Origin of the sequence: Flavobacterium sp. XS2P24, assembly GCF_030010285.1 — a bacterium.
GTDB classification, from domain to species: Bacteria; Bacteroidota; Bacteroidia; order Flavobacteriales; family Flavobacteriaceae; genus Flavobacterium; species Flavobacterium algoritolerans.
In genome coordinates this window covers 1-57,671 of sequence record NZ_JASCRU010000017.1, presented here as the reverse complement: position 1 = coordinate 57,671, position 57,671 = coordinate 1, and the positions used below count along the sequence as shown (strand labels likewise).

Here is a 57,671-nt window from a genome sequence, read left to right as displayed (position 1 = left end):
AGGAACTAATACAGTAACCACAAGTGATCTTGACGGGCAATATTCCATAAAAGCTGCACCAAGTGACATCCTTGTATTTTCATATATAAGTTATGCAAGTCAAGAAATTGCAGTGGGTACTAAAACACAAATTAACGTAGCTCTAAAAGATGATCTTACTGCACTTGACGAAGTTGTTGTAATTGGATACGGAACACAAAAGAAATCAGACCTTTCTGGATCAGTTGGAGTTGTCAACATGGAATCTGCTAAAAAAACAGTGACATACGATGCTGCAAAAATGCTTCAAGGACAAGTTGCAGGGGTAACCGTGCAATCCTCTGGAGAACCGGGCGGATTTGTAAATATTAAAATTAGAGGTTTGAACTCTTTTAGCAATAACAACCCACTTTTTGTAATAGACGGAATGATTGTAGACTCACCGTTTGATTTTGCTCCGGGAGATATCGAATCTATGCAAGTACTTAAAGATGCCTCCTCGGCTGCTATTTACGGAGTTCGTGGTGCTAATGGTGTAGTAATAATTACAACCAAAAAAGGAAAAGCCGGAAAACTGAATATCAAATATAAATCCCTTGTTGGTTTTCAAAATGTAGCTAAAACTTGGAATGTAACGGATAGATTGGGGTATCAAAACATAACCAGCGCGGCAGAATTGAATGCTGGATTAAACGTTGCTCCAGGAAATGATCCTAACAACAGCAGTTACATTAATGATGTAAACACAAATTGGCAAGATGCCGCTTATCAAACTGGAATTATAGAAAATCATTCTTTAGCATTTAATGGTGGTACAGAGGATTTAGCCTATAATATGAATATGGATTATTTCAAAAATAGCAGTTATATCAAATCTCCTCAAGATTATGAAAGACTATCTATGAATTTGAATTTGAATGGTAAAAAAGGAAAATTTAAATACGGAACTAAAATAGGATTCACACAATCTGACAAAGAAAACTTTAACAGTTATGTAGGTGAAACTGCTATCGCAGCTTTATTAGGCGCTATTCCTACCATGCCAGTATATGATGAAAACAGATTAGGCGGATACGGAGGTACTGATAATTTAACTCAAAGAGCAATCTCACTTAACATTATTGGATTTAATAATTTAATCACGAACAACGGAAAAAGAAACCGTTTCATTGGTAATATTTGGGGAGAATATGAAATCGTAAAAGGATTAAAATATAAACTAGACGCCAGTTTTGATCGATTAGATTACTTAAATAGAAAATTTGTTCCGCAAAGTGACTTAGGATGGTATTATATTACAACAAAAGAAGAAGCTTCTCTAGATGTATCAACTGGTAATGAGACTAAAACTTTCCTTAACAACCTACTAACCTACTCATTAGACATCAACAAACATAAATTTGATGCTTTAGCGGGTTGGGTTCAAGAAAGAAAAGACTATTACAATCACTGGTCAAGAGGTGTAGGATATGATTTTGGAGAAATTAGCAAATTACAATATGCTGATGATAATAGCACTGGTGAGTCTGAGACTGCTATTACAGGAACTTCATACATAAGCCGTATCAATTACTCATTTGATGATCGTTATTTGTTTCAAGCCAACTTTAGACAAGACAAATCGTCTCTTTTTAGTGAAAATTACAACACTACCAATGCGTACTCTTTCTCAGGAGCTTGGAAATTAAGCAACGAAAAATTCATTCACTTACCTGAATGGGTAAACACAATCAAACTAAGAGGTAGTTATGGTAAATTAGGGAACAACACAATTCCGGCCTATTTCTTTGCTACAACAATCAATAGTTTTGCAGGTTACAATTTCAATAACGAATTGGCTCCAGGAACAACAGTTGTCGCTTCTTTAGATCCAAATGTAAGATGGGAAGATAATAAAACAACCGATGTAGCAGTTGAGCTTGGATTGTTTAATAATGCTTTACAGTTTACAGCAGAGTATTTTGTAAAAAACTCTTCTAATTTATTAGTGGGTGTTCCTTTACCTTTTTCTACAGGTGCTTTCCCTGCAAGTATTACAACAAATGCTGGTGCAATGAGAAACAAAGGATTTGAATTTTCTGCATCCTACAACAACAATAACAATGCCTTCAAATACAGCATATCTGCTAATTTAGGAACATTGAAAAATGAAGTATTGCAAATTGGTATCAACGGAAATCCAATCTATGGCGCTGCTTCAAAAACAGAAGTTGGCCGCTCTATGGGTGAAATTTATGCCTACGAGACAGATGGGATTTTCCAAAATGCTGCTGAACTTGCTGCTGCTCCTACGCAAACTAATGCTGGAGTTGGAGATATTAAATTCAAAGACATCAATGGAGACGGAATGATTAGTGATCTTGACAGAACCTTTCAAGGAGTTACAATTCCAAAATACAGTTACGGGATGAACTTAAGCGGTTCTTACAAAAACTGGGATATCTCAATGTTTTGGCAAGGTGCAGGAGGAAACAAAGTTTTCAATAGCATATATCGTAATTTAATGTCGGGTCAATATGGTAACCACAGCACTGATATGCTTAATTACTGGACACCTACAAATACAAATACTGATATTCCTCGTCCAATTATTGGTGACCCGAATGCCAACGGAAGAGATTCGAACCGATTCATCGAAGATGGAGATTACATAAAACTACAAACTATGGAAATTGGATATGAAATCCCAGTTCCGACTACCAGTTTTATTCAAAAAGCAAAATTGTTTGTAAACGGGCAAAATCTATTAATTATCAGTAAATACAGAGGAAGCGATCCTGATTTTAATAGCAACGACGGATCATTCTCTAGAGGATATGACGGAGGTTCTTTCCCTAATCCTAGAACGATTTCTTTAGGACTTGAAGTGAATTTTTAAAATTAGCAAACCAATTAAAACGAATCAAAATGAAATATAAAATATTTAATTATCTGGCTGGTTTCTTATCACTTGCAGTGGTAACGACAAGTTGTGTCAACGATGAAGATTTAATTCAACTTGACCCTAATAATGACGCTGCTGATTCATTCTGGAAAACAGATGAGGACGCAATAAAAGGAGTAAATGCAGCTTATGGCAGCTTATTGACTGATGGTACTTATATGCGAAGCACTCCTTTATTGTTAGACTTAAAAGGAGATGACACCAGAAGTAACAGTCCATGGGATGCAATGTACAATGTAGGTCGTTTCAACTCAAATGTTTCAAATTCTGCTATTTATGGCTGGGCTTACGAAACGTATTATCAAGGTATTTATCGCGCTAATCAAGTACTTACAAACGTACCTAATATAAATATTACTGATACCGCGCTTAAAAACAGAATTCTTGGTCAGGCTTATTTCTTAAGAGGATTGTATTTGTTTCATGCTGTAAACATGTTTCAAAACGTACCGCTTCCTACTGAAATTGCTGCTTTCTATCCACAAAAGACAAACCAAGAAGGTTGGGCACAAGTTATTGCAGATTTTAAAGCTGCCGCAGAATTACTTCCTCCTTCCTACTCTAATATTAATGATAAAGGGCGCGCCACTAAAGGAGCTGCCTTAGGATATTTAGGGAAAGCGTACTTGTTTACCAAAGATTTTCCAAATGCTAAAATCGCATTCAAACAAGTTATTGATTTAGGTGTATATTCTTTAGTCGCTAATTACCGTGATAACTTTACTGACACAAACGAAAACAATTCAGAGTCATTATTTGAAGTACAATTCAGCAGAGATGCTGGTGGAGTTGATTTAGGTTGGGGTGGTGCTCCGGCTTCTGGATGGGGAAAAACATCGGCAAGAGCTATTACTTACGGACCAAGAGCTTTTGGATGGACAGACGTACAGCCAACAAGGACATTATTTAATGAATACCATGATGAAAAAACTACTGCAAACACGACAGACCCACGTTTAGACGCTACTATTTTTTATAACAAACCAGGTGGAATGCAACTTTACGGACAAAACTTCGCTACTTTTTACGCAGGTAATCCAGGAGATTTGAATGACTTGTTTTGCAGAAAATACCAAAATTCTGATGGGAATTATGCAAACGAATTCGACTGGCGTTCTGGTATTAACGAACGTTTATTGAGATATGCGGATGTATTGTTAATGTATGCTGAATGTTTAAATGAAACTGGTGATACTCCGGGAGCTTATACTTATATTCAAATGGTAAGAAGCAGAGTTGGCTTACCTAATTTAGCTACAGCAAAACCAGGACTAAGCCAAGCTGCAATGAGAGAGCAAATTGGACATGAAAGATTCTTAGAATTCCCGCTAGAAGGACACCGTTTTGATGATATTCGTCGTTGGGGATGGTTACAAGATCCTGCAAAATTAGCTTGGTTGAAAACAAGAGATGTTGAATTCAACTCTTATGCAACAGGAAGAGAATTTTTCCCAATACCACAATTGGAAATGGATAACAATCCAGGAACAATTCAAAACAGTGGCTACTAATATTTATTTGATTTAGTTAGAATTTTAATATCATGTAGTAAGCTTACTAAAAGCTTACTACATGATATTATAACTTAAAAACAACATGAAAAAAATCCTATTAATCTTATTTATTTTTACTTTTTGTACTCAAGTTATTGTTGCACAAAAAGAAACAACAGTACTTACTTTAAAAAATAGTAATGATGGACCAACTATCAGCAAACACATCTACGGACATTTTGCTGAGCATTTAGGAAAATGCATCTATGGTGGGTTTTTTGTTGGCGAAAAAAGTTCTATTCCAAATACAAAAGGAGTTCGTAACGATATTATTACTGCGTTAAAAGAATTAAAAATACCAAATTTAAGATGGCCCGGAGGTTGTTTTGCGGACACTTACCACTGGAAAGATGGTATTGGACCTAAAGAAGACCGACCAAGTATTGTAAACCGTTGGTGGGGAGGAACTACCGAAGACAACAGTTTTGGAACACATGATTTTTTAAATTTATGTGAAGTATTGGGTACAGAACCATACTTGGCCAGCAATGTAGGTAGTGGAACCGTTCAGGAACTGGAGCAATGGGTTCAATATGTAAACCATGACAGCGGTAGCCCAATGTCTGAACTTAGAAAAAAGAATGATCGCGAAAAACCATGGGGTGTTACTTTTTGGGGAGTAGGAAATGAAATGTGGGGATGTGGCGGAAATATGACACCGGAATATTATGCGAACCTTTACAAACAATATGCTACGTTCATGACCGATTGGTCTAATAACGATAAACTTTTCAGAATTGCTTCAGGAGCAAATGTTGCTGATTATCACTGGACCGAAGTTTTAATGCGTGATATTCCTAAAAGTTTAATTGAAGGCGTTGCGCTTCACTCCTACTCTTTTGTAAAATGGGAAAAGAAAGGGTCTTCAACTAAATTTAATGAGGAACAATATTTTGCAACCATGCAAACTGCACTTAAAATGGAAGAATTAGTGACCAAACACTCTGACATTATGGATAAATACGATCCAGAAAATAAAGTGGCACTCATTGTTGACGAATGGGGCGGATGGTATGATGTAGAAGAAGGGACAAATCCTGGATTTCTATACCAACAAAACACTATGAGAGATGCTATGATTGCGGGTACAACACTAAATATTTTTAACAATCATTCCAAAAGAGTGAAAATGGCAAACCTTGCTCAAACTGTAAACGTACTGCAAGCTGTTATTTTAACGGAGAACGAAAAAATGTTGCTAACGCCAACGTATCACGTTATGAAAATGTACACCGTACATCACGATGCACAATTATTACCAATGACCATTAATTCTCCGTCATACACACACAATGGTGAAACACTTCCTGCTTTATCCGCTTCGGCATCCAAAGATAAAAACGGACTAATTCATATTTCATTGGTAAACATTGATTCTAAAAAAGACCACAAAATAGAAATTGACATGCAGGAACTTGGAATTAAAAATGTTACCGGAACTATTCTGGCATCACCAAAATTACAAGACCACAACACATTTGATAACCCATCAAAAATCAAACCTGCCGTTTTCAAAGGTTTTGAAACAAAAAAGGGCAAACTGGAAATCACAATCCCTGCATTTACTGTAGTGGTTTTAGAAACCAAATAAAAAAACATAATAATGAAAAATTCAAAATTCCTTTCAACATTAGTTTTGTATCTGACGCCTTTCTTAATTGTTGCTTCTATTAGCAGTTGTTCTGGCGATGATCCAGCTTCAGATCCTGTAGCAACGCCAGTGCCTGTTCCGACTCCGACGCCAGCACCTACTGCTTTTGCCGGACCAACGTATTCAGACAATTACACCTCTATTTCCTCTTGGAATAGTCGTTCTCAATGGAATTTGGCAAACGTACATGATCCTTCTGTTGAAAAGTGTGGCGAATATTATTATATGTATCAAACCGATGCTTCCTATGGAAATGCGCATGAAGGACACGGTCATTTCCCATACAGACGATCCAAAGATCTTATCACTTGGGAACACATGGGATCAGCAATGACACAAGCGCCAGCTTGGGTAAAAGATTCCTTGAACAACAAAAGAGCCCGAATGGTTCCGGCTTTACCGCCTATTACAAATCCACGTTATGGGTATTGGGCACCTTACATCAAAAAAGTAGGGTCTAAATATAGAATGTATTACAGTATTGTAGTAGACGAACCAATTATTGGTGCCGATTTCACCTATTCATGGTCAGAAAGAGCCTTTATTGGACTAGCAGAATCTGATGATTTAGCAACTAATGTTTGGGTAGACAAAGGAATGGTGGTTTGCTCTGAGCCAGATGGTTTAAAACCGTATTCCTTTACAGGCACTAGAAATTGGGAAAATGCCTATTTTCAATTCAATGCTATCGATCCTACTTTTACCATTACTCCACTAGGAGAACACTATTTAATCTACGGTTCTTGGCATTCTGGTATTGCAGCATTAAAGTTAAATCCAACAACCGGAAAACCCGATCAATTAAAAACATTAAGTGATTACGGAACCCGCATTGCAAAACGAGGAAATAGCCGTTGGCAAGCTTCCGAAGGTCCAGAAATCATTTATAATGAAACGACTGGCTATTATTATTTATTTCTAGCTTATGACGAATTATCCGTTGCATATAACACGCGCGTTGCCCGTTCCAGAAATATTATGGGACCTTACCTAGGAATCAATGGAGCCGATGTTACCAATGGAGCCGATGCTTGGCCAATGCTAACACATCCTTATTCCTTTAACAACCATACCGGATGGGTTGGTTTTTCTCACTGTTCTGTCTTTCAAAATCCGGATACCAAAGAATGGTTTTACTCCTCACAAGCCCGTTTACCGGAAAATGTACCCGGGATTAATGCTTCCAATGCTTTAATGATGGGACATGTTCGCGCCATTCAATGGACGGAAGACGGCTGGCCGGTAATCGCTCCGGAGCGTTATGCAGGAGTACCTAAAACGGCTATTACCGAAACTTCATTTATAGGATCTTGGGAACAAATCACAATGAATTATCAATACAAAACGATTCAAAAATCGGTTACTATATTCTTAACCGCAGATAAAAAAGTAAGCGGCGGCGTGACAGGAACTTGGTCGTATGACAGCGCCAAAGAAGTGCTTACCGTAAATGGCAATCAATGCAAAGTCAGCGATGCTTGGGATTGGGAAGCCATTCCTAGAAAAGTGACCTTGACCTATTCTGGATTTACTACCGGTGGACAACCCGTTTGGGCTAAAAAAATAAATTAATTTTCACTAAAAATAGTTGCCTTTTTGCATCATCAAAAAAGGCAGCTATTACAAATAAAGCGACCTTTTCATTCTTTTACAGAAAAATCAAAATGAAAAATACAATTACAACCCTATTGCTTCTGGCATTTCTTTCCTCTTGTAAAACTATAAAAACAGAAAGTGTTACGGCTTCCGCCAATGATGGAAATCCGAGTCAAACCATTCAAATCAATAACCCAGTCATCAAAGACAAGTACACTGGCGACCCTGCAGCTTTGGTATATAAAGACAAAGTTTATCTCTATGCAGGTCATGATGAAGCGCCAAATGATTTCAATTTTTATAAAATGAATGAATGGCTGGTATATTCCTCATCGGATATGGTGAACTGGCAAGAACATCCTGTTCCGCTAAAAGTAACCGATTTTACTTGGGCAAAATCCGATGCTTGGGCTGCTCAAGTCATTGAACGCAACGGAAAATTCTATTGGTATGTTACTGTTGAACATGGAACGATTCCAGGAAAATCAATTGGAGTGGCTGTCGCTGACAGTCCAACAGGTCCTTTCAAAGATGCGTTAGGAAAAGCCATTATTACTAATGACATGACAACCAAAACCAATATTAGTTGGGACGATATTGACCCAACTGTTATGATAGACAATGATGGTCAAGCCTACTTATTCTGGGGAAATACTGTTTGTCATTACGCCAAATTAAAAGCAAACATGGTTGAACTTGATGGACCAATACAAACCATTTCCTTACCAAATTTCACCGAAGCCCCTTGGATTCACAAAAAAAAGGATTGGTATTACCTGTCGTATGCGTATCAGTTTCCTGAAAAAATTGCTTATGCTATGAGTAAATCCATCAACGGGCCATGGGAATACAAAGGAATTCTGAATGAAATAGCTGGAAACTCGAATACCAACCATCAATCGATTATTGAGTTCAAGGGAAAAGATTATTTCATTTATCACAATGGCGCAACTCAACCCAACGGTGGTAGTTTCAGAAGATCAGTGTGCATAGACCGTCTATATTACAATGAAGATGGAACGCTGAAACGTGTAATTATGACTACGGAAGGTATTCAAAAATAAGCACATTACAGGAAATGGCTTTAAACACAAACGATTAATAAAACCATTTAAACTTATATTTCCTTAAGTGGTTTAAAAATTTGAACCGTATAAGATGAAATTAAAAACAGTTCAAAAAATACACAATATCAAAAACTTATATTTTCTTAAATGACTTATATGGTTTAAAAAATAAAAAAATTAGCATGAAATTATATCAAAAAATACAACCATTACTTCTCTTACTAATCATGACGGCTTCCGCTTGGGCGCAAGACATTACCGTTCATGATCCCGTAATGATCAAGCAAAAAGACACGTACTATTTATACTGCACCGGAAAAGGAATCAGCGTTTTTAGTTCCAAAGATTTAAAAAACTGGCAGCCGGAACCCGCTATTTTCAAAGAAAAACCGGTTTGGGTAGATAAAGTAGTGCCAAATTTTGACAACCATATTTGGGCGCCGGATGTTTCTTTTCACAACAATACCTATTATTTGTATTATTCGGTTTCTGCTTTCGCAAAAAATACTTCGGCAATCGCATTAGCAACCAATACTACATTGGACCCAAAAGACCCGGCATATAAATGGATCGATCACGGAATTGTCATTCAATCAGTACCAAATCGTGATTTATGGAATGCCATAGATCCCAATTTGACTTTTGATGACAACAACACGCCTTGGTTGGCATTTGGTTCTTTTTGGAATGGTTTGAAAATGGTAAAATTAAATCCCGATTTAAAATCAGTAGCACAACCAGAAGAATGGTCTACCATTTCAAAACGCAAAAGAACTTTCGAATTAGCGGATACTGATCCGGGAGATGGCGCACTTGAAGCTCCGTTTATTTTCAAAAAGAACGGGTATTATTATCAATTCCTTTCTTGGGATTTGTGTTGCCGAGGTGAAAAAAGCACCTACAAAGTAGTTGTTGGAAGATCTAAAACTATTACCGGTCCTTATGTGGATAAAGACGGAAAATTATTAAATGAAGGCGGCGGAACACTTCTTATTCAAGGAGACGAAAACTATTACGGAGCTGGACACAACAGCGCTTATACTTTTGACGGGAAAGATTATATCATTTTTCATGCGTATGATTCCAAGCAAAACGGAAGACCTGTTTTAAAAATAAAGCAATTACAATGGGATACTGATTTATGGCCTGTTGTAGCACCACTGAATTAAAAACAGATTAACACTAGGCAAAATGACCTTTATAAAAAGAACAATACTAGCTCTTTCGATTCTAATGACCGTTTGCGGACAAGCACAACAACGTTTAAAAAAATCGAATTCACCCAAAAAATTAGGTTACAGCATAACTCCTGTAAACATTCAAAATGTCAAGGTTACAGATGGTTTTTGGTTGCCTATCATCAAGAAAGTACAAGAAAAAACCATCGAATACGCTATCCACAAATGTGAAGAAGAAGGCCGCATGGACAACTTTTTAATTGCAGGTGGTAAAATGGAAGGAACCGTAAAAGGTCAAATGCCTTTTGACGATACCGATGTCTATAAAATTATCGAAGGCGCTTCGAATACTTTGATTAGCGAACCCAATCCAAAACTCGAAATACTATTAGATTCACTGATTAGCATTGTGAAAATTGGTCAGGAAAAAGACGGTTATTTAACCACTTGGAGAACCATCAATCCAGCCAAACCACCTGCTCCTTGGGTTCCTGTGATTGAAGGAAAGCGTTGGGAATCACTTCAAATCAGTCATGAATTGTACAATTCCGGTCATCTGATTGAAGCGGCTGTAGTACATTACGAAGCTACTGGAAAGAAAAACTTCTTAGACATTGCCATCAAAAATGCAGATATGCTGGTGCGCACTTTTGGCGACAGAGCAGATCAAGTTCATGGTGTTCCCGGACATCAAATTGTAGAAACGGGTTTGGTAAAATTATACCAAGTTACCAATAACAAAGCCTATTTGAACTTGGCAAAATACTTTTTGGACAACCGTGGAAATCCAAAAAACCACACCTTATACGGCGCATACTCCCAAGATGATATTCCCGTTGTTCAACAAAAAGAAGCGGTGGGTCATGCTGTAAGAGCCGTGTATATGTATGCCGGAATGACGGATATTGCTGCTTTAGAAAATGATGCTGCTTACGGGAATGCGGTGAATCATTTGTGGACTAATATGGTCAACAAAAAAACATACATCACGGGAGGCATTGGTGCGAAACACGATGGAGAAGCCTTTGGCGAAAATTACGAATTGCCAAATCTTACCGCTTATAACGAAACGTGTGCAGCAATTGGTAATGTGTATTGGAACCATAGACTGCATAATATTTCTGGAAATTCAGATTATTTTGATGTGATTGAACGCTCTTTATACAACGGATTGATTTCTGGATTGTCATTGGACGGAAAAAAATTCTTTTATCCAAATGCATTGGAATCGGATGGTGTTTATAAATTCAATCGTGGCGAATGTACCCGTCAATCTTGGTTTGACTGTTCTTGTTGTCCAACGAATTTGATTCGGTTTATTCCTTCGATTCCGGGATTGATTTATTCTAAAAGTAAAGATGTACTTTATGTGAATTTATATGCTTCGAATACAGCGAAAATAACATTGGACAAAACCAATTTAGAAATTTCACAGCAAACCAATTATCCTTGGGACGGAAAAGTTACCCTTACTGTTTCTCCAAAAAAAGAAAGTGAATTTACTATAAAATTACGCATTCCAAGTTGGGCGAGAAATCAGGTTTTACCCGGAGATTTATATAGCTATGCGACTACCTCAACTGCAAAAACAACCGTTGCTATAAACGGAAAAGCATTTGCATACCAAGAAGACAAAGGATACATCACCATTACCCGAAAATGGAAAAAAGGTGAAAAAATTGTCCTTGATTTCCCAATGGAAGTAAAACAAGTGGTGACCAATACAAAAGTGGAAGGCAACAAAGGGAAAGTCGCTTTGGAATACGGACCTATTGTATATGCAATTGAAGAAGCTGATAATGCTACTAATTTCGACGCGATAACCATTGGTGCAAACGATACTTTCAAAGTTAAAAAAGAAGAAAACCTTTTGGAAGGTGTAAATACAATCCAAACACAAAAATTAAAAGCCATTCCGTATTATTCCTGGTCAAACAGAGGCGTTGGAAAAATGAAAGTTTGGATTGATTACAAAGAGTAAAAAAACAAAGAGATAATAGACGAATCATTAAAGTTTAAATGCGTACACCCACAACTTTAAACTTTAAACCTTAAACCAATAAAAAATGAAACCAAATTTAATTACCAAAATCACCCTTTGTGGGCTTTTACTAAATGGCTTTTATGCCAATGCACAAAAAACGAATCTGGAAGTTAATACCGCTACTACAGTAACTAAAATTCAGCCAACAATGTACGGTGTGTTTTTTGAAGACATCAACTTTGCTGCCGATGGTGGTTTGTATGCCGAAATGATTAAAAATCGTTCGTTTGAATTTGAAGCGCCGCTTATGGGTTGGGAACAACCAAATAGTGACAAGCATTCTTTCAATACAACATCCGGAATTGCTACAACTGTCAAAGCATTGGAAAACAAAACCAATCCAAGTTTTTGCAGAGTATTAATCAATGATTCCAAAGGATTTTCGATGATTAACGAAGGATTCCGTGGCATGGGAATTAAGAAAGATGCTAAATACAATCTTTCGCTAAAAGCGGCAAATCACAACGGCGCTATCAAAAAAATCATCATTCAATTTATTGATAAAAACAAAAAAGTATTGGGCGAAACCAGTATTATCCCAACATCAAACGACTGGAAAGGCTATACTGCTCAATTTACTGCTACTCAAACCGAGGCAAAAGCACAATTGAAAATCACCTTTGAAGGAAATGGAACCATCGATTTAGACATGATTTCTTTGTTTCCAGAAGACACTTGGATGAACAGAAAAAACGGAATGCGTAAAGACATTGTGCAACTTTTGTATGATATGAAACCGGGATTTTTGAGATTTCCAGGAGGTTGTATTGTTGAAGGAAGAACTTTGGCACAACGTTACCAATGGAAAAAAACCGTGGGTGATGTGGAAAAAAGAGAAACTTTAATCAACCGTTGGAACACTGAATTCACTCACAAACCGGCACCGGATTATTTCCAGACTTTTGGATTGGGATTTTTTGAATATTTCCAACTTTCCGAAGATTTAGGCGCGCAACCTTTGCCTATTTTGAGCTGTGGAATGGCGTGTCAGTTCAATACCGGAGAATTAGTTCCAATGGAAGAATTAGATCCTTACGTTCAAGATGCTTTGGATTTAATTGAATTTGCTAATGGTGGTACAGAAACTCCTTGGGGAAGAATTCGTTCTGAAATGGGACATCCAAAACCATTTAACCTAAAATACATTGGTGTTGGAAATGAGCAATGGGGACCAGATTACATCGAAAGATATAAAGTATTTGAAAAAGCGATTAAAGCAAAATATCCAAAAATGATTATTGTTTCCGGAAGCGGACCATTTCCAGAAGGAGATTATTTTGAATACGGAATGCAAGAACTTAAAAAATTGAATGCTGAAATCGTTGATGAGCATTATTATAAAAGCCCACAATGGTTTAGAGAAAATGCTACTCGTTACGACAGTTATGATCGAAAAGGCCCTAAAATTTTCGCAGGAGAATATGCGGCTCAAAGTGTGGCTATAGCAAGTCCTGACAATAGAAACAACTGGGAATGCGCTTTCTCTGAAGCTGCTTTCATGACCGGTTTAGAAAGAAATGCCGAGGTCGTTAATTTAACTTCTTACGCACCATTGATGGCACATGAAGAAGCGTGGCAATGGACGCCAGATTTACTTTGGTTCAACAATCTGGAAGCGTATGGGTCTGCTAACTATTATGTGCAAAAATTATTTGCCACCAATAGAGGAACTGATTTAATAGCAATTACCAAAGACGGAAAACCAGTAACGGGACAAAACAATCTGTTTGCATCTGCAGTGAAAGATAGCAACTCTAAAGAAGTAATTGTAAAATTAGTAAACACATCGGCGACTGCACAAGAAGTAAATGTAGATTTAAAAGGAACCAAATTACAAGCTAAAGGAACTATAATTACCCTTACAAGTCCAAACTTACAAGACGAGAATTCATTTGCAAATCCTAAGAAAATAAGTCCTACAGAAAAGGGATTTAATTTAAAAGGGGACAAAGCACAAACGAGCCTTCCTCCCTATTCTGTTACTGTTTTGAAGTTAAAAATGAAATAATCGCAACAGAATAAATGTATATCATACGTTTGTTTTTTATTTTACTCGTAAAACGCTGTTTTAATGCGTTTTTGATAAAAATTATAATACCAAATTAAATTAAGTGTTTTTTATACACTTATAAAATAAATATATTATATTTGTAATTCTTTAAAAGATTTTGGGATGAAAAATTATGTTATAGGATTAGATTACGGAACAGATTCTGTTCGAGCGATGTTAATAGACACTGAAAATGGGCAAGAGTTAGCATCAAATGTTTGTCAATACAAGCGATGGGCAACTAAAGAATATTGTAATGCATCCGCAAATCAGTTTCGTCAGCATCCTTTAGATCATATCGAAGGATTAGAAACGACCATAAAATATGTTGTTCAAAACAGCAATATAGATCCTTCACTAATACGAAGCATTTGCATTGACACTACTGGTTCATCACCAGTACCAGTTACTAAAGATGGAATTCCTTTGGCTTTGACTGAAGGTTTTGAACACAATCCAAATGCGATGATGGTGTTGTGGAAAGATCACACTGCTATCAATGAAGCAAACGAAATTAATGAACTTGCCGTAAATTGGGGTGGAGAAAATTTCACCAAATATGTAGGTGGGATTTATTCATCAGAATGGTTTTGGGCAAAAATTCTACACATCGCAAAAGTAGATACAGCTGTAAAAGATGCCGCTTACACTTGGATGGAACATTGTGATTTGATGACGTATTTATTGATTGACAATAAAGATTTAAAAACATTCAAAAGAAGTCGTTGTGCAGCCGGTCATAAAGCCATGTGGCACGAAGACTGGAATGGATTACCACCTGAAGAATTCTTAGGTCAACTACATCCATATCTTGCCGCACTTCGCGGAAGATTATACGATGAAACCTATACATCAGACCTTGTAGCCGGAAATTTAAGTCAAGAATGGGCAACACGATTAGGACTTACAACCGATACTGTAATTGCTGTGGGAACATTCGACGCACATTCTGGAGCGGTAGGAGCAAAAATCGAAGAAAATACTTTGGTTCGTGTGATGGGGACCTCAACCTGTGATATTATTATTGATTCAAAAGAGTCAATAGGAACAAAAACCGTTCGTGGTATCTGCGGACAAGTTGATGGTTCGGTAATTCCAGGATTCATAGGTCTGGAAGCGGGACAATCTGCTTTTGGAGATTTATTGGCTTGGTACAAAGAGTTATTACTTTGGCCAACAGAACATTTATTAGCTACCTCTACCCTTTTGACAGATGTTCAAAAACAACAGTTAAAAGCAGAAATGAGTGATAATTTAATCGTTCAATTGACCGCCGAAGCAGAAAAGATTCCTTTATCCGAAAGTGTGCCAATCGCTTTAGATTGGATTAACGGAAGAAGAACTCCAGATGCTAATCAGGAAATTAAAAGCGCTATTTCTAATTTGAATTTAGGAACGAAAGCACCACATTTATTCAAATCTTTGGTAAACGCCATCTGTTTTGGTTCTAAAAAAATAGTAGATCGTTTTGAAGAAGAAGGGGTGAAAATAAACAGCGTCATCGGGATAGGTGGTGTAGCCAGAAAATCGCCTTACATCATGCAAACCTTGGCAAATGTGTTGAATAAACCAATCAAGATTGCAGCTTCAGACCAAACACCAGCGTTGGGTGCAGCAATATACGCAGCAGTTGCAGCAGGAATTTATCCGAATGTGATTGAAGCCAGCCAAAAAATGGGAAGTGATTTTGACGGTGAATATTTTCCACAATTAGACAAAGTTGCTGCCTATAATAAATTGCTTTTGGCATATGAACAACTAAGTTCTTTTGCAGATCCATCTATTAAAAAACTACACCATGAGCAGTATGTATAATGCTTTAAAACAAGAATGCTACGACGCAAACATGCAATTGAATGCATTGAATTTAGTAGTCTATACTTTTGGAAACGTGAGTGCCGTAGATAGAAAAAATGGTGTTTTTGCGATAAAACCCAGCGGTGTTCCTTACGAAGATTTGAAACCCGAAGACATTGTTATTGTAGATTTTGACAATAACATTATCGAAGGTACTATGCGTCCGTCATCGGATACAAAAACGCACGCTTATTTATATAAAAACTGGCCAAACATCGGTGGTGTAGCACACACTCACGCCACGTATTCTGTAGCTTGGGCACAGTCGCAAAGAGACATTCCAATTTTTGGAACGACTCACGCCGATCATTTAACCACTGATATTCCTTGTGCTGCGCCAATGGCAGACGCACTTATCGAAGGCAATTATGAACACAATACCGGAATTCAGATTTTGGATTGTTTCAAAGAAAAAAAACTTTCGTACGAGGAAGTGGAAATGGTTTTGATTGGAAATCACGGTCCTTTTGCTTGGGGAAAGAACGCAGCAAAAGCAGTTTACAACAGTAAAGTTCTAGAAGTAATTGCGGAAATGGCACACTTGACTTTGCAAATAAACCCGAATGCGCCAAGATTAAAAGATTCCTTAATAAAGAAACATTACGAACGCAAACACGGAAAAGATTCGTATTACGGACAATAATAGATTTTTGAATGATGATTAACGATTTTTGATTTCAGATTTTACAGCACTAGATTTCTCGTTTTATACGAGTCTAAACTTCTGAAATCAAAAATCTTAAATCATTTTATAACTCAATGTTATTTTCCAGAATAGGTAAAACAATGTTATTCAATACTATATAAAATAATAAAATAATGATAGATATATCTCAAAAAGAAGTTTGGTTTGTAGTAGGCAGCCAAGAATTGTACGGCGAAGAAACGCTAAGAAAAGTAGCCGAGCATTCGCAACATATTGCAAAAGGATTACACGCTTCGTCACATATACCAGTGAAAATTGTATATAAAGATGTTGTGAAATCTACAGCACAAATTACAAATGTATGTTTAGAGGCCAATTCGAACAAAAACTGTATTGGTATTATTGCTTGGATGCATACTTTTTCGCCAGCTAAAATGTGGATTGGCGGTTTAAATATTCTTAAAAAACCACTGTGCCATTTGCATACACAATTCAACGCTGAAATTCCATGGGCTTCTATGGATATGGATTTTATGAATTTAAATCAATCGGCTCACGGAGACAGAGAGTTTGGCTTTATCATGTCCAGAATGCGTAAAAAACGTAAAGTGGTTGTTGGACATTGGGAAGACGAACGCGTTCAAAAAAAATTAGGCATTTGGTCCAGAGTCGTTTTAGGTTGGGATGAGTTCCAAAACTTAAAAGTGGCAAGATTTGGAGACAACATGCGAGAAGTTGCAGTAACTGAAGGAGATAAAGTCGAAGCCCAAATCCGTTTTGGTTTTTCGGTAAATGGTTTCGACTCTTCAGATATTACTAAACACATTGACAAAGTTTCTGATGCTGATACGAATGCATTAGTTGCAGTATATGAAGCGTCTTATACTTTAGCTCCGGCCCTTCAAAAAGGAGGAGAAAAAAGAGATTCATTGCTTGAAGCAGCCCGAATTGAATTAGGATTAAGAGCATTTCTTGTAGAAGGAGGTTTTGGTGCTTTCACCGATACTTTCGAAAATCTGGGTTCATTAAAACAACTTCCGGGAATTGCTGTGCAACGTCTTATGGCAGATGGATACGGTTTTGGTGGAGAAGGCGACTGGAAAACTGCCGCTTTACTCCGTGCGATGAAAGTAATGAATGTAGGTCTTGAAGGAGGAGCTTCTTTCATGGAAGATTATACGTATCATTTCACGCCTCAAAAATCGTATGTTTTAGGGTCTCACATGCTAGAAATTTGTTCTTCTATAGCTGATGCAAAACCTTCTTGTGAAGTTCACCCATTAGGTATTGGAGGAAAAGAAGATCCGGTTCGTTTAGTCTTTAATGTTGCTGCAGGAAATGCTATCAATGCTTCCTTGATTGATATGGGGAACCGTTTCCGATTGATTGTAAACGAAGTGGAAGCGGTAGCGCCAATGGCCGATTTGCCTAAACTTCCTGTTGCTCGTGTATTGTGGGATTGTAAACCAAATCTTGACATTGCTGCAACTACATGGATTTTAGCAGGTGGAGCACACCATACGGTTTACAGCCAAGTTTTGACAACTGAATATATGGAAGATTTTGCCGATATTGCAGGAATAGAATTGCTTGTTATCGATGAGAAAACAACCGTTAGGGACTTTAAGGATAAAATTAATGCTAACGAAGCGTATTATCATTTGTTTCAGCACGGTCTATAATTTAAGTCTAATGTCATAAAGTCTTAATGTCCTAATGTATAGGATTGAAGTTTTAGTTAATTTTTAAACTTTCGACTTTAAGACTTTTAAAAAACTAAAAAAACGAATCATTATGAATGTATTAAAACGTTGCATTTACGGAATTTCCATAATAAGTTTGGCCAGTATGAATATTCAATGCAAAAGCGATAAAAAAGTGGAAGAAACTGTTACAGAAGCAAAAGCTACTGATGCGGTAACTATCGAAAAATCAGTTTATGGAACGACTCCAAAAGGTGAAAAAATTGACAGTTACAAACTGAAAAACCAAAAAGGAATGGAAGTGGATATTATCACTTACGGTGGAATTATCTCTTCTTTGAAAGTACCTAACAAAGCCGGAAAATCAGAAGAAGTAGTGCTTGGTTTTAATTCATTGGAACAATACATGAAACCAAATCCATATTTTGGAGCCCTTATCGGAAGATACGGAAACCGAATTGCAAAGGGAAAATTTACTTTGGACGGAAAAGAATATGCTTTGGCCATCAACAACGATCCTAATGCTTTGCACGGAGGACCAGAAGGTTTTCACAGAGTGGTTTGGACTGCCGAAGAAGCAAAATCCGGAGACAATGCTTCGCTAAAATTGAAGTATGTGAGTAAAGACATGGAAGAAGGATATCCTGGAAACCTAACTGTTTTTGTAACCTACACGTTGAACAATGACAACTCATTGGACGTGGTTTATGAAGCGACTACGGATAAGAAAACGGTGGTAAACTTAACACAACATTCTTATTTCAACTTGTCTTCTGATTTTTCTAAACCAATTTTAGATCATGAAATCACAATCGATGCAGATAAATTAGTTCCGGTTGCAGCAACACTTATTCCAACAGGAAAATTGACCGATGTAACCAATACACCTTTTGATTTCAGAAAAGCGAAAAAAGTGGGTGCACAAATCGAAGGGAAAGACGAACAATTGAAAAACGGATTGGGTTACGACCATTGCTGGGTGCTGAACAATCAAGACAAAGGAGAGCGCTTTGCGGCCTCGGCTTATGATGCAGGAAGCGGAAGATTATTGGAAGTATACACCGACCAACCGGGAATACAGTTCTATTCCGGTAACTTCTTAGACGGTACTTTACCCATGAGAAATGGCGGAACGTATGCTCGCAGAACTGGTTTTTGTCTAGAAACACAACACTATCCAGATTCTCCAAATCAAAAAGATTTTCCAACTACGGTCTTGAATCCAGGTGAGAATTACAAAACAAAAACAAGCTTTAAATTCTCTGTTAAATAACAATACACTAACTAATTATAGATTAGTTTCTATTCCCATAAATAAGTTGAATGGTTTGGTTTAAATATGGAACTAGTTAGTAACCCCGAAAGTAAAACTTTCGGGGTTTTTTATGCTTGTTTATTTCGTTTTTGGTATTATTTGTCATTTCGACGAAGGAGAAATCACATTAGTTGCTCTCGTTATGTGATTTCTCCTTCGTCGAAATGACAAAACAGCTAATTTTTATTCATAAAATGTAGCTTGGTATTAGTAACGGATAGTCATATATAATGAAATTTCAGAATCAAATTTTGGATTTTTAGATGTACAACTAGCTATATGTATTTTTGACAATTATATTAGTTTCTCAAATAATTTTCTCAAAATTCATTACCACAAAACTATCCACTCTGGGTTTTCAAAAACTACATAGATTAATGTATATTTAGCAATAATATCCTATTTTTACCCCACTTAATAAAACTAGCGAATTAAAATGCCAACATTAAACTGGATTGGAAAAGAAAAAGTAATCAACCATCATCAAGATGTACCTTATAAAATACTAGAACCACAATACGGTTTTGCTGATGGTGTAGAACAGTCCGAACCCAACAATAGTGGTAATAAAATCATTCACGGAGACAACCTCGAAGCGTTAAAAAGCTTATTGCCAGAATATGAAGGCAAAATAAAGTGTATCTACATTGACCCACCCTACAACACCGGAAATGAGAGTTGGGTGTATAATGACAACGTAAACCACCCAAAAATCAAGAAATGGTTGGGTGAGGTAGTAGGCAAAGACGGTGAAGATTTGACCCGCCATGATAAATGGTTGTGTATGATGTATCCAAGATTAAAACTTTTGCACAAACTCTTGGCAAAGGATGGTGCTATTTTTATAAGTATTGATGATAACGAACAGGCACATTTGAAATTGCTTTGTGATGAGATTTTTGGCGCGAATAATTTTCTGGCTAATGTTATTTGGCAACATACAATTCAAGCTAAAAATGATGTAAAAACTGTTTCTTTACAACATAATTACACATTAATTTATAAAAAAGCAACATTTGAAATAGGTAAAATAGATAGAACTGAAGAACATAATGTTGCATATTCTAATCCAGATGATGATCCTAAAGGTTTATGGCGTACAGGTGATTTCAGAAGCCCAAATCTTCGTTTGAATTTAAAGTATGATATTAAAACCCCTTCTGGTAATTTAATTTCTCCTCCCGAAAAGGGTTGGAGATGGGATAAAAATTCAGTTTTAGAAAAAATCAAAACTGGTGAAATTATTTTTAATAAAGAAGAAACAAAAATTACTCGGAAAATATACTTGGAAAATCAAACTGGAAGAGTTCCTGAAAGTATTTGGTTTGGTAATGATGTTGAAACAACGAGAGATGCTAATCGTTTATTAAAAACTTTATTTCAATCGGAAATCCCATTTAATACCCCAAAACCAACAAAATTAATTGAAAGAATTATTCAGCTTTCTGCAAATGAAAATGATATAATCCTTGACAGTTTCGCAGGTTCCGGAACAACAGCACACGCCGTGTTAAACTTAAACAAGCAAGACGGCGGTAACAGAAAGTTCATCTTGATAGAAATGGAAGACTATGCCAATACCATTACTGCCGAAAGAGTAAAACGAGTAATCAAGGGGTATGGCGAAGACAAAAAAGCAGTAGAAGGTACAGGCGGTGGTTTCAATTATTACCAACTAGGAGAACCTTTGTTTCTCGAAGAGGATATTTTGAATGAAGCTGTGGGTATCGAAAATATCCTGAAATACATTTGGTATTCTGAAACAAGAACAGCATTTGCAAATCATACTAGTGGGAGTTCTGGCTCCCTCCCCTTTGGAGAGGGTTGGGGTGAGGAAGCAAACTATAGAATAGGTTCAAAAGATCAAACGGATTATTATTTTTATTATTTGATTGATGGACAAACTACGGTAGATTATGATTTTATGGCCAAGATAAAGCACAAAGCCAGTCAATACATTATTTATGCTGATAACTGTTTACTCGAAAAGGATTTTATGATGAAACATCATATTATTTTCAAGAAAATACCGAGAGATATAACAAGATTTTAGACTACAGTATTTGAATTATGGAAGAAGGATTAAGCAAATTTATATTATATACGGCACCGAGCGGAGCAGTTAGAGTAGATGTTTTTTTAGAGGGTGAGACGGTTTGGCTCACTCAAAAGTCTATGGGACTGCTTTTTGACACAACGCCACAAAATGTAACAATCCATTTAAAAAATATATATGAATCGGGCGAAATAGACCAAGGGGCAACTTGTAAAGAAATTTTACAAGTTCAAAAAGAAGGTGAAAGAGAGGTGGCAAGAACTCAAAAATATTACAACCTTGATGCAATAATTTCGGTTGGTTATAGAGTAAATTCTACCAAAGCCACACAGTTTAGGATTTGGGCTACAAATACCTTAAAAGAATATATCATAAAAGGATTTGTACTTGATGATGAAAGACTTAAACAAGGGCAAACACTTTTTGGGAAAGACTATTTCAAAGAGTTATTGCAAAGAGTTCGTTCCATCCGTGCCAGTGAAAGAAGAATATACCAACAAGTAACTGATATATTTGCGGAGTGTTCGATTGATTATGATAAGAATGCCGAAATAACAAAAGGCTTTTATGCTATGGTTCAAAATAAATTCCATTTTGCGATAACAGGCAAAACAGCAGCTGAAATTATATCTAAAACAGCAGACAGCAAAAAGGAAAATATGGGATTAACCTCATGGAAAAATGCACCTTCTGGACGAATACTAAAATCAGATGTTATTGTTGCTAAGAATTATTTGCAAGAAAAAGAAATCAAGCAATTAGAGCGTACAGTAACTGGTTATTTTGACTACATTGAGGGATTGATAGAGAGAGAAAACACTTTTACAATGCAAGGGTTAGCTACTAGTGTTAACAAATTCCTTACTTTCAACGATTATAAAGTTTTAGAAGGAAAAGGTAAAATGAAAAAAATAACCGCTGATAAAAAAGCGATAAAAGAATATGAAACATTTAATAAAACCCAAAAAATAATTTCTGACTTCGACAAAGTGGTTAAAGGCTTGAAAAAAGGGAATAAATAAAAAATAAAGCACAAGACAAATGGAGTTAAAATCCTATCAACAACAAGTAATTAACGATTTAGATATTTTTTTAGAATACCTTCAAAAATATCCTACTCCTGCCCTTGCTTTTAAAAATTATTGGGAAAATAAAGTAGGTGCTTACGAATTAAAATTAGACGGCACTTATAGTGGAATGACCCCATACAAAGACAATATCCTAAAAACTCCGCATGTAGCAATAAAAGTCCCTACCGCTGGGGGAAAAACATTTATTGCCTGTAATGCCATAAATTCTATTTTCAGCACCTATGATAGCAGTCGCCCAAAAGCGGTTGTTTGGTTAGTTCCCTGGAGTAATTTATTACAACAAACAGCTAATAATCTATCTGACCCAACACATCCTTATCGTCAAAAATTGAATACTTTGTTCAACCATAGTGTTGAAGTATATGAAAAGGAATCACTGTTGCAAGGAGCTAATTTCAACCCTACTTCAGTATCGGAGCAGTTGAATATTTTTGTATTCAATTTCAGTAGTTTACGAATTAATTCCAAGAAAAAAGACGACCGCAAAATATACCAACAAAACGGAGCATTAGAAGCTTTTAGAGATACAGTTGTAGAACAAAATTTAGTTTTACCAGACACAGACGAAAGTGCTTTAATAAACATAATCCGGAGCTTAAACCCATTGGTTATTGTCGATGAAAGTCACAATGCCGAAAGTGATTTGAGTGTAGAAATGTTGCAAAACCTAAATCCATCCTTTGTGTTGGATTTAACAGCTACGCCAAAAAAGAACAGTAACATTGTGAGTTATGTGAATGCAATTGAGCTAAAAAAAGAGCACATGGTAAAACTTCCTGTTATTGTTTACAACCATAGCCGTAAAGAAGAAGTAATCAATAGTGCTTTACATTTACAACGACAGTTAGAACAATTAGCCATTCAGGAAAGTTTAGAGGGAGGTAAGAAAATAAGACCTATTATTTTATTTCAAGCGCAATCGAATATAAAAGGGAGCGACAATACCACTTATCAAAGGATTAAGGAAAAACTAATTGAGTTAAAAATTCCCGAAGAACAAATTAAAATCAAAGTTAGTGGTTTAGATGAATTGAAAGGAATTGATTTAATGGATGAAAATTGTCCTGTTCGATATATCATAACTATTAATGCTTTAAAAGAAGGTTGGGATTGTCCATTTGCCTATATTCTAGCATCATTAGCCGATAAATCATCGGCAGTTGAAGTAGAGCAAATTTTAGGTAGAGTTTTAAGACAGCCTTATGTATTAAAACATAAAGAACCTTTATTGAATTTGTCATTTGTATTAACGGCTTCCGCTAAATTCAATGAAACATTAGACAATATTGTAAAAGGATTACAAGATGCAGGGTTTAGTAATAAAGACTATTATGCTGAAGAAATTATCAGTGAAGAAATTTCAATTCCAATAACAGACAAAGAAGCTTTAAACCAGGAATTGTTTGGAAGTTCAGACGATGTTCAAACTAACAATCAATTTGATGATAGTGATATTACAAACATCAATGTTAATGCAATACCATTTGATCCAGCAGAGAAAGATTTCACACCTATTGCAAACACAACCATTACTCAAATTACACAAAAAGCAATTGAGGAAGGAAAAGCTTTTGAAACAAGATTAACCCAAGATACTGGAGACAGTAGTGAATATCTTTTAAGAGAGATGGGAAAAGAACCAAAACGATACAAAATTGTAGAACACTTTCATCAAGTCGCTGAAAATATTGCATTACCTCAATTCTATAAAAAATTAGAAGAAAACATATTAAATCAAGAATTAGTTTTTGAAGAATTAAGTCAAGGAGAAGTTTTCTTAAACAGAGACCAGTTGTTAAGCACCTTCAAACTTTCCACTAAAAACACTGAAATAGATTTTAATAGTGTTAGTGCAGATGTAGTAAAAGTAGATTATGATGAAAAGCGAAAAGATGCCGTAATTTCTAAATTTAGCGTTCAAGCCAAAAAACTACTTGTTGATACCATCGTTGCCAAACCAAAAGAGAAGCAAGTCAAAGATATTACCAGTATCATGGTAAACAAAATTGGCAACATGACTCCAATAGCGGAGCAAGAAATCAAAAAATACATTGAACGCATCTTTAGTGATTTTTCAACCGAAGAAATTATTGATGCCGTAAATAATGAATACAATTACATTTATAAAATAAAAGCTAAAATTCTAGAATTAGCTAATCAACATGCTAAAGAAGAGTTCAAAAAACTATTAGACACTAATAAAATTATTGTTAAGCCAAGTTTTAAATTTAAGGATTCTTTAGTTCACAGTAAAGAGGGAGCAATGATTAATAAATCTCTTTATGAACGTGAAGGCATTATGAATAATTTTGAACAAAGTCTAATAATGGATGTAGCATCATTAGACAATGTTTTATTTTGGCACAGAAACTCTGAGAGTAAGGATAAAGGATTTTATCTCAACGGTTTCAGTAACAACCATTATCCTGATTTTATACTTTACACCCAAAAAGGAAACATCATACTGGTTGAAACTAAAGGAGATTTTCTTGATAATGATGATAGTAAGGCAAAAAACATTTTAGGTAAAAAATGGGCTGAAAAATCAGGAGACAACTATAAATACTTTATGGTATATGAAAGTAAAAATGTAGAAGCTTGCTATACCGCTAAGAATTTTTTAGATATAATTAGGGCTTTATAAGCTTTTGTTAATACAATACATATTACGCTAAAAATTTTAAATCAATATATTGCGCTGTTATAATAAAACACAAAAAATAAACTTTGATTTTGAATAATTATAAAACCACACATTATTAAACATTAATTTATGGTTTGTTACATCATTTTTCATTAATATTAGTATTTTTGTAAAAATAACCTTCAAGCAAAAAGGCATTATACATCTAAAAATAAATGAATTACAAAGATTTTTTTTCAAATCTAGGATTTAACTTCAAATCTGATTTGGAGAATAGAATAATGGAATTTGAACAAAAAGAAAATTTATCTAAAAAACTGAAAAATTCTGTTCTTTTTTATAAAAGTCCTAACAATACAAATACTTCATTTTATCTCATTACAACTGAATTAAATTCTACTGAAATTGAAGACATTAGAAAATATATTTGGAATAAAAATGATGCAGATTTAATTTTTTATTACCCAGGTCAGGATGCTAAATTAGTAATGTTTTATGCTAAATATTCTCCTAAAATAAGTAATGAAGAAAGCAAATTAGATACTTTTTCAACCTCTGAAAAGGATTTAGAAAAAATTGAGCAAATAAAACTTTGGAAATTTGATAGTGGAGTATTTTGGTTAAATTACTCTAAATTCATTACTAAAGCTAAATATAAAGGAATTGATAAAGAGTTAGTTAATACTTTAAATGCTTTAAGAGATCAACTTAACGTTATACTGTCAAAATTAATTCTAGATAAAACAGAATGTAATAAGACTGTTCAAGCGTTAATAGACAGAACTTTATATATTAAGTATTTAGAAGATAAACACATCATAAACTCTCGTTTCTACGATTATTATTTTAAAGATGCTTCACTTAATTATCAAAAAATATTAGAGAATCATTCTGACGCAGATGTAAATAAATTATTTAAAATTATTCATGAAATCTTCAATAATAATCTATTTGAGCAACCTACAATTGATGATAAGTATTTAACTAATGAAATTCGCAGCTTAATAGCCACTTCATTTAAAGCAAACACTAATTCAGGACAATTAAGATTATTTGATTTTCAATTTGATGTCTTGCCTGTTGAATTTATAAGTTACATTTATGAAGTTTTCTTATCTGAAAAACAAAAAGAAAACGGCATTTATTATACTCCAAAAAAATTAGCTCAATTAATTGTAGATGAAGTAATAAATGAAGACAGAATAGGTTCGATTTTAGATCCTTCAAGTGGGTCAGGAATGTTTCTTATTGTTGCTTATCAAAGACTTTTAGAAATTGCAAGAAAGCTAAATCAAGAACCCTCCGATAGTATTAGTAAAATTAAATTTAGAACAAAACTTTTAACTGAAAATATTTTTGGTATAGAAAAAGAATTAACAGCCCAACGCTTTACTATTTTTTCACTCTCCCTACAAATATTTGAAGGAATTAATCCAGTAGATATTAAAGAATTTATAGCTAATGAATTAAGCAAAAAAGGTAAGGTAGATTTATTTTCAGATTTTTCTTTTTTTGAAAATATAAAACATGCCAACAGTCTTAGTGCATTAGAAAAAGCTTTTGATAACAAACATTTTTCATATTTGGTAGGAAACCCTCCATTTTTTGAAATCCCTAATACAGATGAATATAAGGATGAAATTTCATTTTTAAATTCTTATGAAGTTAATTTAAATAATAAAGAAAAAAAACTAATAGCAAAAAATATTGTTGGTAGGTATCAAATATCTCAATGTTTCTTTCTTAAAATAAAAGATTGGAGTAATGAAAACACTAGGTTTGGCTTTGTGTCTAATAGTTCTAATTTTTATAATGATAAATCTGAAAAATTTCAGGAATATTTTTACTCTAATTATGGGATTGAAAAAATCTATGAGCTTTCAAGAGTTAAAAAAATCTTGTTTGAAAAAGCAAATGAGAGCGTTGTAGCAATAATTTTTACTAATAACATAAAAAATGTTACTATTGAGTATTACCCCGTAGATTTAGGCTTGTTTTCTGAAAAACCATTTGAATTATTGATAATTCAAGAAGACAAATCGGTCCAAATTTCACAAGAAGATATTTTGAAGAATAAAATCAGATTGAGGGACTATTTAGTTGGTAATGAATTTGATAGACAATTAATATCAAAAATTACTGATAATTCTTTCAAAATAAACCATTTGGCTTTGAAGGATAACAAAGGGAAAGTTGAAGTCCACAGCGGTTTTAAAATTTGGGCTGAAGATGCTAGAAAAAAAGAATATGGGATAGAAAAGAAAATATGGTCAAAAATTTCAAAACAAGAACGCGAGAGACTTCGTTTTAGTTTTTATTCAAAATATTTCAGTAAGACACAATCACAAGAACATACTCTGCCTTATATAGAATATAAAGAATTAAGTAAATTTAAAATTAAAGGTATTACCTCCTTTATTAGTAACATAACTAATTTTGATAGACCTCGTCACAATATTTATGGAGGGGAGAAAATTCTATTATCAAGGTTTGGCGGTATTACGGCTGTTTTTTCAAATAATTATTTATTTTTTAATACCGATATATTAACTCTTAGGTTAAAGAATAATGATTTAATACATCTAACTATCGCTCTTCTTAACTCACATTTGGCCTCCTATTTTTTACAAATGTATTTAAAAAAAAGAGTAGATGGAAAGTTTTCAAAAATTGGAGTTTCAGACATTAAACAGGTTCCTATCCCAAAAGATTTAGACCATAATTTAGCAACTCAAATATCTCAAATTAGTAAAGACTTATCAGAAGGTAAATTTGAATTCTCAGAAAAAGAAATTGAATTAAACGAACTCATATATGAATTATATGAATTGACCTTTTGGGAGAAGCAAAGAGTAAAAGATTATTTTTTATCAAAAGAGAAAATAGGCAGAAAGAGAAATAAATTAGAAATCTATAAAGATACTTTAAAAGATGTGTTAAGGTTTTATCTCAAAAACTCCATTAAGATTGAAGAAACTCCAACAGATTTTAATTTAATCGTAGTGAAAATATCTTTAAATAGTAATTCAGATACCCCGAAAGCGGACGCAACAAAAAAGTTTATTTTAAATGAAGTTTTTGAAAATAATCCAAATGGTAATTTTTTAGCAAGCCAAGAAAAAATCTTTGGTGAAGATTGTGTATATATAATTAAAGAAGATATAAATACAAATTGGTCAGAAACAAAGGCTTTTGAGGACGGACAAGATATTTTAAAACATATTATACCTAGTGAGGATGGAGAGAGAATACATTAAAATATCAATACCATCCCCATTTTCAAATTACACATCTGTTTTAAAAGAATTAGATGATGAATTTTGGAAAAACTGGATATTTTATCATTTACTAACTTTTTATCAAAATTATGATAGCAAAGAGTTGAAGGAAAAAATTGAAACTGAAAGAAAAAAATCACACCCAAGAGTAGAAAGAGAAATAGCAAAATATATAAGACTTAAACTAAACGCCAATAGAGAATTTGGATATAACTTTAAAGCATTCGGCGAAAACACAAATGATGAAGATGTAGAAGGCAATTATGACATTACAATCCACAGTACTAATTGGAGAAGTAAAGATTTTTATTTTGAATGCAAAAATTTAGATAACAGCCAAGATTTAGTAAATAAATATGTTTGTTATCATAAAGGTCACTCTATTTATGACGGTGGTATCTTGAGATATTTCAACGGAAAATATGCTCAAGAATTAAATTTTGGTGGGATGATTGGATTTATTCTAGAAGGAGACACCTTAAACATAAAAAATAAAATAGCCAAAAAACTAACTGAAAACTTAATAACTACTCCGCAAGGCGATTTATTAAAAATTTTAGATAACTCTATTAACCAAAATAATTTTAGTTTTGACAGCTTCCATAAAAGGCTTGATAATGAATTTATTATTCATCATCTATTATTCAACTTTTCTCAATCAAGTAAAATAGTGTAAAATATTTAAAACACTTTAAAATATTAAAGGTCAGAAAAAGCTGATCACCCTTTTGGCCACCCTTTAAAAGCAAAAACCTCGTAATCAAACGATTAAGAGGTTTTTAAGTACCCGTAACAGTTGAGTTGTCGAATCTTTTCATTGAAGATTTGAAGAAATTGTCTCACGCTTATAAATTGTTGACGAAGGACAAAACCCCTTAAATACTATGGTCGTTCTGACCAATTAAAAAAACATTTACCCAAACTATTTACAAATTACTACAATCAATTATGATTGTGAATAAATATTTTATGTCCGAGGGAACTTTTCCAACTTTCCGACATATTTATTATAAAATAACATATCACAAAGGGAATTTAAGCAGTTCACTAATAGATATGATGCGTTTAATCAAGAACAAAATGCAACAAAATGAATACTTAACAGTAAAAGAAATTAGCATCAAATATGAAATGGGTGCTAGAAATGTTAGAAAAATAATTAGCAAACTAACAGAGACTTGTAGCGAAGCTACACTTTACAAAAATAAAAATGGAGAATGGCAAGTACATCATTTGCTAGTTCCAAAGTTTAAACCTCAACGAACTAGAAAGAATAAATACTATGCACTAAGCATTGACCCATGTACTGATTATTCAGTAGCTGACATTGATATAGTGATGAGGTTTGCCTATCAGCAAATGGGGAATGATATACTAGAGATTAATTATGTAGTGGAGCAAAAGAAAAGCAATAATCGTAATCACTTACATTGTTTCGTTAAATGCTCAAACAAGAAAAAACTACTCGATTGCTTTAAACTTGGATTTAGTAGAATTAGTTATCACGAAAGTGTGATTTATGACCTAAATGGTTGGAAGGACTACATAATGAAAGACGGTAGTCAGATAATAACATTAAAAAATTAAATTAAACATGATAGAAATAAACGATTTTAGATACAATCCTATCCTTCGTAGGATGTTAGTAAATTACTGTATTAGAACTTATGAAGAGGATGCAATTTTAGATGATTGGCATTTAATACAGGAATACAATCTTTTGAAAAAAAATAACGAACTCCTTTTTCTTTTTGATGAGGAGTATTTAATAAATTATCTAAAAGATGGAAACGATAACAACTGATGATAAAATTAGATTGAAACAAATGCAAATACAGGTAGAGAATGAACCTCAGCGAAAACAAGAGTTACAAAAACAGTTACAGAAATTGCAATTGGAAAAAGAGATTGAGGGAATACGCAAAAGGATAGAGCAATTAGGGTAGCAATACCCACCCCTCCCTGCATAATTCGAAATGTTTTAGGTCTCGTTACCTATAACTCCTTTTCAGCACCCACTTACTGAAATACTAGGTATTGGAATAGGCAAAAGAAATATTTTCTCAGATTTTTTCGGTACTTATTGTTCTTTTTGGTAAGGAACTGCTCCGTTATTTATTCTATCGTCTATTTGTATAAACAGTGTTTTAGAACTAAAAAATGAGCATTCCATCGAAGGGATGCGTGAAGTGTTTTACAAAATAAGAATCCTCACATTATTGTGAGGATTCTTGTTTTTATAGCTATCTAGGCTACTAATTTTTTTATTTTTTGAACCGTACCACTAGATTTTCCTGTTAGTTTCATGGTATTGCGAACTGACTGACCTTGCTTTAAAAACTTTACAATATCCGAATGCTCAGCAATAAGTTGTTTGGGTTCTTTCTCAGAACCTACCTTGCGACCAAGTACGCCACCATCACGAATAAACTTATCACGACCAGAGTTTAGACGTTCTTTAATCATGGACAATTCTAAACTTGCGAAAGTTGATGCAATACTAAGCATTGTTTGAACCATACCGTTAATTTCTCCCGATGGTAGAAGTGTATGAAGCTTGAAATTATCAATAATAATATTGATTTTGTTTTCATTGCATTTTTCCAAGAAAAGAGCGAATGATGAGATTTTACGTGAAATACGTGAAATTTCGATGGCGATTATATGTTGTACACCATTTTTAATAGCATAATCCAAAATCTCAGCATTTACCTCATCATTTTTAGTTCCTGATTTGTAATAAGTAAACTCTTTGACGATTTGATACTGATTTCCATAATTAGAAATAAGTTCCTGAGACTGACGGGTTACATCTTGACGGTTTTCGTTAGTTGAACATCTGCTGATAATGATTGCTTTTTCCATATTCCAAAAGTCCAGGTATTTCGGGACATGACAAAATAAATCAAAGATTATTTTCGATACATTTAATTGTATCATTGCAATTCAATTATAGATATATTTTGATACAGTTGAGGTTTTGATACGTTCAAATTATAATAAGGAACAGTTAAGTACTTTTAACAATGAATAACTTATTTAAGAAACATCTCTAATATTAAGTAAACATTAGATTCTTTGTATGATACATTATATTTTTTCGCATTTGTTACAATATGACTTCTTATAAATGTTCCGAAAATTTCATGTCCATTCTTTAAAAAAGTTCCATCAGGTGTGCGAAAGCCATTGGGTGTGCTTAAGCCTACAATATTAAAATCCTCATTTCAAGGCAATCTCAACCAGTCCCATGCTTTAGGACTTGGATATCTTACCCAACTTGTTGAATTGTTACTTTTCATTTCATGCTGAGTACTCCATTCTGGAACTTCGGTAGCAAAAAGTAATTTATCTTCATATTCTAAGTTTATCAATATCGCATCAATAGTCATTCGAATCTGTATTAATTATTGTTTGGCAAATTTGTGTTAAAATTAATACTAAATCATTTGAAATTCAATAGATAGATTAATACTTTATCTAAAAAAATTAAGAACAGACTATTATAAAAGGAATTATTTTGAATTAGGAATGCCTATTCCTTGAAAGAATTCTTCTAAACTAATGTCTAGCAACCTACAAATTTTTATTAACGTTTTTAGTTCAAAGTTAGCTCCGCTTTCTAATCGCCAATAGGCGGAACGGCTCATGCCTAACTCGAATGCGATATGTTCGTAGTTTGAGTATCCTTTAGCTTTTCTCAAAAACTTTAGCCGTTCCGCAATAGCTTTTAGCTCTTCAAAATTGGTTATTTGGCTTGAATTTTCCATAAACCAAATCTCAATATTTTGTCTTTTTTGTGGTACTCTATAATATAGTGTACTACATTATAGATTTTTTTATATTTTTGTCAGGATTTTAAACTAATTAAAAAAATTAAAATGAAACAAGCCTTGAAAATTATAGGAATTATGTCGTTTGCCATATTTCTTTTTGTAGCAATTGTATTAACAAAATTCAAAAACAGTATTGATGATGATTTTAATAAAGACCATCCAAAAACACAAAACATTGAAGAATTAAAAGCATGGGCGCAAAAAGAAATCGTTCAAGATTATTGCGAAAGATATGCGAAGGTCAAAAACATCAATAATGAAACTAATCAACAACGAGAACTAAGTCGTGTTGAGAATAGTAGATTTGAATATGTACCGCAAAAAATTCGCAATGTAATTGAAGAAAACGACTTACCTGATAGTTATGCTGATGAATTATATCATTACGTTGATGATGAAATAAATAAATGTCAGTAAAATTTAAAATAGACGATTCTATTTTTAAATGATGTTTTTTACAAAAAAACAAATAATTTAACACTAAATTAAATCAAATTTTATGAAAAAAAATCTATTAATTGCATCGGTAGTTTTATTAACCATGTCAATGTTTATAGGGTGTTCAAATGATTCAAATGATTCAAATGACGATGCCAACAATTCCTCAAAATCGTCATTAAGCTTTACACTAAATAATGCACAATACGAGCATGATTCCGCAATTTCTGAAATGTATTGGGAAAAAAGTACTACTACAACTACGAGTGTCAATGAGTTTAAAATAGTCACATCCCCAAAAATAAAAGGAGTTCCTTGTGATTTTTTAGAAATACTTGTTTTGAGAATTAGAACGACTGATAATGTATTAGTTGCAAATAAAACTTACGATTTATACACAGATAACATAGCTGCATATTTACCGCTAAATGACCCAGCTCTCTGCTATAAAGAAGTAAATTTATGGAGCAAAAGTGGAACATCAGGTAAAGTAAAAATAACAAGTTTTGACGGAACGATTTTAAAAGGAGAATTTAGCATAAGTAATTTAACCAATGACAATGGATTACCATTAGGTTACTGTAATGGTACTAAAATAGTAGAGAAAATATTCAATATTACGAATGGTACATTTACTGCAATTCCATAATTTTTTTTAGTACTGATAATAAAGCCACAGGATTCTGTGGCTTTTATATTTACACACATGTCTAATTAAAGATTTTAGTTGCATTATTCGAAATAAATTCGTAACTTCGTAACAAGTTGCTTAAAAAGCCATAAACTGACTCTTAAATCAGCTCTTTTTAAACAATTTACTCAGAACCGCATGAGGACAGTTCAAACTGTTTAGACGATAACTTTCAATTCCCACTTTGTATTTCAAAAAGTGGTTTCAGCAAAACACAAAATTTTCAATAGGCATTTATGTCTATTTCGCTATTGGTCTCATTTCGCTCGAAATGGAGATTCTATACGTACAGTTTATCTAAATCAGTTTATGAGACTTATTTAGACATGGTCTTGCTGTGACCAAAAATAAAGAGAATTCCACCGTCAAAATAAAAAATTGGAAAATGACGACTGAGAAACGAAGTGTTAAGTATAACTGAATGCAAAAAAAAATTAAACAAAAAAGGAATAGAATATACTGATAATGAAATAGAAATTATCAGAAACACACTCTACAAATTAGCAGAGGTGTGCCGTAATCAAATTAACAATAAAAATACAGAAAAATAAAATGGAAAACATAAACGTAATAATTTACAGTCGTGTAAGCACTGACGAACAAGCACAAAAAGGATTTAGTCTTGACTACCAAGAACAAACATTGATGAGCCATTGCGAAAGAATGGGATACAATCTAGTTAAGTCATATAGAGAAGACCACTCAGCTAAAAACTTCAAGAGACCCGAATGGACAAACTTGAAAACATACGCAAAAGCTAACAAGAAAGCAATTCATAAAGTATTATTTGTCAAGTGGGATAGATTCTCACGTAACACAGAACAAGCTTTAACAGTCTTGCGAGAGTTCGATTCAATGGGAATTGAATTGAATGCTACGGAGCAGTATTTAGATATGTCCAATTCAGACAACAAAATGGTACTTTCAATTTATCTAACAGCTGGAGAGGTCGAAAGAGATAAAATTTCAAGCCGAACGATTAGCGGAACATACCAAGCAAAGAAAGAGGGTTATTTTACAGGAAAAGCACCGTATGGATATGACAACTTTCGAGATGAATCCAAAAAATCAACATTGAAACCAAACCAATTTTCTTTTTTCGTTAAAAAAGCATTTGTTGAGGTTGCAATGAATATTGAATCAGTTGAAACGATTCGCAAGAAACTCAAACAAGAAGGAATGAAGCTTGAAAAAAGTGCTTTTAGCGAGTTGCTTAAAAACGTAGTATACATAGGTAAGATTAAAGTTCCTGAATTCAAAAAGGAATCCGCAATGGAGGTAAAAGGCAAACATGAAGCTTTGATAGACTTGGACACATTCAACAAAGTACAAGCTATCTTCAAAGGTAAAAGATGGCACGGAACAAAACCAGCACACAAAAACCTAGACTTTCCACTACGTGATTTTCTAACGTGCGAGGTTTGCGGTCACCAAATTACAGGTAGTCACTCAAAGGGCAGAAGCAAAAAATATCCTTATTACCATTGTAGAAATAAGTGTGAAACTAGAGTTTCAGTCGATGAAGCTCATAACAGAATAGGAAGCATTCTTTTCAACTTACAAATAAATGAAAATATTAAAGATTTGTTCTCAGATATTTTAAAGGATTCTGAATCTCAAATAAACGGAGATAGAACCATTCAACTTCAAAACAAAATTGAACTTCAAAAGGTTTTAAAATCCAAAATCGAAGATACAGAAGACTTACTTTTAAGCAAGGACATCAATAAAGAAAGATTCAATAGTATCATTGAACGTATCAACGGACAGCTTAATGACGTCAATAATGAAATCGAAATACTTAGCAAGAGAACGGATTCAATCAAAACATACGTTGATTCAGGACTAGAGTTACTCACAAACTTAGATATAATGTTTGCTAATGGCGATTATGATGGAAAAAGAATAGTAGCGGGTTCAATATTTACTCAAAAGCTGATTTTCGGAAATGATGATTGTCGAACCGCTAAAGTGAATGAGGTCATCGAGGTTTTGACTAGGAATAGCAAGGGTTCGGAAGGTTATAAAAAAAGAAAAGCCGTCATTTCTGACAGCTTTTCCGCTTACGTACCCGGAGCCGGAGTCGAACCGGCACGGTTTCCCACAGGTGTTTGAGACCAGCGCGTCTACCAATTCCGCCATCCGGGCTTAGCTAGACATGAAATAACAACAGTCATTTCAACGCAATAAAAGATGTGATTGTGTTTAAATCAACCATCAATTCCTTTAACACGGTGCAAATGTAAAAAATAATATTAAATGTTCTACTAAAAATACTTAATTTTTTCCTTTCAGAGTTGAATAAATTTTATAAATTTGCACCTCGGTAAAACGAAACACACTAACTAACTACACCCGAGGCAAATACAAACATAAGGCTTTAACAGAATGACAAAGCCGAACTGTATGGAGCGCAGCGGAATAAAAACAACAAATTAATGTCACACCTAGAACCAGAAGCTAAAATTTTTGCTTGTTCACAAAGTGTCTATCTTGCAGAAAAAATAGCAGAGCAATACGGAATCCCATTAGGGAAAGTCACCATGTCAAAATACAGCGACGGTGAATTTCAGCCTTCATATGAAGAGTCTATCAGAGGATTACGCGTTTTTATTGTTTGTTCGACTTTTCCAAATGCAGATAATTTGATGGAATTGTTATTAATGATTGACGCTGCAAAACGTGCTTCGGCAAGACATATAACTGCAGTAATTCCTTATTTTGGATGGGCAAGACAAGACAGAAAAGACAAGCCTAGAGTTCCGATAGGAGCAAAATTGACAGCGAAATTATTAGAAAGCGCTGGGGCAACACGAGTAATGACAATGGACTTGCATGCCGATCAAATTCAAGGATTCTTTGAAAAACCGGTGGATCATCTTTTTGCTTCAACTATCTTTTTACCTTATGTAGAAAGTTTAGGTTTAGACAATTTGACTATTGCATCACCTGATATGGGAGGTTCTAAAAGAGCTTACGCCTATTCTAAATTTTTAAATTCAGATGTGGTTATCTGCTACAAACAGAGAAAAGCTGCTAATGTGATTGACACCATGGAATTAATTGGTGAGGTTAAAGGTAGAAATGTAATCTTAGTAGATGACATGATTGATACCGGAGGCACTTTGGCGAAAGCCGCCGATTTAATGATAGAAAAAGGAGCTTTGAGCGTAAGAGCAATTTGTACCCACGCTATTTTATCTGGCGAGGCTTACGAAAAAATTGAAAACTCAAAATTGAGCGAATTAATAGTTACCGATTCTATTCCGTTGAAGAAAGAATCAAACAAAATAAGAGTGTTGAGTTGTGCGCCTCTTTTTGCTGAAGTTATGCACATGGTGCACCACAACAATTCCATTAGTGGAAAGTTTATAATGTAAGACACAAGTCTTAAAGTTATAAAGTCATGCCGATAGCCAAAAGCTGGAAGCCAAACAAGTAATATTATTTAATAACTATATTTTTTTTACAATGAAATCGATTACAATTAAAGGATCAGAAAGAGAAAGCGTGGGTAAAGTAGCAACTAAAGCCCTACGTAATGCTGGATTGGTTCCTTGCGTATTATACGGAGGAAATCAGGCAGTTCATTTCTCAGCAGAAGTTATGGCTTTCAAAAACTTGGTTTACACTCCAAACGCTCACACAGTTGAGATCGATCTTGGAAAAGGAAAATCATTTAACGCTATTTTACAAGACATTCAGGTTCACCCGGTGTCTGACAAGATTTTACATATTGACTTCTTTCAAATTTTTGATGACAAAGAAATCACTATGGAAGTTCCAGTAAAAATCGTTGGTAACTCTAAAGGAGTTATGGCAGGTGGAGATTTACGTTTGAACAACCGTAAATTAAGAGTAAAAGCATTACCGAAAAATCTTCCAGATTTCGTTGAAGCTGACATTACACCACTTGACATGGGTAACAAATTATACGTTACTAAAGTACCTACTCCAAACTTCAAAATCATGCACCCAGACAATACAGTTATTTGTCAAGTGAAGATTTCTCGTGCGGCTATGAAAGCAGCTCAAGAAGCAGCAAAAGCAGCAAAAGCTCCTGCAAAAGGAAAGAAAAAATAATATTTTTTCAATCATTCAAGAAAGCATCAGTTGTAAAACTGGTGCTTTTTTTATTTAATCTGAACTCGTTTCAGATTATATTTCTGAACTCGTTTCAGATTCTATTCAGGAGCACAGCTATCCATTTTCACAACAACTCTTCTCCTGCTGTATGTTACAATCTTTTTATCCAGAAACAAGTTTCAGGATAAAAAGGATTTCCACTCCCATCAGGGCTATCCAGAAATATTATGCTCTCCTTAACGATTTTCTAAAATCTAATAGTCCAATACTCTAATTAAGTTTATTTTTGCAACATGATAAAATGGATTTCAAATTTATTCTCATCAACAAACACAGATGACAATACGGATTGTATGAAACCAGAGGTTCACAAACACCAAAAAAACAATATAGAAAGCGTGAGTAATAAATTTTTAATAGTTGGACTCGGTAACATTGGTGCCGAATATGTAAACACACGACACAACATCGGATTTAAAGTAGTGGATTTTTTGGCTCGTAAAGAAGGGATTTCTTTCGAAACTGTAAAACTGGGTTCCCTTGCTCAATACAAATTTAAAGGGAAAACTTTTTTTCTTTTAAAACCAAACACGTACATGAATTTGAGCGGAAAAGCAGTGAAATATTGGATGGATAAAGAAAATATCCCTTTGGAAAATATTTTTGTGGTTACCGATGATTTGAATCTTTCCTTTGGAACCATCCGCATTAAACCGAAAGGAAGTGATGGCGGACACAACGGGTTAAAGAACATCAATCTGGTCCTGAACACGCAAAACTACACTAGATTCCGTTTTGGAATCAGCGACGAATTCAAAAAAGGAAAACAAGTTGACTATGTTCTTGGCGAATGGGATGACGCAGAGAAACTGGCACTTCCTGAACGATTAGAACTGGCCTCGGAGATTATAAAATCATTTGGAGCCGCAGGGCTGGAAAATACCATGACCACATTTAACGGGAAATAAAATCGGTACATTCCTGACCATTAATCAAATGGATTTTGAATTAATTTGTATTACACGATAATAATAATTAATTTTAATGCATCTTTATTAATTATCAGAAAAATTGACCTCTTATATCAAAATTTTTTAGATAAAAACCAACGAGCTTATAACATGAAAAAAATTACTTTTATACTCCTACTCTTTCTTTTTTTTTCAGCCAATTATTCGTTTGCTCAAGTAACTAATTCAACTGAAGTCATCCTTTTTGGTAAAAAGAAAATCATCAAACAAGGTTCTTTCATTCGTTGCGCAACTACAGAATACGAAGAGTATTTGAAGTCCAAAAATCCGAATAGACTATCTACTTCTGAATTTGAACAATGGATTGCTCCAAAAATTACAATTGAAAAAGAAAAAATAAAAAACACCTCTAAAGGATTAAGACAAAACGCTGTCATAACAATTCCGGTTGTAGTTCACGTTATTCATAATGGAAACCTGATAGGTTCCGAAGAAAACATATTTGACCAACAAGTAATCTCGCAAATTCAAGTACTGAACGAAGATTTTAGAAAAAAATCAGGAACTCCAGGTTTTAACACCAATCCTGTTGGAGCCGATGTTGAAATTGAATTCGCGCTTGCAAAACGGGATCCTTCGGGAATTTTATCAAATGGAATAAACCGTGTAGACTTAGGAAAAGAAAGCTGGTCAACTGATGAGATTGATGCTATTGTAAAACCTCAGACACAATGGAATCCTGAAAAATATCTTAATATTTGGGTCGTTAAATTCACGGGGAATAATCTTTTAGGATATGCACAATTTCCAAACGCATCAGGCTTACCGGGAATAAATGCTAACGAAGGTCCAGCTAATACCGATGGTGTGGTTATTGGTTATGCCTTTTTTGGCTCATCAAGCTACTTCCCAGGAGGAACATATGCGACCGATTACGACAAAGGCCGAACTGCCTCACACGAAGTAGGACATTGGCTCGGACTAAGACATATTTGGGGAGACGGAGATTGTACTGTAGATGATTTTTGTGCGGACACTCCAAATGCAGGAAAAGAAAATGAAGGATGTCCGGTAGGAGTTGATTCCTGTCCCGCCTCTCTAGGGCTTGATATGATTGAGAATTACATGGATTATACGAATGATGCCTGCATGAACATATTCACAGCAGACCAAAAAACTCGTATGATAACCGTTATGAACAATTCCACAAGACGAGTTTCGTTAAAAACTTCTGATGCGCTTGTTCCGGGAGACACTTTTGCCAATGATGCCTCGACTATGATTGTAACTCTAAATATTAACTGCAGTAAAAATTTCTCGCCAGTCGTAAAAATCACAAATAAAGGAACCTCACCTTTAACACAAGCGTCCATTCAATATGGCATTGATAATCAAAACTTACAAACTTATAACTGGACTGGTAATCTTGCCAATAATCAATCACAAGACATTACTTTAAGCAGCTTAACTACTACCGTAGGGAGCCATAATTTTAGCTCCACCATAACTAGTGTAAATGGAACGACTGATCAAAACGCTTCTAATAACAGTAGTACAATTAATTTTGAGATTGCAGACAATGTAAACTACTCGTCTAATACCATAAATTTCTCCCTGCAACTTGACCATTACGGCTCAGAAACTACATGGAAACTAACAAACACCGCAGGAGTAATATTGTATGAAGGCGGACCGTACACGGATACCGATAGTAAAACTGGACCATTGCCAGCACTAATAACGACCAGTTTTAACCTTGCTAGTAATGACTGTTACACTTTTTCAATATTTGACAGTCAAGACGATGGTATTTGTTGTAAATACGGAGCGGGATCTTATGTTTTAAATACTCCGACTGGTGAGGTTATTGCATCAGGAAATGAGTTTGGAGCTGGTGATACAACTAAGTTCAGCATCAATTCACTAGCAACTAATGACGTTAAAAACTTAAATTCAGTTTATCTCTATCCAAATCCAACCTCTAACTTATTGAATATCGTTGTTGAAAATAAATTAGACGCTCCCAAAGCTTACACTATTATTAACAGCTTAGGTCAAATAATAAAATCGAAAAAAATCGAATCAGCAGAAGACCTTAGTGTAAATGTTTCTAATTTATCGCAAGGCATTTATTTTTTAAAATTATCGAAAAATCAATCCGAAACCAATACAATTCGGTTTATTAAAAAATAAAAAACATAAAATGAGCTAAAAAAGGATTGAAGTTTTCAATCCTTTTTTAGTTATATCAATTGGATACCTTAAATTTGCACTATTATAAAACACTTGCTTTGAAGATTTTCCATTCTATAAACGATTTCAGCTCCACAAAAAAAACGATTCTAACCTTAGGCACTTTTGACGGAGTACACATTGGGCATAAAAAAATCCTGAAAAAATTAACCCAATCCCGAAGCGTCGGGACTGAAAATCAAAAATACGAAAGCTTAGTTCTTACTTTTTTCCCTCATCCCAGAATGGTCTTACAAGAGCATTCTGACATAAAACTACTCAATACCATAGACGAAAAAATAGATTTGCTAGAAAAGATTGGTATTGAAAACCTTGTTATCCATCCTTTTGACGAAGCTTTTTCTAGACTAACCGCCGAAGAATTTGTGAGTAACATTCTTGTTGATCGATTTCATATCCAAAAAATAGTTATTGGTCACGACCATCGATTTGGAAGAAATCGAACGGCTAACATTGATGATCTTATCGCTTATGGAAAAGAATATGGTTTTGAAGTAGAACAAATATCAGTTCAGGAAATCAATGACATTTCAGTAAGCTCTACAAAAATCAGAAATGCGCTATTAGAAGGTGATATGGCTTTGGCCAATGATTATTTAGGATACAATTACTTTCTAACCGGAAGTATTATCCAAGGAAAACAATTAGGAAGAACAATCGGTTTTCCTACTGCCAACTTAAAAATCGAAGAAAATTACAAACTGATTCCGCAAAACGGAGTTTATATTGTAAAAAGCATAATTGATGGACAAAACGTTTTTGGAATGATGAACATTGGATTCAATCCTACTGTTAATGGACAAAAACAATCTATTGAAATTCATTATTTTGACTTTAATGCTGATTTATACAATCAAAAAATTAGCGTTTCAATACTGCAGCGGATTCGTTCAGAACAAAAATTTGAATCTGTTGACCTCCTAAAAGAACAACTTGAGAAAGACAAAAAAACGGCACTCGCGTTCTTAAATAAATTTTAATTCTGAATAAAAATCTTTTATATTTTCATAAAACATTGCTATTTTTTCTGTAAATTTGATTGTAATATACTGTTTATCATAAAGGTGTGATTTTTAAATTTTAAAACTGGCCATATGAAACTACCGAAAGAATTATTGAACGGATTTATTATTTTCATTGGAATTGGACTTTATTTCTTATTAATGGAGGCTTTAGGTCTTGCTGATTTATATTATTTACGTCTGATTAATGTGCTGTTTGTATTTTATGGAACCCAAAGAACCTTAAAATCAAATTTTGCTGAAGGTAAAACTATATTGGTTTCCAATGCTGTTTCAGCATTAATCACTTCCCTTACAGGAATATTTTTAAGTATCATTGGACTGATAATTTACAGCTTTTCAAAGGGAGGCGATGCTTATGTAAGCTCATTGTCAAAAACCTTTTTATTTGGAGGAGATCCATCCGTGATGACCTATTCTATTTCCTTGTTATTTGAAGGAATAGTATCGGCCGTAATTGTTACATTCATGCTAATGCTGTATTGGGACACCCGTTACGCTTCAGACAAACACCAAAATTGATTGAATCTATTTTACTTTTAGAACTTTCAAGAAGAAATAATTCATAGCTGTAATAAAAGAATACAGAACAAATATTTCACTGAAAACACACCAAAAGTATTTATCGAAAAACGATAAATAACACCATTATATAGCAATAGATTTCAAAAAAGAATACTACTTTTCACTTCACATCTCTATTCTATTGCATAATGAAGTTTGTTTTTTAATTTTTAAAAACGAATCGTATGAAACTACCAAAAGAGTTATTAAACGGGGGAATTATTTTCATGGGAATTGGAGCATATTTTTTACTCATGAATGCACTCGGCTATGCTGATTTGTTTTATTTGCGTCTTTTGAATGTGTTTTTTGTGTTTTACGGTGTCAACAGAACAATTGAAATGAACATCAATGAAGGTAAAAAAAACTTTGTTGACAATGCTGTTTCGGCAATGATTACTTCACTAATAGGTGTCTTTTTAAGCATCATAGGATTAGTCACTTACAGCTACATGAATGGAGGAGACGCCTATGTAAAATCCTTACCAATGACTTTTTTATTTGGCGGAAACCCTTCGGTAAATACTTATTCGATTTGCTTACTTTTTGAAGGAATCGCCTCTTCAGTAATTGTTACTATGTTGCTAATGTTATATTGGAACAACCGTCATATAACTGATTAACTTAGCTATTGCATTGCTTCTTTAGAACAATTTAACTACTTTTGGTCCATCAAAAAATCGCATCGATGAGTATTACAAAACACAATTGGACGAAAGACGAAATTATCGCAATATATAATAAACCTATGATGGATTTGCTTTTTGAAGCAGCTTCTATACATAGAGAACACCACGACCCTAATGTGGTACAGGTTTCGACATTATTATCCATAAAAACTGGTGGATGTCCTGAGGATTGTGGCTATTGTCCGCAAGCAGCAAGATACCATACTGAAATTGAAGGCAATGATTTAATGTCAGTTAGCCAAGTGAAAGCGCAAGCTTTACGAGCAAAATCTAGCGGATCTTCACGTGTATGCATGGGAGCAGCTTGGAGAAACGTAAAAGACGGCCCTGAATTTGACCAAGTGCTTGAAATGGTCCGTACCATAAACAAACTGGATATGGAAGTGTGCTGTACCCTTGGAATGATTACTGAAAACCAAGCACACCGATTGGCAGAAGCAGGTTTATATGCCTACAACCACAATTTAGACACTTCCGAAGAATATTATAAAGAAGTAATTTCAACACGCGGATTTGAAGACCGTTTGCAAACCATAGAGAATGTTCGTAAAACGAATGTTACTGTTTGTAGCGGAGGAATAATTGGCATGGGGGAAAGCATCGAAGACAGAGCAGGAATGCTTGTAGCACTTTCTACATTAAACCCACAACCTGAATCTGTGCCAATCAATGCATTGGTAGCTGTTGAAGGAACTCCGATGGAAGAAGAAAAACCGGTAGAAATCTGGGAAATGATTCGAATGGTAGCCACCACGAGAATTATCATGCCTGAAACTCAAGTACGTTTATCAGCCGGAAGAATGAATATGAGCCGCGAAGGTCAAGCCATGTGTTTCTTTGCTGGTGCCAATTCTATTTTTGCAGGAGATAAATTACTTACTACACCAAATCCAGATGTAAATGAAGACATGAAAATGTTTGAAATGTTAGGTTTAAATCCACAAAAACCATTTACAAAAGTTTCTCAGCCACAAACCGTTGAAGCTGAAGATTCTCAATTTGCACCATTGGGAGAAAAACCAAAATGGTCAAGACCAGGGCATACTATTGAGAGAAATCTTGAAGCATCCGGTAAAGAAAAATAAATATCGATTCAAATTAACACAAAAACCATCTGTTTTTAAACAGATGGTTTTTTTATGCCAATATTTTAATAAACTACCTTTCTCACAACTGAATGACCATTTTGTAAAACTATATTTATCACTAATGCCTGATGATTCGACACCAAATTAAGTAACGAGAAATCAATATCATTTATATTATTCCTTTGATATATTTTTCTTCCAGCCAAATCATATATTGAAATTTCATCGATGAACTCTTTAGTAGAATTCACCTGTAATTGTTTATTATCATTGAACACTAAAACTGATTCTTTATCTTTTTCAAGTTCATTCAAAGCCAAAGTCTTATCGGTAAAACGCAATACAAAACGATCATTAAAAATCCCCACAGCAGTATTAAAAGTTAGATTTTCATTCTTTAAATTAATAATATTGTTGTTGAATTTATCCTCAACAAAAACATTTTGGCGCGCTAGTAATTCATCCGCTTGATCGATTTTAATCGTAAAAGAACCCGCTATCGTAGTAGTAAACCCTAATTTAACTTCGTCAGTTTCTTCAAATGGTAAAGCCCTGCCTTGAATTGCCAAATTCTTATCTTGAATAATACTGTAAAAGTCTAAATATCCATTGCCATTAAAACTTTCACCATCAAAAGAATTATCAAAATCATCAGTCGCCCCGGTTGCATAACCCAGTAATATTTGTTTGAAAGCGCCTTCACTATTATATAAATCCAACCAAATGCGATGTCTCTCTATCTCATTTGTTTTTGCTTTTTTGGTCGTATTTAATTTAAAAAAACTTGAATTCTGCCCAATCATTCGCATACTATTATTGAATTTTACAATTCCACCACCATTGATAGCAGTGACAAAAAAAGCTTGAGCAGAAGCAATTTTGCCATCTGGCTTTGTATTATTAACGCCTAAACTCAAAGACGCACTCGTACCAACACCTCCTAATGAATTATAAACCGCATAATCATCCGAAGTATATACATTATTATTAATCGCAGTATTATGCGTCCAGAAGTAAATGGTTCCTTCTAAAATTCCATTATTTGCATTGATAAATAAATTGGCATCAATCGCTGAAGGATATGGGTTTCCAATAAGATTCGACGTATCTGTAGCACCAACTGGAATTGACACCAATCCATTGTTAGGAACACCAACAAACACTGCTTCATGATACTCTTTAACTGCACCCGAAAAAGATTCCGGACCACGGATAATATATCCTTTACCAACCGTCATTGCAGTTGTTGAAAGCTCATTGAACCATGAATCTGATGAAGCATCAAAAGAATAAAACTTGTCTGAAGGTGTATTTGGAGACACATCAATCAATTTTTGATTTAAAACCGGAGAAGACCAATACGTATAATCTGTTTTCAGGATTGGTGTCGTTTTTCTTTTTAACTGAATAATTCCAGTATTGTTGACCTGATCCTCGGATTGATAAAGTGCCGCATTGTTTTCTAGAATCAACGTGCCTAATCCCGAATAATCAAAAACTAATCCCAAAGTATTTCCGTCTGGAACAATAACCGTATTTCCCAAACTAATTGAACAAGAACAGGAATTTACGGAAGCAAGTGAGGAGTAATTACCATTGAAAATTAGTGTTCTTTCAACTGATGGCAGCCCATTACTCCATGCAATCCCGTTCCATACAGAACTATTTGTACACAGTTTAATTCGGGCAACACGATGCTTTGTTATTCCAGAAACAGAATTGAAACTTCCTCCAATAATTACTTTATTATTTGGCGTAAAGCAAGTGCTAAACAGCGTACCGTTTAAGTTTACGGAAAAGGTAGTATCATAAACTCCCGAAGAAAGCAATCTCAGCATTCGTTTTACAGCAATTCCATTATAAGTGCCTGAGAAAGTTCCGCCAAGTAAAACCCGGTCATCCGGCTGGACCAAAATAGTTCTAATCTCTCCATTACTAAAACCTGCTCCTGATGTAAAAGTGGTATCGAGACTCCCGTTGCTATTCAGCATCAGGATTCTTTTTGCGGAAGCACCTCCGTAGCTTAGAAATGTTCCTCCAACAATCAATTTATTATCAGATTGTAAGGCAATTGCATATACATTTTTATCAAAGCCAATGCCAACAGAAAAACCGGAATCAATACTTCCGTCAGTATTCAAACGAATCATTCGATTATAAGAAACTCCATTAAAAGTAGCAAAACGTCCCCCTAAAACTATTTTTCCATCCGGTTGCAACAAGACCGCTTCTACTATAGCGTCAGCACCTAAACCTGTATTGAAAGTGAGATCAAGAATTCCATTGGGCAATAATCGGGCAATTCTATTCACCAAAACCCCATTATAACTTGTGAAATTCCCAGCAATAATTATTTTCCCGTCTGGCTGCAATGCGAGCGCATAGATTTGATTATTTGAGCCTAATCCCGTGATAAAAGTGGGATCTAAAAGTCCGTCAGGAAGAATTCTGGTTATTCTGTTTACCAGTACACCATTGTAAGTTGTAAAAACTCCTGCTAAAACAATTTTATTATCCGTTTGTATGATTGCACTTCTAATAGTATTATTTGCACCAGCACCAGATGTATTAAATGAAGAATCAATTGCACCATCTTCCAACAAACGTGAAACTCTATTACAAATTGTTCCGTTGAATTTCGTAAAACTACCAAATGCCATTGTTTTGTTATCTGATAAGGAAAGCACTTTCAAAACTGAATTATCAAAACCTACACCAGCGGTAAGATACCCAATATCCAAAGCTCCGACAGGATCAACTTTAGCCAATCTCCCTTGATTTTGTGAATCAAAAATCGAGAAAGAACCTGCTACATACCAAGAACCATCAGATGCATTAGCAACATCCAAAACTGATGCAGAAAATGGGCCTGCACCAATATCAAATACTGGGTCTAAAACTCCATTAGAACTCAAAAACGTCAATCGATTTACATCGACTCCATTATAAGTACCCGTAAAAGAACCTCCAACCATAATAGCTCCAGCCGAATTTAGTTTAATAACCTCTACAACACCAGTATTAAATCCCAAGCCAGGGAGAAAACTGGCATCAATAGAACCATCAATATTCAGACGAACTATTTTATTTGCTATAATTCCGTTATAGGTTACAAAATCCCCGCCTGCAATAATTTTCCCATCAGGTTGCAAAGCAAGAGCCGAAACACTAGCATTAAAACCGAAACCAATCACAAATGAAGTATCGGCACTCCCATCCGCATTTAATCTGATAATTTTACTGCTACTAATTCCATTGAAAGAATCAAATGAACCTGCTAAAATTATCTTTCCATCAGGCTGAATTTGAACTTCTTCCACTACTCCATTAGCCGCGGATCCAGTGATAAAGCCAGCGTCTAAATTCCCATTAGGTAAAATTCGGGCTACTCGATTAGCTGTGATTCCATTGTATTTAGTAAAGCTACCTACAACAACCACGCTCCCATTAGTTTGCAAAGCTAGTCCATACACAATTCCACTACTTGCAGCTACCAGAGTATTGAATGTAGCATCAATGGAGCCATCACTATTCAATCTAATTAATCGGTTTGCACTTATTCCATTAAAGGTTGTAAAGGAACCTCCTAAAATTATCTTGCCGTCAGGCTGTATTAAAGAACAATACACTTTACCATTAAAACTTGTGCCTAAATTAAAGGAAGTATCCTTAGACCCATCTTGAAATAACCTACATAAATACGGAGTTATTGCACCGTTAAAATTCAAATAATCACCTCCTACAATCAGTTTACTATCTGCTTGCAAAGAGACCGTTCTAACAGTATTATCAAAACCATCCCCTTGCAAACCGTCATCATAAACATTAAATGTTGCATCTGATTTTCCTTGTTGAGAATATGCCTTATTTTGAAACAAAAGACCAAATACTATAGCAAAGTAAACTAATATTGTTTTCAAATTTAGATTGGATTTAGGCCGCTATTATGAATCTTGATACGACTCATAATTTCAACTTTGGTTAATAACATCTATAAATGTAAACACAATGACTCCCTTACACAATACCCACATTTAGTGATATTTAGCCTAAATCAAGAAATATTTTTGCTTTTATTGTTGCAAAAAAAAATCCCATCCTGAACAAACAGAATGGGATTTTTAAATACGGTTATGAAATTATTCTATTATTCTAATAAATAACTTTTTTAGAGATTTCTTTTCCATTGGCTAATATCACTTTGACAACTACTAATTGTTTATTCAAAGTAATATTTGACGTGCGGAATTCATTACTATTTACAGCTTCTTTATCAAATATTTTTCTTCCAAGTAAATCAAAGACTGTGATTCGTTTTATACTTTCAAGCTCCGATTTTATTTTTAATTCATTTTTATCTTTAGAAATTAAAACTGAATTATCAAATTCACCAACATTGTCAGTTCCTAACGTTTTTTCTGTAAAACGCAATACAAAACGATCATTGAAAGCTCCTGCTCCAGTTGAAAAACTATAAGCTCCTTGTTTTAGATTTTTAACACTATTAGTCATTTTATCTTCGATAAAAACATCTTCAGAAGTTAGTATTCCATCCACTTGATCAATACTTATTGAGAAAGTCCCTGCAATTGTAGAACTGTAACCTAATAGTACCTCATCATTTTTATCAAATGGCAAGGCTCTACCCTGTATGGTTAAGTTTTTATCATCATTGACACTATAAAAATCAACAAACTGATTTCCATCAAAACTCTGCCCGTCAAAAGCCTTATCTAATCCATTAGTAGCATTTGTAACATAGCCAAGCAAAGTTTGTTTGAAAGCTCCTTGTGTGTTGGTTAAATTAAGCCAAATACGGTGTTTCTCGACTGAGTTAGTCACTTTTGACTTTGCATTATTTGTCTTAAAAAACTGAGAATTACTCAGTCCTAAAGCACCACCAGAGACGCGCATACCGTTGTTAAATACCGCTGTACCAGCAGCTATACCTGTTGCAAAAAAAGCTTGTCCTACTGCAATTTTTCCCGATGGAGTTACCCCTCCGCTCAAAGCAGGTAATGTTGCCACACCCCCAACACCGTTATAAGAAGCATAGTCATTAGAAGTATAATTATAGATTGCATCACCCGGAACAGCATTACTTGGCGGTGAGTTATGTGTCCAAAAATAAAGTGTCCCATCTAAAATTAAATTATTCGCAGCTAAAAACAAGTCAGCATCTATAGCCGAAGGATATGGATTCCCTATAAGATTTGATGTTTCAGAACTTATAAACGGAATTGCAATTCCAATAGTACCGTTATTTGCAAGCCCCGTAAAAGTAGCTTCGTGTATCCCAGATGGCGGATTTGGTGACGGGAAAAACTGGGGACCTCGAATAATGTACCCCTTCCCCACTAACATTGAATTAGCCGTACTCTCTTGTTGCCAATTATTTGTACTTGCATTAAAGGAAAAAAACTTATCAAACAATGTATTAGGAGATATATTTAATAGTCTTTGATTAAAAACAGGAGAAGACCAGTACGTATAGTCAAATTTGCTGATAATATTTGTTCGACGTTTGTATTGTATATTTCCAACGTTCAATGCACTATTATTATCCTGAACTAAACTTGCATTGTTCTCAAATATTAATGACGCACTACCTGAAACTGAAACTCCGTTAGTGATAAATAAGGTTCTATTTTCTCTAATTGTAACGGCTGCAGTCCCTGTCACTAAACAAGAGCAACCTAATAAATCAACATTCTGATTAAAATTCCCTTCAAAAATAATTTGTTCTGAAATTATTGGTGGTAAACCAGTTGACCACGCTGTCCCATTCCATCTGTTTATCTGAAAAGTAATTGCTACCGCATTTGATAAAACTGGTAAAGTTGACGCACAACCTGCATTAGAAATCATTCTTACTGTAATCACATCGTTATTTAAAAGCGTTGTCGAAGTATATGTAGGATTGGTAGCTCCTAGTATATCAACTCCACCATTTTGCCATTGGTAGGTAGGTATTCCTCCGTTTGTTGGTATTGCGGTAAATGTCACACTCGTCCCTGGACAAATTATACCTGATGGTGATGCTATTATACTTACGCTCGTAGCAAGGTTTACATTAACTGTTATTGTTCCTGTCGCATTCACTGTACCACAGCCTCCTAATAAAGGAATACTATAATTAAATAAACCTGATTCAGTGGGAGTTCCACTAATTGTAATTATATTTCCTGACCAAACCGCGTTTACTCCAGAAGGAAGACCATTAGCGCCTGAAAGACCATTACCCGCAATTCCTGTAGCGCCAACTGTTGTATGGTTAATATTAGCCAAAAGCGACCCAATACATACAATAGGATTCGAAGATGCCACACTAACTGTTTTACTTGAAGTTACAACTATAGTACCAGTAGCATTTAAAGCTGTTCCGCATCCTCCGGTTAATGGAATACTATAATTGAACGTTCCTGACGCAGTAGGAGTTCCGCTAATTGTAATTGAATTTGCTGCCCAAACTGCATTTACTCCAGCTGGAAGTCCATTTGCCCCCGAAATGCCATTATTAGCAATTCCTATAGCTCCAGTAGTTGCATGTGTAATCTGAGGTAAAAGTGTACCAACGCATACTGTAGGCGAAACAGAAGGAGTTCCAACAGTATTAGAACCCACTAATGCTCTCGCAACCGTTGAATAGGAAATACATGAGCCAGAAATTGTATTCAATATAACTACTCTATAAAAAGTAGTGCTAGTTATTGCTGGTGGGTCATAAGTAGCACTAACGCTATTGATTCCAGTCCACGTAGTACCGTTATTACTTGTCTCCCAACGAAGTATTCTTCCTGAAAAACCGCTAGCAGTTATGGGAGCGGGATCAAAACCTAAACATGATGCTTGATCACTATTAACCACTCCTCCGTAATTAGTGGTGCATATTTGTGTATTATTATTCGTAGTACAAACTGTACCATCATTTGAACACGTACTCGTATTTATAACAGGACACCCGCCAAGAGCACAATTGAAATCCCCTTGGAAGTCTAAATTGCCAGCGGATAACGTTCCGCCTGTACCTCCAACTGTGTTATCATTTTTTCCATAAATGGTTCCGGTAACTATTAAAACTGCACCCGGTTGTAAAAAATATTGAATATTATTATTAGCAGCATCACCTAAATTTCCGATAATGGTAATCGTGGTGTTAGCTGCAATATTGAAAACATTCCCATTTGATGTGCTAGTGATAACTAAATTTCCGTTGATAGTAAGGTTATTAACATTGAAATTTAAACTGTTATTCGCTCCAGAGTAATTAATAGATACATTTCCAACAAAGGAACTATTAGGCGTTACCAATGAGGAATTACAAGTTCCCATCCCAGCTATACTATTCCAATTTTGGCTTGAACTTATATTATAAGATCCAGTTGCAGGGCATTGTCCATAAAGAGAATTAAAGCAAAAGAAAGTTGTCGTTACGAAAATTAAATGAAAGCATTTATGTAAAAGTATTTTCATAATAGTAATTCATCGATTTGGGTTCAAAATATATTATTATTGTAGGTTATTCAAACCTATTAAAATAAATTCAAGAGACATAATAAAATCACCAACATACCTTTTTATTCGTTAAAACACAATTTAAAAAAAACCTATAAGTAATAAATAAGCTCTTGATTTTTAAATCGTTTTGCAGGATCCCATAAATAAAACTAATATTTTTCATACTAAACAATTTCATTTTTCCAATTATAAATACTTAAATTTCCAACTTAAAATTAAATCATGAACCTAGTTTTTTCCATAAAAGAAGCCATCCATAAAATAGAGCATTATTGCGCCTATCAAGAACGCTGTCACGAAGAAGTAGTACAAAAACTAAGGAGCATGAAAATGGACGCTGATGAAATTGACACGATTATGGTTCATCTTATAAGTGATAATTTTCTTAATGAAGAACGTTTTGCACAGAGTTTTGCTAGAGGAAAGCACCGTATCAAACATTGGGGAAAAATTAGGATTGTCAATGAATTAAAAGCAAAAAAAATAACACAAACTCTCATAAATATTGCCCTCAAAGAAATCTCTACTGAGGAATATTTATCCACTTTTCATACCCTTGCCGACAGAAATTGGGAATCCATAAAAGAAACGAATCTATTAAAAAAACGAAAAAAATTCTGTGACTATTTACTGCGCAGAGGATTCGAAAGCAATTTGATTTTCGAAAAAGCAAAAGAATTAGAAAATTTACAAAAACTATAAATAAGCACAAAAAATTACAAATTTAAAAGAACACTCACCGCATTTCCACCAAAACCAACGGCATTAATCAGTACTTTTTTAATCGGTTTTGTTTGTAATTGCGCTTCCGCAAAAGGAACTCCGATAAATCTGTTGTTTTGCATCATCAAAATAGCGAGTTCCATACTCAATATCCCCGATGCACCAAAAGTGTGACCAATTTTCCATTTATTGGTAGTCAATAAAGGAAGGCTTTCGCCAAAAACTGTTTCTATCGCTTTATACTCCGTCAAATCGCCTTTTATAGTTCCCGGAGCATGCATCACAATAACATCAACTTCGGATAAATCAGTGTTTTCCAATGCCATTTTCATTGATTTTTGGAAACAAGTTGCTTCCGCCGAAATAGAAATATTATGTTCTAGAATTTCCGTAGCATAACCAATTCCTTCTATATAAGCCAAGGCATTTTCTTTTTTCCCTATTTCGAGACAACACACGCCGGCACCTTCGCCAAGAATCATGGTGCTTTGTTTCTTTTCTAAATCAAGCGCACGATTCGGGTATGTTTCTGTACTATTCGAATAAATTTTCAACGCCCGCATTTGGGCAATCGTAAAATCAGTCAATGGCGCTTCACTGCCGCCAACCAGAAATTTATCAGCCATTCCTGCTCGAAGCCAAGCCACTCCATTTAATACTGCATGCAAAGCAGTGGAACACGTAATGGAATGAGATATTTCCGGGCCAGAACTTTGTAAATCATGAGCAACCCAAGAGGAAATATTTCCCAAAGTGGTCGTTGGAGAAGCTAGAGTTTGTGCTTTTCCAGTTTGTAAATAATCTTGATAGTGCTTTTCGAATAGATCTGTTGCACCACGAGACGAACCAATATTAATCCCAAAAATATCTTTTTGTGTCCAACCCGCATTTTGCATTGCTTTTCGCGAAGCCGCCATGGCATACAAAACCGATTTATCTAAGGATTTATATTTGTTATCTGATTCTCGCAAAGCGCCAACAACTTGCTCTGAATTAGCGTCTAAAGCCGCTACAAAGGTTTTTTTATGGTCTAAAATATGTTCCGTAAAACAATGATTTTCATTAAGATAATTTTCCCAAATAGCCTCAGGAGTATTTCCTAAAGGCGAAATGGAAGCTATGGCTGTTATGGAGATTATTGTTGACAAGATATTTTTTTTGGCAAAGGTCGCAAAGTTATTTACATTCTACATTCTATCAGTGAAAAAATAGCACACCGATGGCACGAATTCTCACAGATAAAAACTGATTTTTTTAATCTGTGGCTTAATAATTAAACTATTTCTAAAGCATTTTCGACCACTTGATATACTTTTTCTAATTGTTCATCGGTAATAATGTAGGGAGGTAAAATGTAGACAATATTACCAACAGGACGCAGAATTACTCCATTTTCGATAAAAAAATCATAGAGTTTATTACGCAATGTTCCATAATAACTGGCTGAACTTTCGGTTTTTATTTCTAATGCAAAAATGACTCCCAGCACTCGTGTTGTAACAACTTTTGGGTGATTTTTAATTCGCTCCTGAAAATCCAAATGATTTTGATTAACACGAATTATATTCGCTTGCATTTCATTGGTTCGCAACAATTCTAAACTGGCCAAAGCCGCCGCACAGCCTGTAGGATTTGCTGTAAATGTGTGTCCATGAAACAGTGCTTTATTGATATCGTCATCATAAAAAGCATCGAATAAATCCTGAGTAAAAGTCGTAATCGCCATGGGAATAGTTCCTCCTGTCAACGCTTTGGACAGACACATCATATCTGGTTTCTCAACCAAATAATCCGTTGCAAAAGTTTTTCCTGTTTTTCCAAAGCCGGTCATCACCTCGTCAGCAATGGTTAGCACATTATTCTCCTGACAAATTCGCATCAATATATCTAACGATTCCGGCTCGTACATCACCATTCCTGCGGCTCCTTGAACCAATGGCTCAAAAATAAAACCCGCACAATTGTTGTTTTTTATAACGGATTGTAACGCATCATAACTTTCTTGCTCCCGTCCTTTAACCGGAACCGGAATCCGCACCACATCAATAAACATTCCTTGAAAAGCTTGTGTATAAAATGAAATTCCGCTCGCTGCCATGGCTGCAAAAGTATCGCCGTGAAAAGCATTTTCGAAAGCGATTATCGTAGTTCTCTTTTCTCCTTTATTGAAAAAATATTGTAGCGCCACTTTAATTGCCACTTCAACTGCTGTAGATCCATTATCCGAAAAGAATATTTTCTGTTGGTTTTTTGGTAAGATTTCCATCAACTTCTCGGCTACCAAAATAGCGGGTTCGTGTGTAAATCCACCAAACAAAACATGCTCTAATGTAGTGAGTTGTTTGTAAATCGCATCGGCAATAAAGGTGTTCGAATGTCCATAAGGATTGACCCACCACGAAGCGATTGCATCAATATATTCCTTCTCATTTTCATCCCAAAGCAATGCGCCTTTCCCTTTTTTAATGGCAATTGGTAACGCTGCGGTTTTATGTTGGGTATACGGATGCCAAAGATATTGGCGGTCTCTTTCTGTTAAATTCATTTTGCAAAGATAAAATAAGCAAGCTACAAGAAGCGAGAAAAACCTAAAAAACAAGTCTTGATTCTTTCTTCTTGATTCTTAATTTTATAAACTCAATAGCTTTTCGCGAAACAAATCAGCGTATTCTTTTATTACATTTTTATCAAAATACGGTTCTTGCTCAATTCTTCCAATGCATTTTACTCCCGTTTTAGATAAAATAATCGATTCGGTTGCTTTATTTTCGTCACCAGAAAAAACTATTCCCACGACTGCGATTTTTCTGTTTTGCAAGGCTTCAATCGTCAATAACGTATGATTGATACTTCCTAAATAATGACGGGAAACTACAATTACCTTATAATCAGACTGAATCAAATCAATAATACAATCATTTGAATTCAACGGAACAAAAACACCACCAGCACCTTCAACAACCAAATGATTTTCTCTTTTGGGCTCAATAATTTTCTTTAAATCAATAACAATTCCGTCCAATTCAGCAGCGAGATGCGGACTTGCAGGCGTATTCAAAGCATAACTGTTCGGATGAATTACCGTCTTTTCATTAGATAAAAAACATTTGATTTTATGACTGTCAGAATTTTCTAAATCGCCAGCTTGGATGGGTTTCCAATAATCTGCCTGCAAAGCTTCTGTAATAATAGCTGATGTGATGGTTTTACCAACATCGGTTCCAATTCCTGTTATAAATAGTTTCATATAAATAGCACACGGATGACACAGATTTAACTGATTGTCACGGATTTTTAAAAATTTATTTTAATTTTTTTCTGTCATTAGTATAAATAGACCTTTTGAATTCTGGAGTTGTTCCAAAGTTCAATAACAATCCAATTTCTACCTCAGTTGCCTTTAGATAATTTAAAAGCTGGGCTTTATGCTCGTCTTTTAAACATTCACAGGCTTTAAGCTCAAGAATAATAGAATCGTCAATCAATAAGTCAGCAAAATAGTCACCCACCAATTGGCTTTTATAATATACTTTAATTTGTTTTTGAGCTTCCACTTTATATCCTTGTGATTTCAACTCAAAATACATTGCATTTTGATATACTTTTTCAAGAAACCCATATCCAAGTTCATTATAAACTTCAAAATAAATTTTCAAAATAGTATCACTCAAATTTCTATGCAATAAATTACCCATGGTATATATTTTAATTAAAATCAGTGATAATCCGCTAAATCCGTGTCATCTGTGGCTAAAAAACAAAAGTACTCAACAAACGCAATACTTCAGAGATTTCTTCCGTCGAATTATAACTGTGTAAACAAAAACGCAAGCGTTCCTGCCCTTCGGGAACAGTTGGCGAAAGTATTGCTTTCACATCAAATCCTTTTTCCTGCAGTTGGTTGGCGATTGCTTTTACTTTTTCATTTCCTGGAATGATAGCGGATTGTATCGCCGATTTGCTTCGGACAAAAAGCGGCTTTAATCCCAACATATTTTTTTCCTGATTAAAAAAAACAATATTTTCTCTTAATTTTAAAATTGAAGTCGAATCCTGTTTTAAATGTTGGTATGCAACCAAAATCGTAGCAACAGAATGGGGTGAAAGCCCTGTTGTATAAATAAAACTTCGGGCAAAATTTACTAAATAATCCCTCAATTCAGTCGAACCTAAAATCGCCGCTCCATGACAACCCAACCCTTTTCCGAAAGTCATAATGCGGGCAAAAACATGATTTTGCAAACCTAACATTTGCACGAATCCTTCTCCTTCTATACCAAAAACTCCCAAAGCATGCGCTTCATCAACAACAAGATAACAGTGATATTTATCCGAAAGTTGAACTAATTCTTCTAGATTTGGACAATCTCCATCCATAGAAAAAACAGATTCGGTGACGATATAAATATTGGTGTTTGGATTCCGTAAAATCAATTTTTCTAAATCTTCAAAATCATTGTGATTGAATTTATAGGCTTTAGCATTCGACAGTTGAATTCCGTCCCGAATAGAAGCATGACACAATTCATCGTATAAAATCAAGTCGTTTTTTTGCGGAACAGCACTAAAAAAACCAACATTGGCATCATAGCCCGAATTAAAAATCAAAGCCGATTCAGATTTGTGAAACTTTGCAATAAAGTCTTCTGTTTCCTGATACAGTTTATGGTTTCCAGATAATAAACGAGAACCGGTTGCTCCGTTTTGAATGATGTTATTAGTAATTAAATGCTGATGCGTCTCCTTAAAAATAATTTCTGACTGAGAAAAACCCAAGTAATCATTGGAAGAAAAATCAATCTTTTTACTTGACAAAGGTAATTTTCGCAAAGCATTATTCTGCTTTCTAATTTCAAGTTTAGCGGATAAATTTTCTGGAAAATGTTTCATAGTCAGCAAAAATAAGCATCTTTTTTGGTTTATGGATTTTGTATCATTTTTGTTTGCTGATTTCTTCAAATTAATGAGATTTGAAATATAAATTCTAATTTAGAATCCCATTTCATAAATGATAAAAATATAATTTTGATTGTCCGCAATTACCCATAATTAAATAAAAGGCTTATATTTGATAAAAAAAGAGCGATGAATCTATTCAATTTTACAGCAAATTTTGGGAGTGAAGAGTCTTGTAGACTTC

General features: G+C 34.5%; 41 protein-coding genes and 1 tRNA gene (1 of these 42 running past the window's edge). 30 read left to right on the top strand and 12 right to left on the bottom strand.

The window, feature by feature from the left end; all coding sequences use genetic code 11:
* The 19 genes from QLS31_RS11545 to QLS31_RS11455 all read left to right on the top strand — a co-directional run.
* Positions 1-2,857, top strand: partial view of a TonB-dependent receptor gene (locus QLS31_RS11545; protein ID WP_282743993.1) — the 3' portion only. It extends 188 nt beyond the left edge of the window; only the last 2,857 of its 3,045 coding nucleotides appear in the window; the start codon falls outside the window, past its left edge; the stop codon is at positions 2,855-2,857.
* A gap of 29 nt (positions 2,858-2,886) precedes the next feature.
* Positions 2,887-4,434 (top strand): RagB/SusD family nutrient uptake outer membrane protein, encoded by a 1,548-nt coding sequence (locus QLS31_RS11540; RefSeq protein WP_282713483.1) that lies wholly within the window; start codon positions 2,887-2,889, stop codon positions 4,432-4,434.
* Positions 4,435-4,519: 85 nt separating this feature from the next.
* Positions 4,520-6,067: an alpha-L-arabinofuranosidase C-terminal domain-containing protein gene (locus QLS31_RS11535; protein WP_282743992.1), complete on the top strand. Its 1,548-nt coding sequence runs from the start codon at positions 4,520-4,522 to the stop codon at positions 6,065-6,067.
* A gap of 12 nt (positions 6,068-6,079) precedes the next feature.
* Positions 6,080-7,699 carry an arabinan endo-1,5-alpha-L-arabinosidase gene (locus QLS31_RS11530; RefSeq protein ID WP_282743991.1) on the top strand — a complete coding sequence of 540 codons (1,620 nt, stop codon included), beginning with the start codon at positions 6,080-6,082 and terminating at the stop codon, positions 7,697-7,699.
* Between the two features lie 92 nt (positions 7,700-7,791).
* Entirely contained in the window at positions 7,792-8,787 is a 996-nt protein-coding gene (locus tag QLS31_RS11525) for a glycoside hydrolase family 43 protein (RefSeq protein ID WP_282743990.1), read from the top strand.
* 185 nt (positions 8,788-8,972) lie between these two features.
* The gene (locus QLS31_RS11520) at positions 8,973-9,959 is read left to right on the top strand and encodes an arabinan endo-1,5-alpha-L-arabinosidase (RefSeq protein WP_282743988.1); all 987 of its coding nucleotides are present in this window, start codon (positions 8,973-8,975) and stop codon (positions 9,957-9,959) included.
* A gap of 22 nt (positions 9,960-9,981) precedes the next feature.
* Positions 9,982-11,949: a glycoside hydrolase family 127 protein gene (locus QLS31_RS11515; protein ID WP_282743987.1), complete on the top strand. Its 1,968-nt coding sequence runs from the start codon at positions 9,982-9,984 to the stop codon at positions 11,947-11,949.
* Between the two features lie 85 nt (positions 11,950-12,034).
* Complete coding sequence (locus QLS31_RS11510) at positions 12,035-14,020, top strand: alpha-L-arabinofuranosidase C-terminal domain-containing protein (protein ID WP_282743985.1); 1,986 nt, start codon at positions 12,035-12,037, stop codon at positions 14,018-14,020.
* Positions 14,021-14,185: 165 nt separating this feature from the next.
* Positions 14,186-15,877, top strand: a complete 1,692-nt coding sequence (locus QLS31_RS11505) for a ribulokinase (protein WP_282743984.1) — start codon at positions 14,186-14,188, stop codon at positions 15,875-15,877.
* A complete protein-coding gene (locus tag QLS31_RS11500; RefSeq protein ID WP_282743983.1) occupies positions 15,861-16,562 on the top strand; it encodes an L-ribulose-5-phosphate 4-epimerase in 702 nt (233 codons plus the stop codon). The genes QLS31_RS11505 and QLS31_RS11500 overlap by 17 nt, the downstream gene beginning before the upstream one ends.
* 176 nt (positions 16,563-16,738) lie before the next feature.
* Positions 16,739-18,247, top strand: a complete 1,509-nt coding sequence (gene araA / locus QLS31_RS11495) for an L-arabinose isomerase (protein WP_282743982.1) — start codon at positions 16,739-16,741, stop codon at positions 18,245-18,247.
* 112 nt (positions 18,248-18,359) lie between these two features.
* Positions 18,360-19,541, top strand: a complete 1,182-nt coding sequence (locus QLS31_RS11490) for an aldose epimerase family protein (protein ID WP_282743981.1) — start codon at positions 18,360-18,362, stop codon at positions 19,539-19,541.
* Between the two features lie 478 nt (positions 19,542-20,019).
* The gene (locus QLS31_RS11485) at positions 20,020-21,636 is read left to right on the top strand and encodes a site-specific DNA-methyltransferase (protein ID WP_282743980.1); all 1,617 of its coding nucleotides are present in this window, start codon (positions 20,020-20,022) and stop codon (positions 21,634-21,636) included.
* A 17-nt stretch (positions 21,637-21,653) separates the two neighbouring features.
* A complete protein-coding gene (locus QLS31_RS11480; protein WP_282743979.1) occupies positions 21,654-22,661 on the top strand; it encodes a virulence RhuM family protein in 1,008 nt (335 codons plus the stop codon).
* 19 nt (positions 22,662-22,680) lie between these two features.
* On the top strand, positions 22,681-25,374 hold the full coding sequence (locus tag QLS31_RS11475; RefSeq protein WP_282743978.1) for a DEAD/DEAH box helicase family protein: 2,694 nt from the start codon (positions 22,681-22,683) through the stop codon (positions 25,372-25,374).
* Between the two features lie 215 nt (positions 25,375-25,589).
* Positions 25,590-28,631: an N-6 DNA methylase gene (locus QLS31_RS11470; RefSeq protein ID WP_282743977.1), complete on the top strand. Its 3,042-nt coding sequence runs from the start codon at positions 25,590-25,592 to the stop codon at positions 28,629-28,631.
* Positions 28,612-29,328, top strand: a complete 717-nt coding sequence (locus tag QLS31_RS11465) for a hypothetical protein (protein WP_282743976.1) — start codon at positions 28,612-28,614, stop codon at positions 29,326-29,328. The genes QLS31_RS11470 and QLS31_RS11465 overlap by 20 nt, the downstream gene beginning before the upstream one ends.
* Positions 29,329-29,732: 404 nt before the next feature.
* Entirely contained in the window at positions 29,733-30,239 is a 507-nt protein-coding gene (locus tag QLS31_RS11460) for a hypothetical protein (protein WP_282743975.1), read from the top strand.
* 197 nt (positions 30,240-30,436) lie between these two features.
* Positions 30,437-30,598, top strand: coding sequence for a hypothetical protein (locus QLS31_RS11455; RefSeq protein WP_282743974.1), 162 nt, complete (start codon positions 30,437-30,439; stop codon positions 30,596-30,598).
* 301 nt (positions 30,599-30,899) lie between these two features.
* On the opposite strand, the gene QLS31_RS11450 is transcribed toward QLS31_RS11455, so the two are convergent.
* The 3 genes from QLS31_RS11450 to QLS31_RS11440 all read right to left on the bottom strand — a co-directional run bounded on the left by QLS31_RS11450 (position 30,900) and on the right by QLS31_RS11440 (position 32,422).
* On the bottom strand, positions 30,900-31,517 hold the full coding sequence (locus tag QLS31_RS11450) for a recombinase family protein (RefSeq protein ID WP_282743972.1): 618 nt from the start codon (positions 31,515-31,517) through the stop codon (positions 30,900-30,902).
* A 362-nt stretch (positions 31,518-31,879) separates the two neighbouring features.
* The gene (locus QLS31_RS11445) at positions 31,880-32,044 is read right to left on the bottom strand and encodes a hypothetical protein (protein ID WP_282743971.1); all 165 of its coding nucleotides are present in this window, start codon (positions 32,042-32,044) and stop codon (positions 31,880-31,882) included.
* A gap of 123 nt (positions 32,045-32,167) precedes the next feature.
* A complete protein-coding gene (locus tag QLS31_RS11440) occupies positions 32,168-32,422 on the bottom strand; it encodes a helix-turn-helix transcriptional regulator (RefSeq protein ID WP_282743970.1) in 255 nt (84 codons plus the stop codon).
* A 111-nt stretch (positions 32,423-32,533) separates the two neighbouring features.
* On the opposite strand from QLS31_RS11440, the gene QLS31_RS11435 reads away from it, so the two are divergent.
* The gene (locus QLS31_RS11435) at positions 32,534-32,905 is read left to right on the top strand and encodes a hypothetical protein (RefSeq protein ID WP_282743969.1); all 372 of its coding nucleotides are present in this window, start codon (positions 32,534-32,536) and stop codon (positions 32,903-32,905) included.
* An 82-nt stretch (positions 32,906-32,987) separates the two neighbouring features.
* Positions 32,988-33,575: a hypothetical protein gene (locus QLS31_RS11430; protein ID WP_282743968.1), complete on the top strand. Its 588-nt coding sequence runs from the start codon at positions 32,988-32,990 to the stop codon at positions 33,573-33,575.
* Positions 33,576-34,627: 1,052 nt separating this feature from the next.
* Here QLS31_RS11430 and QLS31_RS11425 read toward each other — a convergent pair.
* A complete protein-coding gene (locus tag QLS31_RS11425) occupies positions 34,628-34,933 on the bottom strand; it encodes a hypothetical protein (protein WP_282743967.1) in 306 nt (101 codons plus the stop codon).
* A gap of 752 nt (positions 34,934-35,685) precedes the next feature.
* A tRNA-Leu gene (locus tag QLS31_RS11420) sits at positions 35,686-35,765 on the bottom strand.
* Between the two features lie 290 nt (positions 35,766-36,055).
* On the opposite strand from QLS31_RS11420, the gene QLS31_RS11415 reads away from it, so the two are divergent.
* The 8 genes from QLS31_RS11415 to bioB all read left to right on the top strand — a co-directional run bounded on the left by QLS31_RS11415 (position 36,056) and on the right by bioB (position 44,287).
* A complete protein-coding gene (locus QLS31_RS11415; RefSeq protein WP_099713818.1) occupies positions 36,056-36,997 on the top strand; it encodes a ribose-phosphate pyrophosphokinase in 942 nt (313 codons plus the stop codon).
* Positions 36,998-37,088: 91 nt separating this feature from the next.
* Positions 37,089-37,700 carry a 50S ribosomal protein L25/general stress protein Ctc gene (locus QLS31_RS11410; RefSeq protein WP_099713819.1) on the top strand — a complete coding sequence of 204 codons (612 nt, stop codon included), beginning with the start codon at positions 37,089-37,091 and terminating at the stop codon, positions 37,698-37,700.
* A gap of 296 nt (positions 37,701-37,996) precedes the next feature.
* Complete coding sequence (pth, locus tag QLS31_RS11405; RefSeq protein WP_282743966.1) at positions 37,997-38,671, top strand: aminoacyl-tRNA hydrolase; 675 nt, start codon at positions 37,997-37,999, stop codon at positions 38,669-38,671.
* A gap of 153 nt (positions 38,672-38,824) precedes the next feature.
* Positions 38,825-40,867, top strand: coding sequence for a T9SS type A sorting domain-containing protein (locus QLS31_RS11400; protein ID WP_282743965.1), 2,043 nt, complete (start codon positions 38,825-38,827; stop codon positions 40,865-40,867).
* 98 nt (positions 40,868-40,965) lie between these two features.
* Positions 40,966-41,907, top strand: a complete 942-nt coding sequence (locus tag QLS31_RS11395) for a bifunctional riboflavin kinase/FAD synthetase (protein ID WP_282743964.1) — start codon at positions 40,966-40,968, stop codon at positions 41,905-41,907.
* Positions 41,908-42,021: 114 nt separating this feature from the next.
* Positions 42,022-42,471 carry a hypothetical protein gene (locus QLS31_RS11390; RefSeq protein WP_282743963.1) on the top strand — a complete coding sequence of 150 codons (450 nt, stop codon included), beginning with the start codon at positions 42,022-42,024 and terminating at the stop codon, positions 42,469-42,471.
* Between the two features lie 227 nt (positions 42,472-42,698).
* Complete coding sequence (locus QLS31_RS11385) at positions 42,699-43,136, top strand: hypothetical protein (RefSeq protein WP_282743962.1); 438 nt, start codon at positions 42,699-42,701, stop codon at positions 43,134-43,136.
* Positions 43,137-43,201: 65 nt separating this feature from the next.
* Positions 43,202-44,287 carry a biotin synthase BioB gene (gene bioB / locus QLS31_RS11380; protein WP_099713823.1) on the top strand — a complete coding sequence of 362 codons (1,086 nt, stop codon included), beginning with the start codon at positions 43,202-43,204 and terminating at the stop codon, positions 44,285-44,287.
* A gap of 65 nt (positions 44,288-44,352) precedes the next feature.
* Here the strand turns inward: bioB and QLS31_RS11375 are convergent, their stop codons facing one another.
* Together QLS31_RS11375 and QLS31_RS11370 are read right to left on the bottom strand one after the other, a co-directional pair.
* Positions 44,353-48,210 carry a T9SS sorting signal type C domain-containing protein gene (locus QLS31_RS11375; RefSeq protein ID WP_282743961.1) on the bottom strand — a complete coding sequence of 1,286 codons (3,858 nt, stop codon included), beginning with the start codon at positions 48,208-48,210 and terminating at the stop codon, positions 44,353-44,355.
* Positions 48,211-48,442: 232 nt separating this feature from the next.
* Positions 48,443-51,763 (bottom strand): T9SS sorting signal type C domain-containing protein, encoded by a 3,321-nt coding sequence (locus tag QLS31_RS11370; protein WP_282743960.1) that lies wholly within the window; start codon positions 51,761-51,763, stop codon positions 48,443-48,445.
* 267 nt (positions 51,764-52,030) lie between these two features.
* Between QLS31_RS11370 and QLS31_RS11365 the strand changes: the two genes are divergently transcribed.
* Positions 52,031-52,510 carry a regulatory protein RecX gene (locus QLS31_RS11365; RefSeq protein WP_282743959.1) on the top strand — a complete coding sequence of 160 codons (480 nt, stop codon included), beginning with the start codon at positions 52,031-52,033 and terminating at the stop codon, positions 52,508-52,510.
* A gap of 14 nt (positions 52,511-52,524) precedes the next feature.
* On the opposite strand, the gene QLS31_RS11360 is transcribed toward QLS31_RS11365, so the two are convergent.
* The 5 genes from QLS31_RS11360 to QLS31_RS11340 all read right to left on the bottom strand — a co-directional run bounded on the left by QLS31_RS11360 (position 52,525) and on the right by QLS31_RS11340 (position 57,421).
* Positions 52,525-53,679, bottom strand: coding sequence for a beta-ketoacyl synthase N-terminal-like domain-containing protein (locus tag QLS31_RS11360; RefSeq protein ID WP_282743958.1), 1,155 nt, complete (start codon positions 53,677-53,679; stop codon positions 52,525-52,527).
* A 125-nt stretch (positions 53,680-53,804) separates the two neighbouring features.
* A complete protein-coding gene (gene bioA, locus QLS31_RS11355) occupies positions 53,805-55,076 on the bottom strand; it encodes an adenosylmethionine--8-amino-7-oxononanoate transaminase (protein ID WP_282715643.1) in 1,272 nt (423 codons plus the stop codon).
* Positions 55,077-55,160: 84 nt separating this feature from the next.
* The gene (gene bioD / locus QLS31_RS11350; RefSeq protein WP_282743957.1) at positions 55,161-55,778 is read right to left on the bottom strand and encodes a dethiobiotin synthase; all 618 of its coding nucleotides are present in this window, start codon (positions 55,776-55,778) and stop codon (positions 55,161-55,163) included.
* A 55-nt stretch (positions 55,779-55,833) separates the two neighbouring features.
* Positions 55,834-56,226 carry a GxxExxY protein gene (locus tag QLS31_RS11345; protein WP_282743956.1) on the bottom strand — a complete coding sequence of 131 codons (393 nt, stop codon included), beginning with the start codon at positions 56,224-56,226 and terminating at the stop codon, positions 55,834-55,836.
* Between the two features lie 55 nt (positions 56,227-56,281).
* Positions 56,282-57,421, bottom strand: a complete 1,140-nt coding sequence (locus QLS31_RS11340) for a pyridoxal phosphate-dependent aminotransferase family protein (RefSeq protein WP_282743955.1) — start codon at positions 57,419-57,421, stop codon at positions 56,282-56,284.
* Positions 57,422-57,671 lie beyond the last annotated feature (250 nt).

Bases quoted from the DNA above. Each gene is read 5' to 3' on its own strand.
- QLS31_RS11540 (WP_282713483.1), top strand. From the start codon at position 2,887: ATGAAATATAAAATATTTAATTATCTGGCTGGTTTCTTATCACTTGCA.
- QLS31_RS11535 (WP_282743992.1), top strand. From the start codon at position 4,520: ATGAAAAAAATCCTATTAATCTTATTTATTTTTACTTTTTGTACTCAA.
- QLS31_RS11530 (WP_282743991.1), top strand. From the start codon at position 6,080: ATGAAAAATTCAAAATTCCTTTCAACATTAGTTTTGTATCTGACGCCT.
- QLS31_RS11525 (WP_282743990.1), top strand. From the start codon at position 7,792: ATGAAAAATACAATTACAACCCTATTGCTTCTGGCATTTCTTTCCTCT.
- QLS31_RS11520 (WP_282743988.1), top strand. From the start codon at position 8,973: ATGAAATTATATCAAAAAATACAACCATTACTTCTCTTACTAATCATG.
- QLS31_RS11515 (WP_282743987.1), top strand. From the start codon at position 9,982: ATGACCTTTATAAAAAGAACAATACTAGCTCTTTCGATTCTAATGACC.
- QLS31_RS11510 (WP_282743985.1), top strand. From the start codon at position 12,035: ATGAAACCAAATTTAATTACCAAAATCACCCTTTGTGGGCTTTTACTA.
- QLS31_RS11505 (WP_282743984.1), top strand. From the start codon at position 14,186: ATGAAAAATTATGTTATAGGATTAGATTACGGAACAGATTCTGTTCGA.
- QLS31_RS11500 (WP_282743983.1), top strand. From the start codon at position 15,861: ATGAGCAGTATGTATAATGCTTTAAAACAAGAATGCTACGACGCAAAC.
- araA (WP_282743982.1), top strand. From the start codon at position 16,739: ATGATAGATATATCTCAAAAAGAAGTTTGGTTTGTAGTAGGCAGCCAA.
- QLS31_RS11490 (WP_282743981.1), top strand. From the start codon at position 18,360: ATGAATGTATTAAAACGTTGCATTTACGGAATTTCCATAATAAGTTTG.
- QLS31_RS11485 (WP_282743980.1), top strand. From the start codon at position 20,020: ATGCCAACATTAAACTGGATTGGAAAAGAAAAAGTAATCAACCATCAT.
- QLS31_RS11480 (WP_282743979.1), top strand. From the start codon at position 21,654: ATGGAAGAAGGATTAAGCAAATTTATATTATATACGGCACCGAGCGGA.
- QLS31_RS11475 (WP_282743978.1), top strand. From the start codon at position 22,681: ATGGAGTTAAAATCCTATCAACAACAAGTAATTAACGATTTAGATATT.
- QLS31_RS11470 (WP_282743977.1), top strand. From the start codon at position 25,590: ATGAATTACAAAGATTTTTTTTCAAATCTAGGATTTAACTTCAAATCT.
- QLS31_RS11465 (WP_282743976.1), top strand. From the start codon at position 28,612: ATGGAGAGAGAATACATTAAAATATCAATACCATCCCCATTTTCAAAT.
- QLS31_RS11460 (WP_282743975.1), top strand. From the start codon at position 29,733: ATGCAACAAAATGAATACTTAACAGTAAAAGAAATTAGCATCAAATAT.
- QLS31_RS11455 (WP_282743974.1), top strand. From the start codon at position 30,437: ATGGAAACGATAACAACTGATGATAAAATTAGATTGAAACAAATGCAA.
- QLS31_RS11450 (WP_282743972.1), bottom strand. From the start codon at position 31,517: ATGGAAAAAGCAATCATTATCAGCAGATGTTCAACTAACGAAAACCGT.
- QLS31_RS11445 (WP_282743971.1), bottom strand. From the start codon at position 32,044: ATGACTATTGATGCGATATTGATAAACTTAGAATATGAAGATAAATTA.
- QLS31_RS11440 (WP_282743970.1), bottom strand. From the start codon at position 32,422: ATGGAAAATTCAAGCCAAATAACCAATTTTGAAGAGCTAAAAGCTATT.
- QLS31_RS11435 (WP_282743969.1), top strand. From the start codon at position 32,534: ATGAAACAAGCCTTGAAAATTATAGGAATTATGTCGTTTGCCATATTT.
- QLS31_RS11430 (WP_282743968.1), top strand. From the start codon at position 32,988: ATGAAAAAAAATCTATTAATTGCATCGGTAGTTTTATTAACCATGTCA.
- QLS31_RS11415 (WP_099713818.1), top strand. From the start codon at position 36,056: ATGTCACACCTAGAACCAGAAGCTAAAATTTTTGCTTGTTCACAAAGT.
- QLS31_RS11410 (WP_099713819.1), top strand. From the start codon at position 37,089: ATGAAATCGATTACAATTAAAGGATCAGAAAGAGAAAGCGTGGGTAAA.
- pth (WP_282743966.1), top strand. From the start codon at position 37,997: ATGATAAAATGGATTTCAAATTTATTCTCATCAACAAACACAGATGAC.
- QLS31_RS11400 (WP_282743965.1), top strand. From the start codon at position 38,825: ATGAAAAAAATTACTTTTATACTCCTACTCTTTCTTTTTTTTTCAGCC.
- QLS31_RS11390 (WP_282743963.1), top strand. From the start codon at position 42,022: ATGAAACTACCGAAAGAATTATTGAACGGATTTATTATTTTCATTGGA.
- QLS31_RS11385 (WP_282743962.1), top strand. From the start codon at position 42,699: ATGAAACTACCAAAAGAGTTATTAAACGGGGGAATTATTTTCATGGGA.
- bioB (WP_099713823.1), top strand. From the start codon at position 43,202: ATGAGTATTACAAAACACAATTGGACGAAAGACGAAATTATCGCAATA.
- QLS31_RS11370 (WP_282743960.1), bottom strand. From the start codon at position 51,763: ATGAAAATACTTTTACATAAATGCTTTCATTTAATTTTCGTAACGACA.
- QLS31_RS11365 (WP_282743959.1), top strand. From the start codon at position 52,031: ATGAACCTAGTTTTTTCCATAAAAGAAGCCATCCATAAAATAGAGCAT.
- bioA (WP_282715643.1), bottom strand. From the start codon at position 55,076: ATGAATTTAACAGAAAGAGACCGCCAATATCTTTGGCATCCGTATACC.
- bioD (WP_282743957.1), bottom strand. From the start codon at position 55,778: ATGAAACTATTTATAACAGGAATTGGAACCGATGTTGGTAAAACCATC.
- QLS31_RS11345 (WP_282743956.1), bottom strand. From the start codon at position 56,226: ATGGGTAATTTATTGCATAGAAATTTGAGTGATACTATTTTGAAAATT.
- QLS31_RS11340 (WP_282743955.1), bottom strand. From the start codon at position 57,421: ATGAAACATTTTCCAGAAAATTTATCCGCTAAACTTGAAATTAGAAAG.